Annotated in this window: 42 protein-coding genes and 1 pseudogene; 21 read left to right on the top strand and 22 right to left on the bottom strand. The window is 64.9% G+C overall.

The features are described 5' to 3' along the window. Positions 1–156: 156 nt before the first annotated feature. The 8 genes from GM910_RS19435 to GM910_RS19400 all read right to left on the bottom strand — a co-directional run bounded on the left by GM910_RS19435 (position 157) and on the right by GM910_RS19400 (position 10,792). Positions 157–1,200, bottom strand: a complete 1,044-nt coding sequence (locus tag GM910_RS19435) for an ABC transporter ATP-binding protein (RefSeq protein WP_159590266.1) — start codon at positions 1,198–1,200, stop codon at positions 157–159. Continuing rightward, positions 1,197–2,222, bottom strand: coding sequence for an ABC transporter ATP-binding protein (locus GM910_RS19430; protein WP_159590274.1), 1,026 nt, complete (start codon positions 2,220–2,222; stop codon positions 1,197–1,199). Before GM910_RS19430 ends, GM910_RS19435 begins: the two co-directional genes overlap by 4 nt. Further along, positions 2,212–3,348, bottom strand: a complete 1,137-nt coding sequence (locus GM910_RS19425) for an ABC transporter permease (RefSeq protein WP_159590264.1) — start codon at positions 3,346–3,348, stop codon at positions 2,212–2,214. The genes GM910_RS19430 and GM910_RS19425 overlap by 11 nt, the downstream gene beginning before the upstream one ends. Next, positions 3,345–4,340 (bottom strand): ABC transporter permease, encoded by a 996-nt coding sequence (locus GM910_RS19420; RefSeq protein WP_159590262.1) that lies wholly within the window; start codon positions 4,338–4,340, stop codon positions 3,345–3,347. Before GM910_RS19420 ends, GM910_RS19425 begins: the two co-directional genes overlap by 4 nt. Before the next feature lie 141 nt (positions 4,341–4,481). Next, positions 4,482–6,422, bottom strand: coding sequence for an ABC transporter substrate-binding protein (locus GM910_RS19415; RefSeq protein ID WP_159590260.1), 1,941 nt, complete (start codon positions 6,420–6,422; stop codon positions 4,482–4,484). Between the two features lie 149 nt (positions 6,423–6,571). After that, complete coding sequence (locus GM910_RS19410; RefSeq protein WP_159590258.1) at positions 6,572–8,404, bottom strand: heparinase II/III domain-containing protein; 1,833 nt, start codon at positions 8,402–8,404, stop codon at positions 6,572–6,574. Between the two features lie 118 nt (positions 8,405–8,522). Then, positions 8,523–9,533 carry a LacI family DNA-binding transcriptional regulator gene (locus tag GM910_RS19405; protein WP_159590256.1) on the bottom strand — a complete coding sequence of 337 codons (1,011 nt, stop codon included), beginning with the start codon at positions 9,531–9,533 and terminating at the stop codon, positions 8,523–8,525. A gap of 101 nt (positions 9,534–9,634) precedes the next feature. Then, positions 9,635–10,792 carry a fumarylacetoacetate hydrolase family protein gene (locus GM910_RS19400; RefSeq protein WP_159590254.1) on the bottom strand — a complete coding sequence of 386 codons (1,158 nt, stop codon included), beginning with the start codon at positions 10,790–10,792 and terminating at the stop codon, positions 9,635–9,637. Between the two features lie 204 nt (positions 10,793–10,996). On the opposite strand from GM910_RS19400, the gene GM910_RS19395 reads away from it, so the two are divergent. Beyond that, complete coding sequence (locus GM910_RS19395; protein WP_159590252.1) at positions 10,997–11,926, top strand: sugar phosphate isomerase/epimerase family protein; 930 nt, start codon at positions 10,997–10,999, stop codon at positions 11,924–11,926. Positions 11,927–11,929: 3 nt separating this feature from the next. Here GM910_RS19395 and GM910_RS19390 read toward each other — a convergent pair whose 3' ends face one another. Both GM910_RS19390 and GM910_RS19385 read right to left on the bottom strand, forming a co-directional pair. Then, positions 11,930–12,844, bottom strand: a complete 915-nt coding sequence (locus tag GM910_RS19390) for a response regulator transcription factor (protein ID WP_159590250.1) — start codon at positions 12,842–12,844, stop codon at positions 11,930–11,932. After that, positions 12,837–16,196 (bottom strand): hybrid sensor histidine kinase/response regulator, encoded by a 3,360-nt coding sequence (locus GM910_RS19385; protein ID WP_159590248.1) that lies wholly within the window; start codon positions 16,194–16,196, stop codon positions 12,837–12,839. The genes GM910_RS19390 and GM910_RS19385 overlap by 8 nt, the downstream gene beginning before the upstream one ends. Before the next feature lie 338 nt (positions 16,197–16,534). On the opposite strand from GM910_RS19385, the gene urtA reads away from it, so the two are divergent. The 18 genes and pseudogenes from urtA (at position 16,535) to ureG (ending at position 30,861) form a co-directional block, all read left to right on the top strand. Beyond that, a complete protein-coding gene (gene urtA, locus GM910_RS19380; protein ID WP_159590246.1) occupies positions 16,535–17,830 on the top strand; it encodes an urea ABC transporter substrate-binding protein in 1,296 nt (431 codons plus the stop codon). Positions 17,831–18,064: 234 nt separating this feature from the next. Next, positions 18,065–19,678: an urea ABC transporter permease subunit UrtB gene (gene urtB, locus GM910_RS19375; protein ID WP_159590243.1), complete on the top strand. Its 1,614-nt coding sequence runs from the start codon at positions 18,065–18,067 to the stop codon at positions 19,676–19,678. Continuing rightward, complete coding sequence (gene urtC, locus GM910_RS19370) at positions 19,675–20,835, top strand: urea ABC transporter permease subunit UrtC (protein WP_159590241.1); 1,161 nt, start codon at positions 19,675–19,677, stop codon at positions 20,833–20,835. Before urtB ends, urtC begins: the two co-directional genes overlap by 4 nt. Positions 20,836–20,845: 10 nt before the next feature. Next, positions 20,846–21,595 (top strand): urea ABC transporter ATP-binding protein UrtD, encoded by a 750-nt coding sequence (urtD, locus tag GM910_RS19365; protein WP_159590239.1) that lies wholly within the window; start codon positions 20,846–20,848, stop codon positions 21,593–21,595. Between the two features lie 2 nt (positions 21,596–21,597). Further along, complete coding sequence (urtE, locus tag GM910_RS19360; RefSeq protein WP_159590237.1) at positions 21,598–22,302, top strand: urea ABC transporter ATP-binding subunit UrtE; 705 nt, start codon at positions 21,598–21,600, stop codon at positions 22,300–22,302. A gap of 234 nt (positions 22,303–22,536) precedes the next feature. After that, positions 22,537–23,367, top strand: a complete 831-nt coding sequence (locus GM910_RS19355; RefSeq protein WP_159590234.1) for an urease accessory protein UreD — start codon at positions 22,537–22,539, stop codon at positions 23,365–23,367. A gap of 18 nt (positions 23,368–23,385) precedes the next feature. Then, on the top strand, positions 23,386–23,688 hold the full coding sequence (locus GM910_RS19350; RefSeq protein WP_159590232.1) for an urease subunit gamma: 303 nt from the start codon (positions 23,386–23,388) through the stop codon (positions 23,686–23,688). 23 nt (positions 23,689–23,711) lie between these two features. Continuing rightward, entirely contained in the window at positions 23,712–24,302 is a 591-nt protein-coding gene (locus GM910_RS19345; protein WP_159590230.1) for a HupE/UreJ family protein, read from the top strand. Positions 24,303–24,328: 26 nt separating this feature from the next. Further along, complete coding sequence (locus GM910_RS19340; protein ID WP_159590228.1) at positions 24,329–24,634, top strand: urease subunit beta; 306 nt, start codon at positions 24,329–24,331, stop codon at positions 24,632–24,634. Beyond that, positions 24,634–26,343 (top strand): urease subunit alpha, encoded by a 1,710-nt coding sequence (gene ureC / locus GM910_RS19335; RefSeq protein WP_159590226.1) that lies wholly within the window; start codon positions 24,634–24,636, stop codon positions 26,341–26,343. The genes GM910_RS19340 and ureC overlap by 1 nt, the downstream gene beginning before the upstream one ends. A 63-nt stretch (positions 26,344–26,406) precedes the next feature. Then, the gene (locus GM910_RS19330) at positions 26,407–26,676 is read left to right on the top strand and encodes a type II toxin-antitoxin system ParD family antitoxin (RefSeq protein ID WP_159590224.1); all 270 of its coding nucleotides are present in this window, start codon (positions 26,407–26,409) and stop codon (positions 26,674–26,676) included. Continuing rightward, positions 26,666–26,962: pseudogene (locus tag GM910_RS27380) on the top strand (type II toxin-antitoxin system RelE/ParE family toxin). Before GM910_RS19330 ends, GM910_RS27380 begins: the two are co-directional and overlap by 11 nt. Before the next feature lie 20 nt (positions 26,963–26,982). Then, positions 26,983–27,591, top strand: a complete 609-nt coding sequence (locus GM910_RS19315; protein ID WP_159590220.1) for a LysE family translocator — start codon at positions 26,983–26,985, stop codon at positions 27,589–27,591. A gap of 197 nt (positions 27,592–27,788) precedes the next feature. Then, positions 27,789–28,331 (top strand): peroxiredoxin, encoded by a 543-nt coding sequence (locus tag GM910_RS19310; RefSeq protein ID WP_159590218.1) that lies wholly within the window; start codon positions 27,789–27,791, stop codon positions 28,329–28,331. 142 nt (positions 28,332–28,473) lie between these two features. After that, entirely contained in the window at positions 28,474–29,064 is a 591-nt protein-coding gene (locus GM910_RS19305) for a hypothetical protein (protein WP_159590216.1), read from the top strand. A 30-nt stretch (positions 29,065–29,094) separates the two neighbouring features. Continuing rightward, positions 29,095–29,586, top strand: a complete 492-nt coding sequence (gene ureE / locus GM910_RS19300; RefSeq protein ID WP_159590214.1) for an urease accessory protein UreE — start codon at positions 29,095–29,097, stop codon at positions 29,584–29,586. Next, positions 29,531–30,241, top strand: coding sequence for an urease accessory protein UreF (locus GM910_RS19295; protein ID WP_246226226.1), 711 nt, complete (start codon positions 29,531–29,533; stop codon positions 30,239–30,241). The genes ureE and GM910_RS19295 overlap by 56 nt, the downstream gene beginning before the upstream one ends. After that, on the top strand, positions 30,238–30,861 hold the full coding sequence (ureG, locus tag GM910_RS19290; protein ID WP_159590212.1) for an urease accessory protein UreG: 624 nt from the start codon (positions 30,238–30,240) through the stop codon (positions 30,859–30,861). The genes GM910_RS19295 and ureG overlap by 4 nt, the downstream gene beginning before the upstream one ends. 1 nt (position 30,862) lies before the next feature. Here ureG and GM910_RS19285 read toward each other — a convergent pair whose 3' ends face one another. From GM910_RS19285 to GM910_RS19255, 7 genes are read right to left on the bottom strand one after another with little or no spacing between them, the layout of a single operon-like run. Beyond that, the gene (locus tag GM910_RS19285; RefSeq protein ID WP_159590210.1) at positions 30,863–31,657 is read right to left on the bottom strand and encodes an SDR family NAD(P)-dependent oxidoreductase; all 795 of its coding nucleotides are present in this window, start codon (positions 31,655–31,657) and stop codon (positions 30,863–30,865) included. A gap of 3 nt (positions 31,658–31,660) precedes the next feature. Beyond that, positions 31,661–32,506, bottom strand: coding sequence for a purine-nucleoside phosphorylase (locus GM910_RS19280; protein ID WP_159590208.1), 846 nt, complete (start codon positions 32,504–32,506; stop codon positions 31,661–31,663). Positions 32,507–32,530: 24 nt separating this feature from the next. After that, positions 32,531–33,847: an amidohydrolase family protein gene (locus tag GM910_RS19275; protein WP_159590206.1), complete on the bottom strand. Its 1,317-nt coding sequence runs from the start codon at positions 33,845–33,847 to the stop codon at positions 32,531–32,533. Beyond that, positions 33,844–34,761, bottom strand: coding sequence for an ABC transporter permease (locus GM910_RS19270; protein WP_159590204.1), 918 nt, complete (start codon positions 34,759–34,761; stop codon positions 33,844–33,846). The genes GM910_RS19275 and GM910_RS19270 overlap by 4 nt, the downstream gene beginning before the upstream one ends. Beyond that, positions 34,754–35,824 (bottom strand): ABC transporter permease, encoded by a 1,071-nt coding sequence (locus tag GM910_RS19265; protein ID WP_246226225.1) that lies wholly within the window; start codon positions 35,822–35,824, stop codon positions 34,754–34,756. Before GM910_RS19265 ends, GM910_RS19270 begins: the two co-directional genes overlap by 8 nt. Further along, positions 35,821–37,341, bottom strand: coding sequence for an ABC transporter ATP-binding protein (locus tag GM910_RS19260; RefSeq protein WP_159590202.1), 1,521 nt, complete (start codon positions 37,339–37,341; stop codon positions 35,821–35,823). The genes GM910_RS19265 and GM910_RS19260 overlap by 4 nt, the downstream gene beginning before the upstream one ends. Before the next feature lie 51 nt (positions 37,342–37,392). Beyond that, positions 37,393–38,394: a BMP family ABC transporter substrate-binding protein gene (locus GM910_RS19255; protein WP_159590200.1), complete on the bottom strand. Its 1,002-nt coding sequence runs from the start codon at positions 38,392–38,394 to the stop codon at positions 37,393–37,395. Positions 38,395–38,661: 267 nt separating this feature from the next. Between GM910_RS19255 and GM910_RS19250 the strand changes: the two genes are divergently transcribed. Then, on the top strand, positions 38,662–39,045 hold the full coding sequence (locus tag GM910_RS19250) for a cupin domain-containing protein (protein ID WP_159590198.1): 384 nt from the start codon (positions 38,662–38,664) through the stop codon (positions 39,043–39,045). On the opposite strand, the gene GM910_RS19245 is transcribed toward GM910_RS19250, so the two are convergent. Next, on the bottom strand, positions 39,042–40,124 hold the full coding sequence (locus tag GM910_RS19245; RefSeq protein ID WP_159590196.1) for a class I SAM-dependent methyltransferase: 1,083 nt from the start codon (positions 40,122–40,124) through the stop codon (positions 39,042–39,044). The genes GM910_RS19250 and GM910_RS19245 overlap by 4 nt on opposite strands. 110 nt (positions 40,125–40,234) lie before the next feature. On the opposite strand from GM910_RS19245, the gene GM910_RS19240 reads away from it, so the two are divergent. Continuing rightward, complete coding sequence (locus tag GM910_RS19240) at positions 40,235–41,275, top strand: GlxA family transcriptional regulator (protein ID WP_159590194.1); 1,041 nt, start codon at positions 40,235–40,237, stop codon at positions 41,273–41,275. Positions 41,276–41,288: 13 nt separating this feature from the next. On the opposite strand, the gene GM910_RS19235 is transcribed toward GM910_RS19240, so the two are convergent. The 4 genes from GM910_RS19235 to GM910_RS19220 all read right to left on the bottom strand — a co-directional run bounded on the left by GM910_RS19235 (position 41,289) and on the right by GM910_RS19220 (position 47,031). Further along, complete coding sequence (locus GM910_RS19235) at positions 41,289–42,839, bottom strand: SpoVR family protein (RefSeq protein WP_159590192.1); 1,551 nt, start codon at positions 42,837–42,839, stop codon at positions 41,289–41,291. A gap of 11 nt (positions 42,840–42,850) precedes the next feature. Next, positions 42,851–44,164 (bottom strand): YeaH/YhbH family protein, encoded by a 1,314-nt coding sequence (locus GM910_RS19230; RefSeq protein ID WP_159590190.1) that lies wholly within the window; start codon positions 44,162–44,164, stop codon positions 42,851–42,853. A gap of 25 nt (positions 44,165–44,189) precedes the next feature. Continuing rightward, positions 44,190–46,139 carry a PrkA family serine protein kinase gene (locus GM910_RS19225; RefSeq protein WP_159590188.1) on the bottom strand — a complete coding sequence of 650 codons (1,950 nt, stop codon included), beginning with the start codon at positions 46,137–46,139 and terminating at the stop codon, positions 44,190–44,192. Positions 46,140–46,434: 295 nt separating this feature from the next. Then, entirely contained in the window at positions 46,435–47,031 is a 597-nt protein-coding gene (locus GM910_RS19220) for a methyltransferase domain-containing protein (RefSeq protein WP_159590186.1), read from the bottom strand. Between the last annotated feature and the right edge of the window lie 454 nt (positions 47,032–47,485).

The following is a 47,485-nucleotide window of genomic DNA, read 5'->3' as shown; positions in this document are numbered from 1 at the left end:
CAGTGTCCCCAGGGGGAATCGGTCTCCCGCCAGCCACCGCAACTATGAGTATATCAGATGCGGCGGAGCTTGAGTTACAAGGGGGGCGACGTAGGGCGCTGATCCTCTCCGATACAGCATGATCTTGCGGGGTGCGCATGGTCCAAGCACTCCAAATCATGCCGGCACCCTCGAGCCGGCACCAACAGCAGGCGCGTCCCCATAGGCCCCCTTCAGTTCCAGCGTCTCGGCAAAGTGGCAGGCCACCTCCGTCTCGCCGACCTTGCGCAGCGCCGGCCTCTCCGCGCGACAGCGGTCTTCGGCGAAACGGCAACGGGTGTGGAAGGGGCAGCCGGGAGGGCGGCTGCCGAGATAAGGGATCTCGCCGCGCACGGTCTTGGCGCGGCGCACCCGGCGGGTGGGGTCGGCAATCGGCAGCGCCTCGAGCAGCACTTCCGTATAGGGATGGCGCGGGCGCTCGAACAGCGCTTCGGTGGGCGCGTTCTCCACCACGTGGCCGAGATACATGACCACAACACGGTCGGCGATGTAGTTCACGACGCCGAGATCGTGGCTGATGAAGATGTAGGTGAGGCCGAACTCGTCCTTCAGGTCTTCAAGCAGGTTCAACACCTGCGCCTGGATGGAGACGTCGAGGGCCGACACGGCCTCGTCGGCGATGACAAGCTTGGGGTCGAGCACCAGGGCACGGGCGATGCCGATGCGCTGGCGCTGGCCGCCGGAGAAGGCGTGCGGGTAGCGCCCCATGGCGTCGGACGGAATACCGACCTTTTCGAGCACGCCGGCAACGCGCTCCTCCAGCTCGTGACCCTTGGCGAGACGGTGGATACGCAGCGGCTCGGCGACGATATCGAACACCCGCATATGCGGATTGAGCGAGCTCATCGGATCCTGGAAGATCATGCGGATGTCGCGCCGCCAGGGCTTCATCGCCCGCTTGTCGAGCGCCGTCAGCTCCACCGGGTCGTGGCCCGGGGGACGGTAGGTCACCTTGCCCGCCGTCACCGGCTGTGCCCGTACGATCGAGCGCCCGAGCGTGGTCTTGCCGCAGCCGCTCTCGCCGACCACGGCCAGCGTTTCGCCGGGAGCGACCGAGAGCGTGACGTCGCAGAGCGCGTCGAGCGTGGTGAGCGGGCCGAACCAGCCGCTGCGGAAGGAGAAGGTCTTGGAAACGTTCTCGACCGAGAGAAGCGCTGTCATGCCGGAACCTCATTCTTCCGGGCGCTCTCGGTGAGGAGATGGCAGCGCGCCACGTGGTTGCCGAGGGGCGCGCGGTCGGGCTTCGTGCCGGCGCACGGCTCGAAGGCGTAGGGGCAGCGGCTGGTGAAGGCGCAGCCCTCGGGCCGATCCTTCGCCGAAGGCACGGTGCCCTTGATCGGCGACAGACGCTGGCGCTCCTTCTTGCGGGCGATGGTCGGGATCGACCGCATCAGCGCCTGCGTATAGGGATGGCGCGGGGCGCGGAAGACATCGAAGACGTTGCCCTGTTCCACCACGTCGCCCAGATACATCACCGCCACCTCGTCGGCGATCTCCGCCACCACCCCGAGGTCGTGGGTGATGAAGAGCATGGCCATGCCATAGTCCTCCTGCAGTTCCTTGAGGAGATCGAGGATCTGCGCCTGGGTGGTCACGTCGAGGGCGGTGGTCGGTTCGTCGGCGATCAGGAGCGCCGGCTTGCAGGCGAGCGCCATGGCGATCATGGCGCGCTGGCGCAAGCCGCCGGAGAGCTGGAAGGGATAGGAGTCGGCACGCTCGCGCGGGCCGGGAACGCCCACCTGGTCGAGAAGGCTCACCGTGCGCTCGCGCGCTTCCCTCGGCTTCAGTCCTTCGTGCAGCGTGATCATCTCATCGATCTGGTCGCCGACTGTGTGAACCGGCGACAGGGAGCTCATCGGCTCCTGAAAGATCATGGCGATCTGGTTGCCCCGGATTTTGCGCATGGCCAGGCTGTCGGATTTGAGTGCGGCGATGTCGACGGTCTCGTCTCCCGGCGGGGAAAAGAGGATGCGGCCGCGGCTGATGACGGCGTTCTGGTCGTTGAGGTGCAGGACGGCCCGCGCCGTGACGGACTTTCCGCAGCCGCTTTCGCCGACGAGGCACAGCGTCTTGCCGGGGCCGAGCGCGAGGTCCACCTGGCGCACGGCGACGATGTCCGCCTCGTCCGGGGACGAGAAGGCGATCTCGACGTCCTCGATCTTGAGAAGCGGCCTATCGGCCATAGGGGTCTGCGGCATCGCGAAGTCCGTCTCCAAGGAAGTTGAGGGCGAGGATGGCCACCACCACGGCGACACCGGGCAGGAGCAGCCACGGCGCACTGGCGAGCGTGCGGATGTTCTGCGCCTCCTGAAGCAGTGTACCCCAGCTGACGATAGGCGCCTGCAGGCCGAGACCGAGGAAGGAAAGCGCCGTCTCCGCCAGGATCATGCCGGGAATCGCGAGGGTGGCCGCCGCGATGATATGGCTCATGAAGTTCGGCACCATGTGACGGGTGATCACGCGCCAGTCGCTGGCTCCGTCGAGCCTTGCGGCGGTGACGAAATCCTCCGTGCGCAGCGCCAGGAAGCGCCCGCGAACCACACGCGCGAGCTCCGTCCAGCCGACGAGCGAAAGGATGACGGTGATTGCGAAATAGGTCTGCAGCGACGACCAGTCGCGCGGCAATGCAGCGGCAAGCCCCAGCCACAGCGGAATCGTGGGAAGCGAGCGGATGAACTCGATGACGCGCTGGACGACACTGTCGAACCAGCCGCCATAATAGCCGGAGAAGCCGCCGATGATGACGCCGAAGACGAGGCTCAGCACCACGCCGATGAGGCCGATGGAGAGCGAGATGCGCGTGCCGTGGATGAGGCGGCTCAGAAGGTCGCGCCCCAGCCGGTCGGCACCGAGGATGTAGAGAGGCGCCCGCCGCTCGGTCGTGCCGAACAGCTTGACGTCCATGGGGATGATGCCGAGGAGCCGGTACGGCTCCGCCTCGACGAAGAAATTGATTGGATGCTTGACGTCGCGGTCGACGACGAAGGTGCGACGCAACGCGGCCGGATCGATCTCCGACTTGTAACCGTAGACGAAGGGCCGGAAGGTCCAGTTCCCCTCCTCATCCCTATCGATGAAGTGGATGCCTTGCGGTGCGGCATAGGTGTAGCGCGGATTGTAGGCGGACGGCTCGAAGGGGGCCAGAAACTCGGCGAAGAGCGCAATGAAATAGAAGAGGCCGACGATCCACAGGCTCCACACCGCAAGCCGGTGCTGGCGGAAGCGCCGCCACATGAGCGCCGCCTGGGACTCCTGCGAACGCTTGATCTCCGGTGGCGCTGTGTCCTCTGTCAAGGCTTCGGCGGTCATCGGGCGCCTCCGTGGCGGATGCGTGGGTCGAGCCAGGCCAGGATCAGATCGGAGATCAGCGTGCCGATGACGGTGAGCACGCCCAAGAGCATGATGATGGTGCCGGCCAGATACATATCCTGGCTGGTGAGCGAGCGCAGGAGAAGCGGGCCGGCCGTCGGCAGGTTCATCACCACCGAGACAATGACCGAGGAGGAGACCAGCGTCGGCAGAAGCCAGCCGATGGTCGAGACCAGCGGGTTGAGCGCGACGCGCACCGGGTATTTGACGATCACCTTCCACTCGGGCAAGCCCTTGGAGCGTGCGGTGGTGACGTAGGGTTTCTTCAGCTCGTCGAGCAGATTGGCGCGCATGATGCGAATGAGCTGAGCCGTGCCGGCGGTGGCAAGCACGATGATCGGCGCCCAGGCATAGGTAAGGAAATCCCAAAGCCGTGGCAGGCTCCAGTGGGCGCGCTCGAACGCTGGCGAGAACAGGCCGCCGAGCGTCGTGCCAAACCAGACATAGGTGAGATACATCAGCACCAGCGCGAAGAGGAAGTTCGGCACGGCAAGGCCGAGAAAGCCGAACACGGTGGCCAGATAGTCGCCGAGGGAATATTTGCGCACGGCCGCATAGATGCCGATGGGCAGCGCGACCAGCCACATGACGAGCACGGCCAGGCCCTCGAGCAGGATGGAATTACCAAGCCGGCCCCAGATCAGCTCCGTCACCGGCCGCTTCCATTCAAAGCTGCTACCGAAATCGCCATGCGCGAGGATGCCCGAAATCCATTTCCAATACTGGACGAGGAAAGGATCGCCGAGGGAATATTGCCGGCGCAGCGCCTCGAGCTCGGCCGGGGAGACGCGCTCGCCCTGGGCACTGAGCTCGGCCATATAGGCGGTCAGGTAGTCGCCCGGCGGCAGCTGTATAATGGCGAAGGCCACGAAGGAGATGGCCCAGACGGTCAGCACGATCGAGATCAGCCGGCCGACGAGAAAGCGGAGCATTGGAGCGGACTCCGGTTGTTAAGATCGCGGGTGCCGAGGGCGGCGGGAGCCGGGAGGAGGACCAAGCCCCCGCCGCCACTCAGGATCCGGCCGCAGCCGGTGCTCCGCGCCTGGAGAGCCGGCGCGGAGCGGAACGCATGATCATTCGAAATACCACTGCGTGGCATCGTAGCCGGCGGGCTCGGGGAAGAGCCATGCGTTGATCATGGACGGAGCGACATTCTTCAGATTGTTCTTGGCGATGTAGTAGCCGTCCGGCATGAGGCTGACGCCGATCACCGGGAAATTCTCCTTGGCGATGGCGAGAATCTCGCGCATCAGCTCGGCCCGTCGGTCGGCATCGCCCTCCCCCTTGAGCTCGTCATAGAGCGCCATCTGCTCCTTGGCCCAGTCGGCGGGCTCCTCGGCGATTTGCTGGTTGGCACCGGTGTACCAGGCCTGCCACTTGTAGGCCCACACCGATTCCTCGCCCGACGGGAAATAGTAGCGCGGCTCCTGCATGACATCGAGGCCACCGTCACCGGCCCATACCTGGGCGTCGTAGTCGTTGCTAGGGCGCTTGTCGTAGAAGAGCGTGCGGTCGATGTTGTTGATTTCGATGTCAACGCCGACCTCGGCAAGCTGGAGTTGCATCAGTTCCAGCATGTCGATCCACTCGGGCCTCAAGGCGGCGATCACGTCGACCACGATGCGCGCGGGGCGCCCGTCGCTCATCAGGCGGATGCCGTCGCCGTTCATCTCGGTCAGGCCGGCGGCCTCCAGGCGCTCGACGGCCTTCTCCGGATCAAACTCCGTGTACTGCTTGGCCATCTCCTCATCATAGAAGGGGGATTCGGGGCGCGGCGCGACCTGGAAGGGCTCGCCTTGGCCGATGAAGACCACGTCGATGATCTCTTGCCGGTCGATGGCATGCGACAGGCCGATGCGGAAGTCCTTGTCCTGGAACAGCGCCCGCTTCACCGGGTCGTCATGGTTGAAGTTGAGCTGCAGCACGAGCGACGAGGAGACCGACTGGATGACCTTGCCCAGGTGATAATCGCCCTTCTCCTGCCCGTCATAGAACACCGCCTGATTGGCGTTGGTGGCGATGTGGCGGTCCTGGAAATCGATCTCGCCGTTGAGCGCGAGCAGCGTCAGCTCCTCCAGGCTCCGACTGACCCGCATGTCCAGCCCGTCGATATACGGGAGCTGGTTACCCTCCGCGTCGACCTTGAAATAATAGGGATTGCGCTCCCAGACGACGCGCGCGGCGTCGCCGGTAAGCGGCTCCGTGATACGCCAGGCATACATGACGGGTAGTTCCGGATTGGCCCAGCGCTGGGATTCCCAGCCCCAGGCGCACTTCTGCTGCATCAGGAACGTCCAGTTCTGATGCCCCTCCTCCTTCGCCATCTTGTCGGCGTCGGGATTGTGGTCAGGGCTGAACTGGCTGCAATAGTGCTTGGGAATGGTAAGCACCTGGGTGCCATTGATGGTGGCAAGCGTGTCCATCAGCATGCCGTTGGGCTTGTCGAAGATGAACTTGAAGGTGAGGTCGTCGACCACCTCCACCTTGACCGGGTTGTCCTTGATGTCGATCCAGTTGCTGTTGGCGGGATATTCCGGGTTCTGGAACATCTCAACGGCGAAGGCGATGTCCTCCGAGGTCATCGGTTGACCATCGGACCATTTCAGCCCTTCGCGCAGCTTGAAGGTGTATTCCGTGGCGTCGTCGCTGATCTCCCAGGACTCGGCGAGATTGGGGACGACCTTCTCCCATTTGTGATCATAACGCACGAGCCCTTCATAAGCCGCGGTCTTGGCGACTAGGCCGTTGTCGTCGCCGCCGCGCATGCCCATGCGCCAGACGCCGCCATATTTGCCGATGCCCTCGACCGGCTCGACCACCAGCGGGTTCTTCGGCAGGCGCTCGTCCACCGGCGGAAGGTCGCCGCTTTCGACGCGCTCGTCGAGCATGGGCGCCTGCTCGAAGGCGAGAGCGGGTACGGCGGAAAGCATGAGGCCCGATAGCAGCGCCGCCAAGACCTTGCTTGAACGGGCTGCCCGGACATGGGCATCTGGGTGCGGAATGCGCTTGACCATTAGACTTCTCCTCCCATCCGGCCGCTTGCAGGCGGCCTCTCCTCGGTAACGCTCCCAAGGCTAGCACAAATTTGCGCTCAGGCAACAATTTTCCGGTAATTTGCGTTTTTTGCGCAATTATGCGCAAGCGCTTTATCTCATTCGGCTTTTCAGCCGAGCGGTCGCATGAGGAGAGAAATCCGTCCGGCTTTCTGCGGTTTCGTAAGCGCAAAGATGACACGGGTCAGGTCGACGGAGGGCGCATATTGCTTTTCCACATCGCGATGCCGCTCCAGCCGTACCGACACGCTTTCCGGGTCGAAGGACACCTCCAGACCCCCTTCCCCCGCGCGCATGACGACGGTGCCGCCGCGGATCTCTGCGTCGCCGGTGGTCACCAGCACGCTCTCGAAAGATCGGCCCCCGTCCTCGAGGACGAAATCGTCGGTGAGCGTGACCGCCCCGCCTGGCATGCGGCGGTCGACCTCCAGCGTCCTGTGCAGCGAGGCGAGCCCCGCCTCGACGGGATAAGCGGCGGTCATGTCGAGGAGCAGGCGGTCACCGGTGGCATCGTGGCGGTGCTCGACCACGCGCGCCGCGAAGGCCATGCCGGGCTGCTGGAGATGCCCGTCGACCACCGGCACGGAATGCCCGCGCGATGAGGTCATCAGGTTCTCGTAGCGCTCGGCCCCGAAATACGCCTTCGAATAGCGCCCGCGCCCCGGATCGGTGACCACGGCACGGCCGCGTGTCATGACGATCAGCGAGCCGACGTCGTTCTGGTTGTGCATCTCCGCGTTGTGGCCGCCCTTGACGGCCACCTTGAGGGAAGCCGGGTCGGCGGGATCGAGGCGCGAGATCATCCACGCCATATCGGGAAACCAGTCGTGCGCACCGCCGCCGAAATGCGTTGCACCATCCGGCAGCGGCCAGAGATATTGCCGAAGCGGCCAGGCGAACTGGTTGAAGTGATCAACGGTGAAATCATTGGCAACGCCCATCTGCGCCAGATCGGGCAGCGCGAGGCGCTCCGCCAGATAGGCAAGCAGGCCGGGATGAAAGGTGGCCTGAAGGTCGGAATCGGAGAAGCTCGCCCATTGCCCGGGTGCAAGTATCGTACGCAACGGAAACTGGGCGATCTCGCGCACAAAAGGGTCCTCCAGGAGGCGCACGGCGCCACCGGTGCGCACCTCCACGAGATGGGCGAGGACGACGAAATTGCCGAAGCCGTAGCTCCAGTAATCGGGCCCTTCCGTGGAGCCGCCGCGCGCATCGAAAGTATCGAGATAGTCGGCGAGCGAGGCCATGGCGCGGGCGATGATCTCGGCCAGACGCGCCCGGTCCGGCTCCAGATAGCAGGCCGCCCCCGCTGCGCCGGCCACACACACAGCGGTCCAGTTGTTCACCGGCCTGTCCGGCGTCGAATGCAGCCACCAATGGTCGTGCCGGTGGAGGAATGGCGACACGGCACGCCGGTCGACCTCGCTGCGGATGCGCGCGCGCAGGTTCTCGTCCAGCCGGTTGCCGATGAGATAGTCGACCTCGGCCAGATCCAGCGCCGTCATCGCGGCGGCGAGATCGAGGGTCGGGCGGTCGGGCGCATCGAGGGTGCGGGCGTGGGCAGGCCAGGCCCAGTTGGTCTCCTCCAGCCGCGCCCAGAGGATATCGCAGATCGCGTCGAGGAAGGTTCCCTCCCATGTCAGGCACTCGGCGAGAACGAGGCGGTAGAGCATGCTGCGCCGCCGCCGCTGGGCGTCCTCATAGGGTTCGCGCCGGCCGGTGCGCTGGAAATCGAGATAGAGGCTCGCCGGCAGCGCGGGAATCGGCGCAGTCGCGTCCTCGCTTGCCCGCACCCGGAGCAAGGCGACGTTTTCCTCTCCCACCCGCGCAGCGATGGCTGCCCAGCCCTTGCGGTCGGCACCCGGTGCGAAGGGCGTGAACACGCCTGTCTGCGCCAGGGCGGCATCGACGCGGCGCACGTTCCAAAGCCGAAGCGAGGACATCTTGTCTCCTTCCGTTCGGGCGCGAGATTATGAGACCAAGCACAATTTGCAATAACGCAAATTTTGCAATCAACGACTGCGTAGCTGGAGATATCGAGCCGGCTTGAAAGCAAGCTCCCTACGAGCCCACGTGCCGGATCGTCTGCCCCTCCACCGGCGTGACGCCGATCTCCAGCTGCTGCACGGCGGTCTCGCCTTCCATCTGCCGGATGAGCAGGCGGATGGCGCCGCGGCCGATGGCCTCGCGGTCGACGCGCATCGTCGATAGCCGAGGGCTCGTCATGGCGGCGAGCGGCAGGTCGTCGAAGCCGACGATGGAGAAGGTCTTCGGAAGCACGCCGCTACCGCCATGCAGCCCCTCGATGATCTCGACGGCGGCGAGATCGTTCCAGGAGAAAAGCGCCGTCACGCCGTAGCGATCGGCAAGGATGCCCTGGGCCAGCTCGCCAGGGCTGCGCTCGCCGGTGCTCAGCACCACGGCCTCCGCATCGGCGGTTGCGGCCATGGCGGTCTCGAAGCCTCGGCGGCGCTCGAGAATGGTCGGCCGCAGGCCGTGCGTATAGTGCAGGATGCGGCGGTGGCCGGCGTCCAGCAGGCGCTGCGTGGCGAGATGGGCGCCGTAGAAATTGGCGGGCGCGACAGAGCTCAATCGCATCAAGGGATCGGTGCCGTTGACCAGCACGGTGGGAACGGCTTTCTCGACGCACCAGGAGACCAGCCCTTCCCAGGCATCGATGCCCGCCAAAAGCACACCATTGGCTTCCGACTGCGTGAGATGACGTTCGATGAGTTCGAGGGGCACCTGGGCTTCGTTCACCAACCGTACGTCGAGCGCCAACCCCGCCTCCTCGGCCGCCGCGCGCATGCCCTCGGCGATGCCCACATAGAAACCGGACATGCCGCTGGTGGCGCCGCCCAGCGGCACCAACGCGACGGCTCGCCGGTCGAGATTGACGACGCCGGTGTGCTTGCTCTTGTAGCCGAGCGCGCGGGCGACCTTGTGCACGTCGCGCCGCACCGTCTCGCTGACCCCCGCCTCGTTGGTGAGCGCCCGCGACACGGTGCTCACCGACACGCCCAGACGGGCCGCGATATCGGCCTGGTTGGGGCGCCGGGGGGTTATGGTCATGGGTGCTCCGCCTCGTGCAAAGGAGGTTTTCCCCTCTTACGCAAGTTTTGCGTTTTTTGAAAGCGGGAATCCAGTTGGCGAAGTGCGGGTAGTTTTGCCCCTTACAAAAGGCCGCGTCCGGCGAGATTGCGCATGAGGGCGGCGGTGCCGAAGGTCCATTCAGGGCATTCGGTGGACAGGCGCACCGTATTGACAAGCCGGCCCAGATGCCGCTCGGAGATGGTGACCACATCGCCATTCTTGTGCGTAAACCCCTGCCCCGGCGCATCGCGGTCATCGACCGGGGCGAAGAGCGTCCCCAGGAACAGGACGAAGCCGTCGGGATACTGGTGATGCCGGCCGATGGTCTGGGAGACCAGGTCGAGCGGGTCGCGGCTGATCTCGCTCATGGAGCTTTGGCCCTTGAGCACGAAGCCGTCCTCACCCTCGACACGGAGTTCCAGCTCCGCGGCGCGCACGTCTTTGATGCCATAGCTGCGGTCGAAGAGACGGATGAAAGGACCGATGGCGCAGGAGGCGTTGTTGTCCTTTGCCTTGCCGAGAAGCAGGGCGGAGCGGCCTTCCACGTCGCGCAGGTTCACATCGTTGCCGAGCGTGGCCCCTTTCACAGCGCCTCGGCTGTCGACGGCCAGCACCACCTCCGGCTCGGGGTTGTTCCACTGCGAGACCGGGTGCAGACCGACGGCCGCGCCCCAGCCGACCGCCGACATGGGTTGGCCTTTCGTGAAGACCTCGGCATCAGGTCCGATACCGACCTCGAGATATTGCGACCACACACCCTCCTCCATGAGGGCCTGCTTCACGCGCTCGGCCTCGGGCGAGCCCGGCACGAGGCTCTGCAGGCTTGTGCCGATGATGGCACCCGCCCGCTCCCGGATCGCCGCTGCCTTGGCGGGATCGCCGGCGGCCTTCTCCTCGATGACGCGCTCGATCATCGAGCGCGCGAAGGTGACGCCGCACGCCTTCACGGCCTGCAAGTCGCACGGGGCGAGAAGGTGAAGGCGGTCGGCCGCGCCTTTTCCTTCGGCCGACATCTGGGCGATCTCCTCCATCGAGCCGAGATCCTCGCCTTCGGCACCGTCCACGAGGGAGGCCGGGTCGTCGTGCTCCATCAGGTCACGCATCGTCGGGGCCGCGCGCGACGTGATGTCGACCAGCCGCCCCTCGCGCAGCATCACCAGCGCCGGCCCTTGCACATCCGGCCGCCACACCCGCCCGACAAACCGGCCCCGCTTCATCTCGTCCCGCTCGACAATCATCGCCTCGCCTCTTCTCAAGGAATCGCTCTTCGCGGGACCTTAGAGCAGGACGTGCCCGGATGGAATCGGCCGGATGGAATCGGAAGGAGCATGAACGCCCGACCGCACGGATTTCCGCGAAAAGTCTTCCATTGTCAGACCACTGACACATACGCCGATCAATCTCCGCAACAATGTGGCTGCGTGAAGAGAAGGAGTGAGAAAGTGCTGTCGAACGGGATCACGGGAACCGGCATTTCCGCGCGCAAGCGCGCCAACGACCTGAGCGACTTTGCCGATGAACTCGACGCGATCGAGGAGCTGGGCGTCGAGGCGGTCGAACTCCCGCTCTTCGACATGGACGTCGTGGTCGGTGGCCACATCCGCAAAGCGCAGCTCGACGCCCTCAAGCATGCCTGCGCCGGGCGCGATCTCGTCTACTCGGTACACGGGCCTCTTTCCATCAACTTCATGGACGAAGCCTGGCGCCTGCCGCGCCATCTGGAAGTGCTTGAGGCCTCCGTCGAGGCGAGTGCGGCGCTTGGGGCCGAGCACTATGTCGTCCATTCGGGCCTGATCCGCACGCAACAGGCCGCGAGCATCGAGGCGGCATACGGGCGGCAGCGCGAATGGCTGTCGCGGGCCGGCGACATCGCCGCCGGCTACGGAGTGATCCTGTGCGTCGAAACGCTCTTCGGGGGCTATGAGGGGCAGGTTCATGCCTCCTCCCCGGCCCGGCTGGCGGCCGAATTGGCAGCTATCGACCATCCCAACGTGCTCGCCACGCTCGACTTCAGCCACGCTTATCTGAAACTCGATTTCGACGGCCGCCGGGACGACTTCCTCGACGAGATCAAGGCGCTCGCTCCCTGGGCGCGGCATCTGCACATCCACGACAGCTTCGGCCGCCAGGACGACATATGGATGTTCACCGACGGCGAGCGCCTCGCCTATGGGCACGGCGATCTGCATCTGCCGGTGGGTTGGGGCGACATTCCGTGGGAGGCGATCGTCACCGAATGCCGGTTCCCGCAAGGGGTGCTGTTCAACATCGAACTGAAGGAGCGCTACTGGTACGCGGCGCGGGAGACGGTCGAAGCCGCCAAAGCCCTTGCTGCCGCGGCCCGGACATTCAAGCGGGCCCGGGCGGCATAGCGCTCAGGTCAGCACGTGCATCGCCTTGACGGCCGCCGAGGCGCGGTTCTCGACGCCCAGTTTCACGTAGATCTGCTCGAGATGCTTGTTCACCGTGCGCGGGCTTAGCTTCAGGATGTCGGCGATGTCGCGGTTGGTTTTGCCGCGGGCGATCCACACCAGCACTTCGCTTTCCCGGAGCGTCAGGCCGAAATGCTGGCGCAGCGTCTCCTCTTCCTTGGCGCCGCCCTGGGAGACCAGGCGGAAGAGATGCTCGTCAGAGGCGATCATGCCGAGGCACACAAGTTGCAGATCGCTGGAATCGGCGAGCCTCAACGTCAGGCTTTCGCCGGTGAGTGCCGCCGGATCGCGCCCGCCGAACCATTGCCGCATCCGCTCTCGAAGCGCCGTAAGAACCCCCTCGCCGGCCTCCGGCGCGTTGAGGAGCCTGTTCGCCTGCGGCGTCGACCAATGCACCTCGCCCGTCGCCGACAGTGCGATCAGGTGCCTTCCCGCGGCATCCAGTGCCACGCGCGCGCTCTGCGCACGCCGCGCATTGGCCAGATGCACGCGCATGCGCGCACGCATCTCCTCCAGGTTGATGGGTTTGGTGAGGTAGTCGACGCCGCCCGATTCCAGCGCGTGCACCACGTGTTCCGTCTCCGTCAGCGCCGTCATGAAGATAACCGGCACATGTGCTGTGCCCGGCAGTGCCTTCAGCCGGCGGCACGTCTCGAAGCCGTCGAGGCCGGGCATCATGGCGTCCATGAGCACGACGTCCGGTGTCACCTTCCCGGCGATGCTCAAGGCCGCCTCGCCGCTGGTAGAGACCAGCACGGTGACACCTTCCTCCTCCAGCGCATGCGTAAGGAAGCCCAGCGCCTCGGGTGAATCATCGACGACCAGAACGATCTCCCCTTCCGGGATTACGTCACTCATGCTCGCTCACGCTTTCCAGAACCTTGGTGTAGCCGGCAAAGTCGTAGACTTCCATATGCGCCCTCAGACGCTCGACCAATGGCGTGTTCTCGGGTCTGGCCGCAAGCTCCGTCAGCTTGCGGTCGATGCCACGCACATGGCCGATCTTGCCAAGGCTCAGAAGCTCACGCACATCGTCCGCGCCGGGTGAGCAGAGCCCGTTGCCCTCGGCGGCAGGCACCGGCTTTTCCACCCCCTCGATCCATTCGAGCCGTAGTTGTGCGGCGATCTTTTCGAGCAGTTGGCGCAGGCCGAAGGGCTTTGCCATGGCGTCGTTGTGACCGGCGTCGCGGTTGGTCTTGGCGATGCCGTCGCCGATATTGGCCGACAGCATGACGATGGGGGCGGAGAAGCCCTTCTCGCGCAGCCGCTCGACCAGCTCCCAGCCCGTCATGCCGGGCATGAGGATGTCGACGAAGACAAGGTCCGGCCGCGCGCTTTCGATCATTGCCAGGCAGTCAGGCCCGTCGACGGCGGTAAGCACCGTGAAGTCGAGCGGCTGCAGCATCTGCCGCATCATTTCGCGGTGCTCGGCATTGTCGTCCACCACCATGACCGTACGGCGCGCGCCTCTGTAGCCCTTGACGATGAAATCCTGCGCGGCGAAGGCCGCCGGCCGGTCGACCTTGGCGAGCATCAGGCGCACCTGGAAGGTCGAACCCGCTCCCGGCGCGCTTTCGACCGTGATTTCGCCGCCCAGCGTCTCCGTCAGGAGCCTGGTGATGGTGAGGCCGAGGCCCAGCCCCGGCGACAGGCGGTTGCGCTCGGCCGGACCGCGCACGAAGGGCTCGAAGACATGTTCCAGGTCGCTCTCGCCGATGCCGGGGCCGCTGTCGGCAACCCGAAAGGTAGCCACCTCCGAACGGTAGCCGACCGTGAAGTCGACATGGCCGCTGTCGGTGAACTTGATAGCGTTGGAGAGCAGGTTGACGAGGATTTGCCTCAGCCGCTTCTCGTCCGTGCGCACATATTGCGGCAGGCCCGGATCGCGCTTGTGCCGGAAAGCCAACCCCTTGGCCTCGGCCTGCAGGCGGAACATGCCGACGATCTGGTCGAGGAAATCGTATAGGTTGATCTCGTTGGAATAGACCTGCAGCCGCCCCGTCTCGATCTTTGAGATGTCAAGCAGGCCGTCGATCAGGCCCGACAAATGCTCGGCGCTGCGCCGAATGACGCTGATCGAGGAGCGCCAGGGAGCAGGCGCCGCCTCCTCCCGCTCCAATATCTGAGCGTAACCCAGGACGGCGTTGAGCGGCGTGCGCAGCTCATGCGAGAGGCCAACGACATAGCGGCTCTTGGCCCGGTTGGCCGCTTCCGCCTTCTCCTTGGCCATCTGCAATGCGGCATCGGTCTTCCGGTGCGCCGAGATTTCCCTCAGGAGCAGCGTGTTCTGCCGCGCACTCTCTTCCTCGGCTATCCTGCGGCTGTCGTGCGCGAGCACCAGGAACCAGGCGACGATGCCGGCAACCACCGAGAAGGCGAAAAAGACCACGAGGATGGTTCCGCCCACCACATCCGCCGTCTCCGGCGCGACCTTCGTGGCGAAGGAGTAGACCAGCGCCAGGATGGCGCCGAGGAGCGCCACGGCGAACACCATCGCCATGCCGAACTTGCCGAGCCGCGTCTGCAATTTTTCCACCGCCAAGGCAGGCAGCAGGCTCTCGGCCAGGGTCATGGCCTGCGCCCTGGCATTGGCTTTAGGCTTGCACAGATCGTGGCAGCGCGCATCGAGCGAGCAGCACAGCGAACATATCGGCGCGGCATAGGCCGGGCACCAGGCCATGTCCTCCGGCTCGAACGGATGCTCGCAGATGGAGCAGGTGATCGCCCCCTTGCCGGCCCAGGCCCTGCGCGGCTTGCGCGCCAGATAGTATTTGCCGCCGGTAGCATAGGCGATGGCCGGGGCTGCGATGAAAGCCGTCACGAGAGCGATATAGGGAGCAAGCGCCGCGGCCATCTGGCCGAAGGCGCCGAAATGCGCCGCGAGCGCGATACCCGCCGAAAGTGACATGGAGCCGAGACCGACGGGGTTGATGTCGTAGAGATGCGCGCGCTTGAACTCGATGCCGGGCGGTGCAAGCCCCAGCGGCTTGTTGACGAAGAGATCTGCCGAGACCGTGCACAGCCACGCCATGGCGACGATGGAGAAGATGGCAAGGGTCGCTTCCAGAAGCCGGTATATGCCGAGCTCCATCAGGAGAAGCGCGATGGCAACGTTGAAGACCAGCCAGACCACGCGGCCGGGATGGCTGTGGGTGAGGCGCGAGAAGAAGTTCGACCAGGCGAGCGAGCCCGCATAGGCGTTCATCACGTTGATCTTGAGCTGCGAGACGACGACGAAGATCGCCATCAACACCAGCGCCAGGGTTTCGTTGGGGATCATGTAGCCGAATGCCGCGGCATACATCTCCGCCGGCTCCGACGCGTGCTCGGGCGCCACGCCGGTCGAAAGCACCAGAACGGCAAGAAACGAGCCCGCCAGAAGCTTCGGCGCGCCGACCAGTACCCAGCCGGGGCCGGCGAGAAAGACGCCGAGGCGGTAGCGCTTGCGCTTCTCGCCGTCGGCCGGCAGGAAGCGCAGGAAATCGACCTGCTCGCCGATCTGCGTCATCAGAGCGAGGATGACGGCCGACGCCGCGCCGAACTTCGCAACCTCCAGCGCGGAGATGCTGCCCGGTACCTCGTGGATACCGGGGAAGGCGCGCCACAGGTCGAACTTTTCCCAGTCGAGCCAGGCGATGAAGAGGAAGGGCAGGATGTTGAGCACGATCCAGACAGGCTGGGTGAGAAGCTGGAAGCGGCTGATGAGCTTCACCCCGTGGGTGACCAGCGGGATCACCACCACGGCGCTGATGATGTAGCCGATCCACGGCGGAATGCCGAAGGCGAGCCTTAGTGCGCCCGTCATGATCGACGCCTCAATGGCAAAGAGGATGAAGGTGAAGCTCGCATAGACCAGCGAGGTGACGGTCGAGCCGATATAGCCGAAACCCGCGCCGCGCGTCAGAAGGTCGATGTCGAGGCCGTGGCGCGTGGCATAGCGCGAGATCGGCACGCCGACCGCCAGGATGGCGATACTGGCGACGACGATGGCGGCGATAGCATTGGCGGTGCCGTAGGAGAGCGTGATCGCCCCGCCGATCGCCTCCAGCGCCAGAAAGGAAATGGCGCCGATGGCCGTCTGCGAGATGCGCTGGCTGGAGAAGCGGCGGGCGCTCTTCGCCGTGAAGCGCAGCGCATAGTCCTCCAGCGTCTGGTTGGCGACCCAGCGGTTATATTCGCGCCTGATAGGAAGAATCCGCTGCCGCGCCATTGCCTTTTTCATGTCCCCCTGTGGCTGGTCCCCCGAGCCACGGATTAGATGACTACTTTTTCGGCAGTTTCGCAATATGCTGAAAAAATGGGCGACGCTTTGCAATCCACGTCATTCCGGAAGCCGAAGCGAAGCGGAGGCTGTCCGGAACCCATTCCGTGACTCCTCCACATTCCGGAATGGATCCCGGACAAGCCTTCGGCTTTCCGGGATGACGACCTTCCGCTGGCGAAATCCACCTACGTTGTTCGACGTATAGGCGCTTCCCGCCTTCCGCTGCAAACTTCCCTCCGGCCCGACCTCTCGGCCCAATCGATCTTTCTCAGGGGAACAGACAGATGAGCACCAGATTCACCCGCCGCGCGGTTCTCGCAGCGGCTCTCGCTGGCTCCGTGAGCCTCTCCGCAGGCATCTCTTATGCACAGGAGGAGACCATCAAGGTCGGCGTCCTGCATTCGCTCTCGGGCACCATGGCGATCTCCGAGACGACGCTGAAGGACACGATGCTCTTCCTCATCGACGAGCAGAACAAGAAGGGCGGGCTTCTCGGCAAGAAGCTCGAGGCCGTCGTCGTCGACCCCGCCTCCGATTGGCCGCTCTTCGCCGAGAAGGCGCGCGAGTTGATTTCCGTCGACGAGGTTGCGGCCGTATTCGGCTGCTGGACGTCGGTCAGCCGAAAGTCCGTCCTTCCGGTCTTCGAGGAGCTGAACTCTATCCTCTTCTACCCCGTGCAGTACGAGGGCGAGGAGAGCCAGCGCAATGTCTTCTACACGGGTGCGGCCCCCAACCAGCAGGCCATACCCGCCGTCGACTACCTGATGAACGAGGAAGGCGTGGAGCGCTGGGTGCTGGCCGGCACCGACTACGTCTATCCGCGCACGACCAACAAGATCCTCGAGCAATACCTGATGGACAAGGGTGTCGCCGCCGAGGACATCATGATCAACTACACGCCGTTCAGCCATTCCGACTGGCAGACGATCGTCTCGGACATCAAGGCGTTCGGCTCGGCGGGCAAGAAGACGGCGGTGGTTTCCACCATCAATGGCGACGCCAACGTGCCGTTCTACAAGGAACTCGCCAACCAGGGCATCGCGGCGGAAGACATCCCCGTCGTCGCCTTCTCCGTGGGCGAGGAAGAGCTTGCCGGCATCGACACCGAACCGCTCGTTGGGCACCTCGCGGCCTGGAACTACTTCCAGTCCGTCGACACGCCCGAGAACGAGGACTTCATCGCCAAATGGCGCGAGTTCATCGGCGACGAGGACCGCGTGACCAACGATCCGATGGAAGCCCATGTGGTCGGCTTCAATCTCTGGGTCCAGGCGGTCGAGAAGGCCGGCACGACCGACACCGACGCCGTGCTCGACGCCATCATCGGGCTGGAGACGCCGAACCTCACCGGCGGCATCGCCAAGATGCTCCCCAACCACCACATCACCAAGCCCGTGCTGATCGGCGAGATCCAGGACGACGGCCAGTTCGAGGTGGTGTGGGAGACGGAAGAGGTGGTGCCGGGCGACGCCTGGTCGGATTTCCTGCCGGAATCGAAGATGATCGAGGCGGATTGGACCGCGCCGATCAGCTGCGGGAACTACAACACCGAGACGAAGAGCTGCGGTGGGGCGAGCTGACGTTTGAGGGGGCGTGGCCAACGTCGCGCCCCTTCGCGCCCCCTCTGGCCTGCCGGCCATCTCCCCCGCAAAGGGGGGAGATCAGCTTTCATCAAGGCCTCCGCCAAATCACATGCCCCAGAGCAGGCGATACGTAGCGGAAGGCTGATCTCCCTCATGCGGGGGAGATGGCCGGCAGGCCAGAAGGGCGCGCGAAAGAGCGAAAACATCCCCTCAGCGGTGGATACCAAGACGATGCACCCAACCTGCCTCATCCGGACACTCCTCGTCGCGCTCGCGTTGCTGTTTACGACGAGCAGTGCCTTCGCGCAGGACGTCGAGGCCCTCGTGAACGCCCTGCCCGAGGGCGGCTATTCCGACCGAGAGAAGGTGATCTTCGATCTCGCCGCCACCGGCGATGAGCGCGTGGCGGGGTTGCTCGACGCACTGGGCGAAGGCGATCTCTACGTGCGTGAAGAGGATGGCCGCGTGGTCGCAGGCAAGCGCGCCGGGCGCGACTATGCGCTGACCGACGCGCTCACCGGTGAAGAGCTGGGCACCGCCCCTTCCTCTGCGCTGGAAAAGATCCGCGTCAACAACCGGCTGCGCCGCGCTGTCCGCAGCGCCATTGGGCAACTGACCCTGATGAGCCCCAGCCCGCCGGTGCGCCTCAGGGCCGCGCGCAGCCTCTTGAGAAACGCCGATCCCGATTCCCTGGAACTATTGGGCACGGCACTCGCCGCCGAGACAGACCCGCAGGTGAAGAAGATGATGGAGACGGCGCGCGCCGCGATCATCATCAAGACCGATGCCGGCATCGAGGAGAAGGCGGCCGCCATCGACCTCCTCGCCGCGCGAGGGGACCGCGAGGCGCTGGCGATGCTGACGGGCGCGCACTCTTCCGCCGCGCCCGAGCTTCAGCCGGTCATCGAGCGCGGCATTGCCGGCATCGAGCGCAAGCTCGCCATGTGGGACGGGCTGCAGAACGTCTGGTACGGGCTGTCGCTCGGCTCCGTGCTCCTTCTGGCGGCCATCGGCCTTGCCATCACCTTCGGCGTGATGGGCGTCATCAACATGGCTCATGGCGAAATCGTCATGCTGGGCGCCTACACCACCTTCGCCGTGCAGCAGGTGATCCGCACCTCCTTCCCCGGCCTTTTCGACTATTCGCTGGCCATCGCCCTGCCCCTCGCCTTCCTGGTGACGGCGCTCGTCGGCATCGCCATCGAGCGCGGCATCATCCGCTGGCTCTACGGACGGCCGCTCGAAACACTGCTCGCCACCTGGGGCCTCAGCCTGTTCCTGCAGCAGACCGTGCGCACCATCTTCGGCCCCAACAACCGTGAGGTGGGGAACCCTTCCTGGATGTCCGGCGCCTTCGATCTCGCCGGCTTGTCGATCACCTGGAATCGGCTGTGGATCATCGTCTTCGCGCTCGTCGTCTTCGCCGTCCTTCTTGCCGTGCTCAACCGCACGCCGCTGGGCCTGCAGATGCGCGCCGTGACCCAGAACCGCCGCATGGCCTCCTCCATGGGCATTCGCACCCCCTGGGTCGACGCCATGACCTTCGGGCTGGGCTCCGGCATCGCCGGCATGGCGGGCGTGGCGCTCTCCCAGATTGACAACGTCTCGCCCAATCTCGGCCAGAGCTACATCATCGACAGTTTCATGGTCGTCGTCTTCGGCGGCGTCGGCAACCTGTGGGGCACGCTGGTGGGGGCGTTGACGCTGGGCGTCGCCAACAAGTTCCTGGAGCCCTACGCCGGCGCCGTACTCGCCAAGATTTTCATCCTCGTCTTCATCATTCTCTTCATCCAGCGGCGCCCGCGCGGGTTGTTCGCGCTCAAGGGCCGGGCGGTGGACGCATGATTACGAGAACGCTCCTGCGCGCCTTTGACGGCAAGACTTCTCTAGTGGTGGCGATCCTCATCACGATCGCCATCGCCGTGCCTGCCTCCAACCTCTATCTGCCCGTCGGCCACCCGCTGCGCGTGCCCAATCACTTCGTGCCGCTGCTGGGAAAATACCTCACTTACGCGATGCTGGCGCTGGCGCTCGACCTGGTCTGGGGCTACTGCGGCATCCTCTCACTCGGCCACGGCGCCTTCTTCGCCCTCGGCGGCTACGCCATGGGCATGTACCTCATGCGCCAGATCGGTGACCGCGGCGTCTACGCCAACCCCATCCTGCCCGATTTCATGGTGTTCCTGAACTACCAGGAACTACCGTGGTTCTGGTACGGCTTCGACATGTTCTGGTTCGCTGCCATCATGGTCGTGCTCGTGCCGGGGCTGCTCGCCTTCGTTTTCGGCTGGTTCGCCTTCCGCTCCCGCGTGACGGGCGTCTATCTCTCCATCATCACCCAGGCGATGACCTACGCGCTGCTCCTGGCCTTCTTCCGCAACGACATGGGTTTCGGCGGCAACAACGGCCTCACAGACTTCAAGGACATCCTCGGCGCACCCCTCCAGGCAGGCTCGACGCGGGCCGCCCTCTTTGCCGCCTCGGCCATTGCGCTGGCGCTGTCCTTCATCGTCTGCTCGGCCATCGTGCGCTCGAAGCTCGGCAAGGTGCTGGTCGCCGTGCGCGATGCGGAGAGCCGCACGCGCTTCCTCGGCTACCGCGTCGACAACTACAAGCTCTTCGCCTTCACCGCCTCTGCCGTCATCGCCGGCATCGCCGGTGCCCTCTACGTGCCGCAGGTGGGCATCATCAATCCGGGCGAGTTCGCGCCGGCCAACTCCATCGAGATCGTCATCTGGACCGCCGTCGGCGGGCGCGGCACGCTCGTCGGGCCGATCGTCGGCGCGGTGCTGGTGAACGCCGGCAAATCCTGGTTCACCGGGGTCTTCCCCGAATTCTGGCTGTTCGCTCTGGGCGGGCTCTTCGTCGCCGTCACGCTGTTTCTGCCCAAGGGTATCGTCGGTGCGCTGGCGCAAGGATGGACGGCTCTGAAGGCGCGGCGCGTTTCGGCGCGGGCGGAGGACGGCAGCGATGCCGCGCCCGAACCCTCGCCGGCGGAGTAGGTATCGTCCCATGGATCAGAACCATCCTCCTCTCCTCTATCTCGACGGCGTCTCCGTCTCCTTCGACGGTTTCAAGGCCATCAACAACCTGTCGCTGATCGTCCAGCACGGCGAGCTCCAGGCCATCATCGGCCCCAACGGCGCCGGCAAGACGACCATGATGGACATCATAACCGGCAAGACACGGCCCGATGAGGGCGAGGTCTTCTTCGCCGGCGATGTCGACCTCACGCGGCTCGACGAAGCGGCCATCGCCGAGCTTGGCATCGGCCGGAAATTCCAGAAACCCACCGTCTTCGAAAGCCACACGGTGTGGGACAATCTGGAACTGGCGCTCAAGAAACCACGCGACGTCTTCTCCGCCTGGTTCTACCACCCTTCCGAAGAAGACGTGGGGCGCCTGGAAGACATCCTCGCCACCATCCGCCTGACGGAGCGCCGCGAGGAGCTCGCCGCGAACCTGAGCCACGGGCAGAAGCAATGGCTGGAGATCGGCATGCTGCTAGCCCAGGATCCGAAGCTGCTCCTCGTCGACGAGCCGGTGGCCGGCATGACCGATGCCGAGACGGTGGAGACGGCTAAGCTTCTGAGGGAGATCGCCAAGTCCCGCTCCGTCGTCGTGGTCGAGCATGACATGAGCTTCATCCGCGACCTTGCCGCGCGCGTCACCGTGCTGGCTGAGGGATCCGTGCTGGCCCAGGGCAGCCTTGACCACGTGAGCGCCGACCCGCGCGTCATCGAAAGCTATCTGGGGAGGTGAGGATGGTAACGGCACTCGCCGTCGACGGAATCGACCTTTACTACGGCGCCGCGCGGGCGCTGAAATCAGTGAGCGTGGAAGCCGCCCCCGCCGCCATCACCGCCGTCCTCGGCCGCAACGGCGTGGGAAAATCCTCGCTGCTCAGGGCTATCGCCGGCGTTCACCCGATCTCGAGGGGCGAGGTCCGTTTCGACGGCACCGCATTCGGCAAGATCCCCCCCTACAAGCGCGCCCGCCTCGGCCTCGGCTACGTGCCGCAGGGCCGCGAGATCTTCCCGCTTCTGACGGTGCGGGAGAACCTGCAGACAGGCTTCGCGCCCTTGAAAACGGGCGAACGCTTTGTTCCCGACACGGTCTTCACCCTCTTTCCGGTGCTGAAAGAGATGCTTTCCCGGCGGGGCGGCGACCTGTCCGGTGGCCAGCAGCAACAGTTGGCCATCGGCAGGGCGCTGGTGACACGGCCCAAGGTGCTGATCCTCGACGAGCCGACGGAGGGTATCCAGCCATCCATCATCAAGGACATCGGCCGGGCACTGCAATTCCTGCGCGACGAGTTGGGCATGACGATCCTGCTGGTGGAACAGTATCTCGACTTCTGCCGCGAACTGGCCGACAGTATCTACGTCATGGACCGGGGCGAAATCCTCCATTCCGGGCCGGCATCCGATCTCGACAAGCCGGAAGTCAAGCGGCATTTGATGGTTTAGCGGTATGGGTTTAGGGCGAGTTGATAGACGGAAGCGCCGGCGCCCCTTCGCGCCCCCCTCTGCCCTGCCGTCAATCTCCCCCACGAAGGGGGAGATTGACGGCGGCTATACCGGCGGCTTTCCGGCAAGGTTTCAGAATAGGCGTGACGAAGCGGACAGTCTAATCTCCCCCCGTGTGGGGGAGATGCCCGGCAGGGCAGAGGGGCGCGCGCAAGGGCGCCAGCCTATCCGCCGATGACGATGGCCAACCGCATCTCCATGCCCGCACCCATGCAGCGCTCGCGCGGCACCGGCCGGCTTGGCGCCAAGCTGCGCGGCGAAAAAACCTGCCTCGACACCTTTTATCAGGAAGGCTGTTGCAAGATCCGCCTGCCGCGCGGCCACGGGTCGGCGCTGGAGGCAGTGCTGATCAACACCTCCGGCGGCCTCACCGGCGGTGACCGCGTGGAATGGGAGGCCGAAGCGGCGGCGGGCACGAAACTGGTGCTGACCACCCAGGCCTGCGAGCGCGCCTACCGCTCGACCGGGGATGATGCCCGGGTATCGACGACGCTGCGCCTCGGCGCCGGCGCGCATGTCGATTGGCTGCCGCAGGAGACGATCCTGTTCGAGGCAAGCCGTCTCGACCGCACACTGACGGTCAACCTGGACGAGGGCGCTACCTTCACCGCGGTCGAGGCGGTGCTTCTCGGCCGCGAGGCAATGGGCGAGGCAGCCCGCTCGGCGCGGCTCAAGGACAGCTGGCGCATCTTTCGCGCAGGCCGGCTCATCCATGCCGAGGCGACGCGGCTTACCGGCGACGATTTCGAGCGTGACGGGCTTTCGCTGCTGTCCGGCCACAACGCCTTCGCCACCCTCCTCGCCGTCACGCCTGACGCCGAGGAGAAGCTGGAGGCGCTGCGGGCGATGATCGCGCCACACGCCCATGCGGCAGCAAGCGCCATCGGCGAACGCCTCATCTTGCGCATTCTTGCCCCTTCGGGTCTTATGTTGCGGCGCACACTCGCGCCGGCCATCGCATTATTGTCAGGCGCCGGCGCCCTGCCCCGCCTGTGGACCATCTAAAACGGAAACGAGACCGCCATGAACCTGACGCCCCGCGAAAAGGACAAGCTGCTGATCGCTATGGCCGCACAAGTTGCCCGCCGCAGGCTGGAGCGCGGCGTCAAGCTGAACCATCCCGAGGCGATTGCCCTGATCACCGATTTCGTCGTTGAGGGCGCGCGCGACGGCCGCCCCGTTGCCGAGCTCATGGAAGCCGGCGCCCATGTGATCACCCGTGACCAGGTGATGGAGGGCGTCGCCGAGATGATCCACGACGTCCAGGTCGAAGCCACCTTTCCCGACGGCACCAAGCTCGTCACCGTTCACGAACCCATCCGCTGACCAGGAACTCCAAGGGAACCCGTATGTTCAAACGTATCGCATTCGCCGCCGCGGCACTCTTCACCGCCACCGCACCCGCCTTTGCACACCTGAACCCGGCCGAGCACGGCTCCTTCATGGCCGGCTTCTCGCATCCGCTTTTCGGCCTCGATCATATTCTGGTGATGGTGGCGGTCGGCCTGTGGGCGGCAACGCTTGGGCAGCGCGCGCTGATGCTGGTGCCGGCCGCCTTCGTCGGCACGATGGTCCTCGGCTTCGCCGCCGCCATTCTCGGCGCACCGCTGCTGCTTGTGGAACCGGTAATCCTCGCTTCCATGGTCTTTATTGGCCTCATGGTGGCGCTCGCCATTCCGTTGCCCGTAGCGGGTGTTGCAGGCGTCGTCGCCTTCTTCGCCTTCTTTCACGGCCACGCCCATGGCGGCGAGCTCGGCGCCGCAGGCGCGCTGCAGTTCGCCGCCGGCTTCTCCCTCGCCACCGCGCTCCTGCATGCCGCCGGTATCGCGGCGGGCCTCGCCTTCGGCCACCGGCAGAAGGACGTCACGGGCGGCACGCTGACCCGCATCGCAGGCCTTGCCACGGCGCTGGCGGGTCTGTGGCTGGCCTTCGCCGGCTGACAACTCGAAAAAGGAATCAACCTCTCATGATACCGGGCGAAGTCATTACGAAAGCTGGCGAAATCGAGTTCAACACCGGCGCGAAGCAGTTAATGTTGGAGGTGAGCAACACCGGCGACCGGCCGGTGCAGGTCGGCTCGCACTACCACTTCTTCGAGGTGAACGAAGCGCTCTCCTTCGACCGCGACAAGGCGCGCGGGATGCGGCTCGACATCGCCGCCGGAACGGCGGTCCGCTTCGAGCCGGGCCAGACGCGCGAGGTGCGGCTGGTGCCGCTTTCCGGCGCACGCAAGGTGTATGGTTTCCAGCAGAAGATCATGGGAAAGCTCTGATGCCCGCAAAAGTCTCCCGCGCCGCCTATGCCGACATGTATGGCCCGACCACGGGCGATCGCGTGCGGCTGGCCGACACCGAGCTTTTCATCGAGGTGGAGAAGGATTTCACCGTCTATGGCGAGGAGGTGAAGTTCGGCGGCGGCAAGGTGATCCGCGACGGCATGGGCCAGAGCCAGGCCTCGCGCGCGGAGGGCGCGGTCGATACCGTCATCACCAATGCGCTGATCGTCGACGTGACCGGCATCTACAAGGCCGATGTCGGACTGAAGGACGGCCGCATCGCTGCCATCGGCAAGGCCGGCAATCCGGACACGCAAGCCGGCGTCGACATCGTCATCGGCCCTTCGACCGAAGCCATCGCCGGCGAGGGCAAGATCCTGACGGCTGGCGGCTTCGACGCGCATATCCACTTCATCTGCCCGCAACAGATCGAAGAAGCGCTGATGAGCGGGGTGACCACCATGCTGGGCGGCGGCAGCGGCCCGGCACACGGCACGCTCGCCACCACCTGCACTGGTGCCTGGCATATCGGCCGCATGATCCAATCCTTCGACGCCTTCCCGATGAACATCGGACTTGCCGGCAAGGGCAACGCCTCGCTGCCCGCGCCCCTGGAGGAAATGGTTCTGGCCGGCGCCTGTTCGCTCAAGCTGCATGAGGACTGGGGCACCACGCCCGGCGCCATCGACAACTGCCTCAACGTGGCCGACGATTACGACGTCCAGGTGATGATCCACACGGATACGCTCAACGAAAGCGGTTTCGTGGAGAATACGATCCGCGCCTTCAAGAACCGCACCATCCACGCCTTTCACACGGAAGGCGCAGGCGGTGGCCACGCACCGGACATCATCAAGGTGTGCGGACAGGAAAACGTCATCCCCTCCTCCACCAACCCTACGCGGCCCTACACGGTGAACACCATCGCCGAGCATCTCGACATGCTCATGGTCTGCCACCATCTCGACGCCTCGATCCCCGAGGACGTGGCCTTTGCCGAGAGCCGCATCCGTAAGGAGACCATCGCCGCCGAAGACATCCTGCACGACATGGGCGCCTTCTCCATCATCGCCTCCGACAGCCAGGCGATGGGCCGTGTCGGCGAAGTCATCATCCGCACCTGGCAGACAGCCGACAAGATGAAGCGCCAGCGTGGCCGACTGTCCGAGGAGATCGGCGACAACGACAATTTCCGCGTCAGGCGCTACATCGCCAAATACACGATCAACCCGGCCATCGCCCACGGCATGTCGAGGGAAATCGGCTCCATCGAGGTGGGCAAGCGCGCCGACCTCGTGCTCTGGAACCCGGCCTTCTTCGGCGTCAAGCCGGAGATGGTCCTTGTCGGCGGCACCATCGCCGCCGCCCCCATGGGCGACCCCAACGCCTCCATCCCCACACCGCAGCCCATGCACTATCGCCCGATGTTCGGCGCCTACGGCAAGGCGATCTCGGCTTCCTCCGTCACCTTCGTGTCCAAGGCCGCGCTTGAAGGCGGGCTGAAGGAGAAGCTGGGCGTCGATAAGGGCATGCTCGCGGTGGAGAACACGCGCGGGCGGATCGGCAAAAAGGCGATGCTGCTGAACGATGCAACACCGCATATCGAGGTAGACCCCGAGACCTACGAGGTGCGCGCCGACGGCGAACTGCTCACCTGCGAGCCGGCGACGGAGTTGTCCATGGCGCAGCGGTATTTTCTGTTCTGACAAGGCTCTTTCCCGAGCAGGATTTGATAACTATTATTAAATCCCATTTAAAGGAGTTCCACGATGCCTGTCAGTGCCGACCTCGGAAAGCCGCTCGAGGACTACGTCGGAGAGTTGGTGAAAACCGGCCGCTACCGCTCGCGGTCGGAAGTGCTGCGCGAAGGCGTGCGGCTCGTGCAGGAGCGGGAGGCGAAGCTCGCCGAGCTTCGCAGGAAAATCGATGAGGGGATTGCCGCAGCCGACCGCGGCGACAGCCGCCCGGCAGAGGAAGTCTTCGCAGAACTGCGCGCGGAGATCCTGGCTATGAAAGAAAAGGCCCGGAATGCGGGTTGAGATATCCGGGCCAGCCGAAAACGATCTTCTGCAGATCGGCCGCTTCATCGCTCGCGACAACCCGGACCGCGCCCTCACATTCGCTGCAGAAATCGAAGCAGCCTGCCTCAGCCTAGGCGAGCTTCCGAAAAGATATCCTTAGCTGGAAATATCCGGGAACACCGAAGTCAGACGCCGACCATATGGGAACTATCTTATCTTTTACAGGATAGAACCTGCAAAAATCATGATCGTGAGAATCGTCAACGGCGCTATGGATATTGAAAAGCTGCTCGACGACCTCTGATCCACACAACAAGAGCCCACATGATCGCCTGGTCCATCTTCATCCCCGCCTGCTTCGCGCTCAACTGCGCGCCTGGGCCGAACAACATGCTGGCATTCTCGAACGGCGCGCGGCTGGGCCTCCTCCGCGCCATGGCGGGCGGTCTCGGCCGCATGCCGGCCTTCGCCCTGCTCATCCTGATCACCGTGTTTGGCCTCGGCGCCGTACTCGCCGCCTCCGCCACAGCCTTCACGATCATCAAATTCATCGGCGCTGCCTACCTCGTCTATGTCGGCATCCAGTTCTGGCGCAAGGCGCGGGTGCTGGCCGCGGCGCAGTCCGAGGAGACGGCCATAAGGCTCTTGATGCGGCGGGACTTCCTCATCGCCATCAGCAATCCCAAGGCGATCGCCGTCTTCACCGCCTTCTTTCCGCAATTCATCACGGCCTCGGCCCCGGCCTGGAGCCAGCTCGCGGCGATGGGCGCCGTCTTTCTCCTCCTCGAGGTGGTCGCTGTCCTCCTCTACGTCGTGGCCGGCGTGCTTCTCGGTAAGCTGCTGAAATCGGGCCGCGTGTTCGTGCATCTGAACCGCCTGGTCGGCGGCGTCCTGATCGCCTCGGGCGCCTCCATGGCGCTTTCGCGGCATTGACCGCAAGAGCCTCGGCTTTCTCCGCTCTCTCAACAGAATCGGCGCTTTGCCGCACTTGGCTTCGCACCTGCAACATGATTTATTGCAGCGCCGTACTCGGCGCGATCCTCCCCCGCGCCGGATCATGACCAGAACCGAGTTTGCAGCCTCCCCGATTTTTCCAGGGTTGGTTCATCTGTTGTCGAAGGATTGTATTCATGAGGTTGAGAAAAGTCCCCGACGTGACCTTCCGCACGCGCGTGCGCGACGAACGCATCGAAGGCCCGAACCCCTATCGGTGGGAAGAGAAGACCACAGCCGACTATTTCGCCGGTAAGCGGGTCGTCCTCTTCTCGCTACCGGGCGCCTTCACCCCCACCTGTTCCACCTATCAGCTTCCTGACTTCGAGAAGCTCTATGACGAGTTCAATGCAGAGGGTATCGACGAGATCTACTGCATCTCCGTCAACGACGCCTTCGTCATGAATGCCTGGGGCAAGGCGCAAGGCATCGAGAACATCAAGCTCATCCCCGACGGCTCGGGCGAGTTTACCCGCAAGATGGGCATGCTGGTGGCCAAGGATAATCTCGGCTTCGGCATGCGCTCCTGGCACTACGCGGCGGTCGTCAACGACGGCGTCATCGAGCAATGGTTCGAGGAGGAGGGTTTCGCCGACAACTGCGAGACCGATCCTTACGGCGTCTCCTCGCCGCAGAACATTCTGGACAATCTGCGGGCGGGCGAAGCGGTCGCCGCCTGACCGCATTGCCGGCAAATCCGAGCCCCGGCGGCGCTGACGCGGCCGGGGCTTTTTCTTGCGCCATGGCCGCCGCTGACGCACACTTGGCGCGCCTGCGCCTGCGCGAGGGGAGATTCCATGACGGCAATATCAGCGGGATGCGATGGAAACTGAACTGACCGGCGTGGAGATCTTCCCGCATATCCGCATCGTCATGGGCATCATCATCGGCATGGGCATCACTCGCCTGCTCGCCGGCATCGCCCGTTTCGTCCAGCACCCGGCCCGGGAGAGCATCTCCACCATCCATCTGGCCTGGGTCGCAACCATGCTCCTGATGCTGGTGCATTTCTGGTGGTGGGAGGTAGCGCTCTACGACGTCCGGCACTGGTCCTTCGGCGTCTTCTTCTTCCTGATTATCTACACCGTCGTGCTGTTCCTGATGAGCGTGTTGTTGTTTCCCGACGACATCCGCGAATACGCGAACTACGAGGATTTCTTTCTCAATCGCCGAAAGTGGTTCTTCGGCCTGCTCGCCTCCACGCTCATTCTCGACGCCGTCGACACCTACATCAAAGGCGAGACGCATTTCGACGAGTACCGCATGGAGCTGTTGGTCAGCACGCCGGTCTTCTTCATCCTGTGCCTGGTGGCGATGCGGACAGCCAATCGCAAGTTCCATCTCGCCATGGTGGCGATTAATATGGCCTACGAAGCCGTCTGGATCGCAACGCTGTTCGACACACCCAATTGAACCGGCGGCAAGCCCGAAAAAGGAATACCCATGCCCCGCGCCATTTCGCACGTCCACGCCGGAGAATTCGACGGCACCCCCATCGGCCATGTCGTGCTCGCCCATGACGAGCGCCACCTGCGCCGCAAGCTTCTCAGGCTCCAGGAGGGTGGCGAGGTGATCGTCGACCTGCCCGAGGCAGTGGCGCTAGGTAACGGCGATGCGCTGGTGTTGGAAGACGGAGGCCTGGTGGAAATCACAGCCGCCGAGGAAGCGCTTTACGAGGTGACGGCGCGCGACGGGAACCATCTGGCAAAGCTGTGCTGGCACCTCGGCAACCGCCATCTGCCCGCCGAGATCGACGAGGACCGCATCCTCATCGGCCGCGACCACGTCATTCGAGACATGCTCCTCGGCCTCGGCGCGACGGTGCGGGAGATCACCGCGCCCTTCTCGCCGGAACGCGGCGCCTATCACAGCCATTCGAATGGCCACCATCACCACGATCATGACGCCGAGCACCACCACCATCATCATGGCTGACACGCAGGCCCTCCAGAGATTGCTCGCCTGGGCCTCACCGGCCTTTCCGGTGGGCGCCTTCGCCTATTCGGCCGGGCTTGAATCGGCAATCGAGGAAAGGCGCGTAACCGGCTCCGCCACAACGCGAAACTGGATCGAGGGCAGCCTGAAAAGCGGCGCGGCGCGCAACGACGCGATCCTGGCGGCCGAAGCCTGCCGCGCGCATCGGGACACGGCGAAACTGACGGATCTGGCCGAGCTCTGCCTGGCGCTCACACCGGCACGTCAGCGTCATGAGGAGATGCTGGTGACGGGGAAGGCGTTCATGGAGGCGGCAAGCGCCTGGCCGAACCCGGTGCTGGGCCGGCTTCCCGATCCCTGCCCCTACCCGGTCGCCTTCGGCGCGATTGCCGGCGCAGGCGGCATCGCAGCGGCCGAGACGCTGATCGCCTTTCTGACCGCCTACACCCAGGCGCAGATTTCAGTCTCCATCCGGCTGGTACCGCTCGGCCAGACCGATGGGCTTGCCATCCTGGCGGCGCTGGAACCGCTGATCGCCGCAACTGCTAACGCGCTCTCCGAGGCAAACCTCAACGACCTTGGCTCGGCCGCCTATGCCGCCGACATCGCCGCCATGAAACACGAAACACTTTCCACGAGGATTTTCCGCTCATGACCTCACCCAACGGACCCCTGCGCATCGGCATCGGCGGGCCTGTCGGCTCCGGCAAGACGACCCTGTGCGAGATGCTGCTCAAGACCATGCGCGAGCGCTATTCCATGGCCGTCGTCACCAACGACATCTACACCAAGGAGGACGCCCTCATCCTCGCCCGCCTGCAGGCGATCTCGGAAGACCGCATCGTCGGTGTGGAGACCGGCGGCTGTCCGCACACGGCGATCCGCGAGGATGCCTCGTTGAACCTCGCGGCAATCGCCGACCTGAACCGCCGCTTCCCCGACCTCGATGTGGTACTGATCGAAAGCGGCGGCGACAACCTGGCCGCCACCTTCTCGCCTGACCTGGCCGACCTGACGATCTACGTTATCTCCGTCGCCCAGGGCGAAAAGATCCCGCGCAAAGGCGGCCCCGCCATCACACGCTCGGACCTGCTTATCATCAACAAGACCGACCTCGCACCGTACGTGGGCGCCGATCTCGACGTGATGCGGCAGGACACCGAAAAAGTGCGCGAGGGGCGCCCCTACGTGATGACGGACCTCTCCCGCCGCAAGGGGCTCGAAGATGTCGTTGCCTTTATCGAGCGGAATGGGGCGTTGAAGGCTTTGGCCTGATCTACCACGTCGGCCGCGTGCTGACGCCGCCATCGACTACCAGATCGGCACCGGTGATCCAGCGCGCGGCGTCGGAGAGGAGGAAGAGCACGGCATTGGCGACATCCTCGGACCGGCCGAGCCGGCCGAGCGGTGCGGCCTTCTTCCATCGGGCAACACCTTCCGGCCAGACTTCCTCGATGCCCTCGCGGTGAACCAGCCCCGGCGAGACGGCGTTGACGCGAATGCCGAGCGCGCCCAACTCCAGCGCCGCCGCTCTGGTGAACATGAGGAGCGCCGCCTTCGACGCTGCGTAATGGGCGTGGCCCTCCGCCGGCTGGCGCCCTTCGATCGAGGCAATATTGACCACCGCGCCTGCGCCGGAACCCGACGCGCGCACATGCTCGGCGAAGGTGCGTGTGAGCAGGAACGGCCCGCCGGCATTGACCGCCATCATCCGCGCCCAGCTCGCCTGCGAGATATCCGTGAGCGGCTCCACCGGCTGGTGCCCTGCGTTATTGACGACGCCGTAAAGGCCGCCGAACTGCTCCACAGCTTCACGGACGAGCGCTTCGGCACCGGCCTCTTCGGCAAGGTCTGCCCGGCAGGCGACGGCCTTCCCGCCCGCCTGCGCGATTTGCGAAACGAGACCTTCCGCCGCCGCGCGGTTGCCGCGATAGTGGCAGACGACATTGGCGCCCGCCTCGGCCAGACGCCGGGCGACGCCAGCGCCGATCCCCCCGCTCGCCCCGGTGACGACCACCGTCCGACCGGAGAGGTCGAGAAGCTCAGCGACCGGAGAGGTGTCCACCGCCATTGCTCATCCCTCCTTCCCACCCGGCAGGGCAGGCAGAAGCTCGGTGAGGATCGCCGCGATCTTCTCGCCGCATATGGCGGCATGGGCGAAGATGTCCTCGACGGTGTCGGGCTGCTGGTCCGGCCCGCCGGTGGCCTTGTTGGTGATCGCCGAAAAGCCGACGACGGGCAGGCTCGCATGGTTGGCCGCGATCACCTCGGTCACCGTGGACATGCCGACCGCGTCCGCCCCGGCGGCGCGCAGGAAGCGGCGCTCGGCGGAGGTCTCGAGTGAGGGACCGAGCACGCCCGCATAGATGCCGTGGCGGACCGTCACCTCCGCGCGCCCGGCAGCCTGCGTGGCAAGGTCGAGCAGCGACGGGTCGTAGGCCCGCGACATGTCGGGGAAGCGCAGGCCGATCGCCTCGTCGTTCGTGCCCCGCAGCGGATTGTGGCCGGTGAAGTTCAGATGATCCTCGATCAGCATCACCTCGCCCGCCTGATAGTCGGGGTTAAGGCCGCCGGCGGCATTGGTCACCACCAGTGTCGCCGCGCCAAGCCGCTTCAACAGATAGACGGCGAGCGCGATGTCGCGCGGCGACCAGCCCTCGAAGAGATGCAACCGCCCCTGCATCACGACGACACGTCGGCCATAAAGCGTGCCGATGACGAGTTGACCCTTGTGGCCAGGGGCCGTGGAGACGGGGAAATCCTCGATCTCCTGATACGGGATGACCGTGGCATCCGCCACGGCATCGGCGAGATGACCGAGGCCGGAGCCAAGCATGAGGGCGATCTCGCACGGCGCGCCGGCGCGCGCGGCGATCGATGCATAGGCCCTCTCAAGGCGTGGAAGTTGGCTCTCGGTCATGACTATCCCTCGTATGGTGATGGTTTAGGCGATGCTCGCGGCGATCTTCGGCGCCAGCAGTTCGACGGCCTCGATCGTTTCCTCGATGGCATGGCGGGTCAGCGCCCCGTCCCGCACCACCTGCTCGCCTCCCAGGAAGACGTGGCGCACGTCGGATTTGGCTGTCGAATAGACGAGATGCGTGACGGGATCGAACATCGGCACGGCGTGCGGCCGCTTCACGTCGACAAGGATCATGTCGGCAAGCTTGCCCGGCTCCAGGCTGCCGATGCGGTCGGTCGCGTTCAGCGCCGCCGCCCCCGCCGAGGTCATCATGGCCAGCGCTTCGCCCGTGGAGACGGCGTCGGCCTTGGCCGAGACGGCCTTGTGCAGCGTCGCCGCCAGCCTGAGCGCCATCCACATGTCGAGGTCGTTGCCGCTGATGGCGCCGTCGGTGCCCAGTGTCACCCGCACGCCGGCGCCGAGCATCTCGGGCACGCGGGCAAAGCCCGAGGCGAGTTTCAGGTTCGACATCGGATTGTGCACGGCGGTAGCACCCATGCGGGCAAGGATATCGATCTCCTCATCGTCGAGATGCACGCAGTGGGCAAGCACCGTGCGCTCGTCGAGCAGGCCCAGATGATCGAGGTGGCGGATAACGGAGCGGCCATAGCGGCTGGTGACGTCGGCCTGCTCGGCCCTGGTCTCGGCGGCATGGGTGCTGAAGAGCGCGCCGTGGCGGTCGGCGATCTCCTTGGCCGCCCTCAGGTTCTCCGGCGCCACGGTATAGGCGCCGTGCGGCAGGATGGCCGGAAAGACATCCTCCGCCCCTCCGAACTCCTCGAAGAAACGCTCCGCGACTGCGATGCGGCCCTTGAAATCATGGCCCGTGACTCCCGGTGGGTCGAAAAAGATACCCCCGGTCGAAACACGCATGCCAACCTTGCGCGCCGCCTTCACCGTCTCGGCCGGATACCAGAACATGTCCATCACCGTCGTGACCCCCGAAAGCAGGAGCTCGGCAAAACCCAGCACACTGCCGAGATGGCAGGTCTCCGGGTTGAGGATCACCCCCTCCGCCTTCCACACCGTCTGCAGCCACGGCTCCAGCGGCAGGTCCTCCACGAGCCCTCGGAACAGGCTGTCGCCGGCATGGCAGTGGGTGTTGATGAGGCCCGGCATTAGGATGTGGCCCGTGCCGTCGACGACCTGACGGGCACTGGCCGCGGCGGCTTCGAGCTCCGCACTGGAGGCGACACGCTCAATGCGGCCGCCCTCGACCGCGACACCGCCCTTGGTGATCACCGTGCCTGTGGCATCGCAAGTGACAACGGTCGCGTTGGTGACCACGAGATCCGTCATAGCGTTCCTCCGTTCGCTGTGCGCGCGCGGCGCCACCAGGAGAGCGCCACCAGAACCACGAGCGTGGCGAGATACGGCATCATATCCGTGAACTGCTGCGGCATGCCCAGCCCCTGCACGCGGAACGACATGCTGTCAACGGCACCGAAGATGACGGCGATGGCGAAGAGCGGCCACGGCCGTCCGCGTGTCAGAAGCACGGCGACCACCGCGATCCAGCCGCGCCCGGCGCTCATACCCTCCACGAAAAGATTGACGTTGGCGATGGAAAGCTGCGCGCCGCCGAGCCCGCACAAAGCCCCGCAGCCCGTCAGCGCATAAAGCTGCACGCGCCGCCGCCCGACACCTCCTGCCTCAAGCGCTGCCGGGTTTTCGCCGGCCGCGCGGATCCGCAAGCCGAGCCGGTGGCGGGCGAAGAAGAAGCTGAGCGCCGGCACCATGAGAAGCGCCAGATAGAACAGCGGCGACTGCCCGTCGAGGAAGGGGCCGATCAGCGGCAGGGAAGCGAGCCCCGGGATGGAGACCCGGGCGAAGCCGGCAATCGCCGGATCGCTGAAGGCACCCATGGCATCGAAGATGGCGCGCAGGAGATAGGTGGTGAGCCCGGCGGCCAGAATGTTGATGGCGATGGAAACGACGATGGCATCCCCGCCCCGCCGCAGGTTGAACTCGGCGAAGACGAGGCCCATGGCAGCGCCGGCCAGCATAGCGGCAAGCGCGCCGAACCAAGGCGAGCCGGAGAAATAGGAGCCGACGACGGCGGCGAAGGCGCCGACCAGCAGGAAGCCTTCGAGCGCGATGTTGAAGACCCCTGCCCGCTCGCACAGCGCGCCGCCGAGGGCGGCAAGCAGGATCGGCGTGACGAAGCGCGGCACCGAAGCGGCAAACGAGGCATCGAAGAGCAGGTCAAGCATCGTCGGCCGCACCTGCCTTGCGTTCGGAAGAAGCGACGAGCGCGCCGGAGACGCGGCTTGCCACGAACAGGATGATGACCGCCTGCATGACCAGCGCGATCTCCTTCGGCACGCCGGCCGAGCGCTCCATGCCCGCCGCCCCCGTCTGGATCGCCGCGAAAAACAGGCCCGAAAGCGGCACCGCCCAGGGGATCATGCCCACGAGGAGAACCGCGATGATGCCCGTCCAGGCATAGAGCGGCTGCACCAACATGCCGTCGATATAGCGGTGATGGATCCCGAAGACGGCGATGGCGCCGACCAGCCCGGCAATCGCCCCGCTCATCGCCAGCGTCTGCAGCGTGAGCTTCCTGACGGGCAGCCCGACCGTACGCGCGAAGGCCGGCGACAGCCCGTTCATGCGGGCGTGATAGCCATGCACGGTGGTGCGGCTGTAGACGACGGCGAAGACGCTCGCGGCAACGATGAACAGGAGGCCGATGTCGAGCCGCGTGCCGGGAAAGTAGGGAAGCCAGGTCGCTTGAGGAACCAGATGCGACTGCACCATGCCCGATTGCACGTCGCGGAAGGGATGCGCGACGATGTAGGAGGCGATGTAGCGGATGGGATAGTTGAGAAGCAGCGAGCCCACCAGCAACGGCACGCCCACATAAAGCTGCATCACGCCCGCCAGAAGTGCCCAGCCCGCCCCCGCCAGCATGGCAGCGAGGATCGAGGCAGTAAGCACGAAGAGCGGCGGCCCGGGCAGGAGAAGTGCCGCCAGGGCGGCGACGAGCCCACCCGCCACCAACTGCCCCTCGCCGCCGATGTTGAACAGCCCGGCGCGGAAACTCAGCATGACGGAGACCGCCATGCCGGCGATGAGCGCGGTCCGGCTGAGGGTCGCCATGAGATAGGAGAAGCGCCGACCACCGAAGGCGTTTTGCAGGAAGGCCGCAAGCGCATCGCCGAAAGGCGCTCCGACGAGCGCCATGAGGATGAAGAGCACGGCCGCGATCCAGGCGAGCGCCACCGCCCACGATATCGCCTCGCGTGCCATCGTCCCTTCCCGCATGCCGTTCATGCCACCTCCGGCAGGGCAGCCGCCGCGCGCGACGTCATCATGCCGCCGATCCGCTCCCGGTCGGCCTCCGCACCCGCCACTTCGCCGGCGAAGGCGCCGGAATACATGACCAGGATGCGGTCGGAGAGCGCCAGCACCTCGTCGAGCTCGGTGGAGACGAGCAGCACGGCATGGCCCTCGTCACGCATCCTCATCAATTCGCCGTGGATGAAGTCGATGGCGCCGATGTCGACGCCCCAGGTGGGGTTCTCGGCGATGACCAGCGGTGTATCCCGCGCCAACTCGCGCCCGACGACGAGCTTCTGCTTGTTGCCGCCCGACATGGTGGAGGCAAGTGCCGCGGGTCCGCCGACGCGGATGCGGTAGCGCTCGATCAACTGGCGGGCGAAACCAGCCATCGCCGCGCGGTTGAGGAACGGGCCGCGCGTGTAGGCCGCGCGCTCGTCGCGGCCGGCATTGGCGTTCTCGCTGACCGTCGCGCCCAGCGCCAGCCCCATGCGTTGGCGGTCCTCCGGAATGTAGCTCATGCCGATCAGCCGCCTGTCCTCGACGTCCAGATGCCCGATCGGCCTGCCGCAGAGCACGATCTCCCCCGACAGCAACGACGCAAGCCCGGTGATCGCCTGGATCAGCTCCGCCTGCCCGTTGCCGCTGACACCGGCGATGCCGACGATCTCGCCGGCACACACGGAAAGCGACAAAGGCCCCACAGTGCCGCCTCGGCCTGCGACCTTAAGGTCGCGCACCGCAAGCACCTCCTTGCCCGGCGCGCGCGCCGTGCGCTGCCGCGCCGGCGGCAGTTCGCCGCCGATGATCCCGCGCGCGATCTCCTCCTTGCTGGTCGCAGACAGCGGCCCCGACCGGACCAGCCGTCCTGCCCGCATGACGCTGACACGGTCGGCCAACTCCATCACCTCGTCCAGCTTATGGGTGATGAGGACGATGGCTTTCCCGGCCGACCGGAAGCTGCGCAGGGTGGCAAAGAGCCGATCTTTCTCCAGCGGCGTGAGCACCGAGGTGGGCTCGTCGAGGATCAGCACCTCCGCCTCCCGGTAGAGCATCTTCAGCACCTCGACGACCTGCCGCTCCCCCACCGAAAGCCGGCCGACCGGGCGGTCGAGTTCCATGGCGATGCCATGTTCGTCCGCAACCTCGGCCAGCCGCCGCCGCGCGGCTGCGAAATCGATGAAGCCGAAACGGCCGACAGGCTCGGCGCACAGCACCACGTTCTCCAGGACCGTCATCGATTCCTGCAGCATGAAGTGCTGGTGCACCATGCCGAGGCCGTGGCGGATCGCCTCCTGGGGCGAGGCCCAGTGCATCTCCTCGCCGTCGAGGCTGATCGTGCCCGCCTCCGGCTCGACGAGGCCGAAGAGCACATTCATGAGCGTCGTCTTGCCCGCCCCGTTCTCGCCGACGACAGCGTGGATCTCGCCCGGCTCGATGGCGAGCGAGGCATTGTCGACGGCGGTCAGCGCGCCGAAGCGGACCGTGATGCCGGAAAGCGCCACACGCATCTGCCTACCCTTCGGCCACGCGCCCGCTCGCCGTTCTTGCGGCGAAGGCCCTCACTGGGCGAACATCGGATCTTCGAGCCTCAGCGAGCCGTCGCTGATGCTGGCAGCGACGCTGCGCATCTTCTCCACCACCTCCGGATGCTCGGCGACCACGCACTGACTGTCGGCAAGCTGGTCCTCTTCGAGAGCCATGGCCGACACACCGCCTTCCGCAAGGCCGAGCGACATCATCACATGCTCGCCCTCGAGAATGGCGCCGATAGCCTGCAGCATGGCGTTGTCGACCCGTTTCAGCGTGACGTCGACAACGTGGCCTGGCGCTTGCGGGCACTGGTTGATGTCGACGGAGAAAACCAGGAAATCGCCCTGCTCGGCGGCTTCGAAGACGCCGAAATCGCCGCCCGACGTGGCCGTGAAGATGAGGTCGGAGCCGGCCGAGCGCATGGCCACCGCCTGCTCCTTGGCGCGCACCGGATCGGAGAACGGGTTCTCCCCGCCCACCCAGCGCACGTCGACGCTCGCCTCCGGCGCCACCGATTTGACGCCCTGCGCATAGCCGTCCGTGTAGCGGTGCAGGAAGGGGATATCGAGCGCCCCGACCACACCCACCTTGCCGCTCTCGGACAACATTCCGGCGGCAACGCCCATCAGGTAGCTTGCCTCGTATTCCCGGAACACGGCGCAGTGAACGTTCTCCGGCCGGTCCTCTATGCACTGATCGACGATGAGGAACTGCGTGTCGGGCGCCGTCGGCGCCACTTCGCGGACGATGTCGTTGAATTCGAAGCCGAGAAGCACGACGATGTCGGCCCCTTCGTTCACCGCCGCATTCACGTTCTCCAGGCGGTCGGCGGCGGTCCTGCTCTCGTAGGTCCTCACATCGGCCCCATACTCCTCGCCCGCCGCCTCGATGCCGTCCCGGCCCATCTGCAGAAACGCGTTGACGCCGATCGGGTCCGGCGAGACGTAGACGAAGAGCTTGTCCTCCTGGGCGGCTGCCGTTCCTGCCGTGCTCAACAACCCGGCGGCGAGCAGTGCTTTCAAGAATTTCATCCGGTAATCTCCCTGTTCATCCCCTCGCGCCGGCTTTCGCCTGAAGCGATCGCAGATCGGCCCAAGAATGGCGACACAACAATCGCTTGCGGACGCAGCTGCCACAGCATGAAGTCAAGGGTGAAGTCGCCCCGAAGCCGCACCCCATGCAACGGGAAACGGCGCTGCTTCGCAAGCCCGACCACTGCTTTTGACAATTTAGGATGCCATTTCTAACAATTGTCAAGCGATCTAATATTTGCTGAAATTGTTCACAGCGAGGAAGCGATGCAGTCCGATTGGTTTGTGCCCGACGCGGGCCGGAAGGAGTTCTGGACCGAGGAGCGATGCTTCATCACCGAGCTTCTGAACGCGCCGGCCTCGCCCGATGCTTCGCTCGCCGTCGCCCGGGTAGAGCCAGGCGTCACGACGCAACTACACAAGCTTGCCGGCACCTCGGAACGCTATATTATCCGCAAGGGCCAGGGCATTGTCGAGATTGACGGCGCCCGCCAGCCGCTCACGGTCGGCGACCAGGCGGTGGTCCCGGCGGACGCCGCGCAACGCATCACCAACACCGGCGACGGCGATCTGGAGTTCTACTGCCTCTGCACACCCAGATTCCGGCCTGATATCTACGTGAACCTGGAGGAGAGCGGAGGCGCGGGTTAAACCCGCGCCACAAACCAGACGTTCATCGGGTCGTGCGGCAGGACGTGGCGGTCCACCGAACGGAAACCCGCGCTCTCCAGCATCCCCTTTGCCGTCTCCCAGCCCCACATCGTGCCGAGCCCCTGGCCGCCCTGGCCCAGCGAAACCGGCGTGCAGTGTGCGCAGGAGACGGCGTAGAGAAAACCCGCCATCGGGAAATCGAGGTTGTTCTCGAGCTTCGCCGAGCCGCCGATATCCTGCATCAGATAGACGCCGCCCGGCTTCAGCGCTCCATGAAAGCTGCGGATCAGCGCCCGCGGGTCCTTCTGGTCGTGTACCGCATCGAACGAGGTGATGAAGTCGAAGCGCGCCTTTTCGTCGTAGCCGGTGAGGTCCCGCTGCTCAAAACGGATGTTTGCAAGACCCGCCTTCCGTGCTGACTCATTGGCGAACTCGATGGCATCCGCGCACAGATCGTAGCCCGTGAAGCGGCTCTTCAGGAAACGCTTCGCCATCTCGATGAGCGCCAGGCCGCGCCCGCAGCCGGCGTCGAGCACGTCGATGCCGGTTTCCATTCGCTCCGCGATCCCCTCGGCCAGAGGCAGGATAACGTCGAAGATCTGGGGGACGACGGTCTGTCCGCTGTCCTCCGCCATGAACTGATGGAAGCAGGGATAGTCGCCATAGGCCAACCCCTCGCCGGTCTCGAAACAGGCGAGGAGCCGTTCCTGCATTTGCCCTATCAGGGCAATGGCCTGGGCATAGACCGCAAGGTTGCCGAGCGGCGCTCCGCGCGTCAGGCAAGCGGCATGCTCAGGCGGCAGACGGTAGGCCTTTCGCGCCGGATCGTAGGCGACGATGCCGCCCGTCACCATCACAGCCAGCCATTCGCGCACATAGCGCTCGGAAAGCTCCGCGCGCTCGGCGATCGCCGCGCTTGTCGACGGCGGCAATGCCGCCAGCACGTCGAACAACCCCAACCGGTGGCCGACAGACATCATCACCGCCAGCGCGCCCGAATTGAGGATACCGCCTACATTTTCAGCAAAGGCTTCCGCCGTCGCCATATCCAGTGTCGGGGTTTCTGCAGCCAAGGACATTTGTTCCTCTCCTTCAACGATTGAAAACCGGACGGTGGAGTAGCCGGTGGAGGAGGTCTACAGAAGTGCCGAAATGGGCAAGAACAAGGCTTTTGTGCCATTCATGCACCATGAACGCCTCACGCGACACAGCGCCGGCGCGCATCTGCCTGCTCGCCCTGCCGGAGACGACGCCGACATCGGTCTACGGCCTGCACGAGATCTTTTCCTCCGTGGGCGTGGCCTGGCAGGAGATGACGGGTGAAGAGGTCGATGTCCGCCGCCTGAAAACGCGTATCGTGGCAAGACAGGCCGCCCCGTTTCCCTCATCGCTCGGCGTGCCGATCGCACCGCATGAGCGGCTCGAGGATACCGGTCGCGCCGATGTGGTCATCGTCACCGACCTGACGCTCGCGGCAGAGGAGAACCCGCGCGGGAAATGGAACGCGGAAGCGGCCTGGGCGCGCGACCAGTTCCGGCAGGGAGCGACCATATGCTCGGTGTGCACCGGCTCGGTCTTCCTGGCCGAAGCCGGCTTGCTCGACGGTGTCGAGGCCACCAGCCATTGGGGCGTCACGAGTATTTTCGCTGCGCATTATCCGCAGGTGAAGCTGCACCCGGAGCGCATCCTGTGCCCGGCGGGGCCAGAGCACCGCATCGTCACGGGTGGCGGCGCAAGCACCTGGACGGACCTCGCGCTCTACCTCATCGCCCGCTTCTGCGGCGCGGCGGAGGCCGTGCGCATCGCCAAGGTCTTCGTGCTCGGCGACCGCAGCGAAGGACAATTGCCCTTCGCCGCCATGGGTAAGGTGCCCGCCCACTCCGGCGCCGCGATCGGCCGATGCCAGGAGTGGCTTGCCGACCACTATACCGAAGCCAATCCGGTGGCCCGCATGGCGGCTCTCTCGGGCCTGCCAGAACGCACCTTCAAGCGGCGTTTCAAGGCAGCGACCGGCTATGCGCCGATCGACTACGTGCAGGCCTTGCGCATCGAGGAAGCGAAGCAACTCCTCGAGACCACGGCTGAGCCGACGGACATGATCGCCCACCTCGCGGGCTATGACGACCCGGCTTTCTTCCGCCGTCTGTTCAAGCGCATCACCGGCGTCACTCCCGCCCGCTACCGCCAGCGCTACCGTTACATCGGCATGGCAGGGGAAGCCAGGATCTAAGCCTTGCTGCCCCCTACTCCCCAATCTGCTTCGTCGAGCACTCGTAGAGCCTTTCGCCACTTTCCGCGTCCACGCCCTCAAGGCTCACGTCATAGCCCCACAGGCGGCGCACATGGCGCAGCGTGGCGTTGCGGGTGGCTTCCTCCAGCACGACGCCGTGCTTTACCCCGTGCTGAAGCCGGAGGTGGCGGTCGCCCAGAAGATCGACATCGATGACCTGAACGTCCGGCTGAATGACGCCGATGTCGTAGCTGCGGGCGAGCGCCGCGCGGATCGCCTCATAGCCGCGCTCATTGTGGATCGAGGCGACTTCGCAATAGGGGTCGTCCGCATCGTCGGTAAGCTGGAACAGCCGGAAGTGGCGTATCAGCGCCGGGCTCAGATACTGCAGAACGAAGGACTCGTCGCGATGGTTCGCCCAGGCATCCAGCAGGACGCCTCGCCAGTCGCCGCTACCGGCGATGTCGGGAAACCAGTCGCGGTCCTCCGACGTCGGCTCGGTGCAGATGCGCTCGATGTCCTTCATCATGGCAAAGCCCAGCGCGTAGGGATTGATACCGGAGAAGCGCGGATCGTCGAATGCGGGCTGGAAGATCACGTTCGAGTGGCTCTGCAGGATCTCCAGCATCGCGCCCTCGCTGATTTTGCCATCGTCGTAGAGCCGGTTCATGATGGTATGGTGGACGAAGGTGGCGCAGCCCTCGTTCATCACCTTGGTCTGCCGCTGCGGATAGAAATATTGCGCGACCACCCGCACGATGCGCAGGAGCTCGCGCTGCCAGGGCTCCAGGATCAGGCTGTTCTTCTCCAGGAAATAAAGCAGGTTCTCTTCCGGCAGGTGAAGCGCCCGCTTGCGGTCCCGCACCTCCCGTTCACGCTCGTCCTCGGTGCCGTCAGCTTCCTTTTTGGGCAGCGTGCGCCACAGGTCGCTGTAGGTCTGCTCCTCGTATTCCAGCCGCTCGCGCGCCCGTTCCCGCTCCTTCTCCGAGGAAAGGCGCGGTGCGCGACGGTAGCGGAAAACGCCTTGGTCCATGAGCGCATGGGCGGAATCGAGAATGTTCTCCACTGCCGCCGTCCCGTGCCGCTCCTCGCACCGCGCGATGTATTTCTTGGCGAAATCCATATAGCTGAGGATGGTGGCCGCCTCGGTCCAGCGCTGGAACATGTAGTTGTTCTTGAAGAAGTGATTGTGGCCGAAGGCGGCGTGCGCGATCACCAGGGCCTGCATGGCCATGGTGTTTTCCTCCATCAGGTAGGAGATGCAGGGGTTGGAGTTGATGACCAGCTCATAGGCGAGCCCGCGGTGCCCCTTGCGGTAAAGGTGCTCTTCGAAAACGAAACGCTTGCCGAAGGACCAGTGCTGATACATCAGCGGCATGCCGATGGAGGAATAGGCGTCCAGCATCTGCTCCCAGGAGATGATCTCCAACTGGTTCGGGTAGATGTCGAGCTTCAGGTCGTCGATAGCGATCTCACTGATCGCGTCGTAGACGCGAGAAAGCTTCCCGAAGTTCCAGTCCGAACTCCGGAATAGCAGATCTGGCGCGGATTCACTCTTCTTCATCGCGGCCGCCGTCAGCTACGAGCCTGCCCGAGGGGCTGTCTGGCGAAAAGCTTGCGGAAGACTGGATAGATGTCCGCCGGCCGGGCGATCCGGGTCATCTGGAAGTTCGGCCAGTTCGCGCCGACGGTCCGGTAGGCGCGCCACAGCGACGTTCCATTGTCGGTTGCCCCGAAGATCTCCGTCTCGCGCTCGTCGATGATCTCGATATAGGCATAGTACTGGCAAAGCCGCATCACCGCCTCGTGAAGAAGTGAGGCGCAGCGCTCCGAATCCCCGGCGATGTTGTCGCCGTCGGAGGCCTGGGCGGCATAGATGTTCCACTCCTTCGACGGATAGCGCTTGCGGATGATGCCAAGCATCTCCTCGAGCGCGGTGGAAACCACCGTGCCGCCGCTCTGCGTCGAATAGAAGAAGGTCTCCTCGTCCACCTCGCGCGCCTCGTGCGTGTGGCGGATGAAGACGATGTCGATGCGCTCGTAGCGCCGCTTGAGGAAAAGGTGCAGAAGCACGAAGAAGCGTTTTGCCAGATCCTTCTCCCGCTCGCCCATGGAGCTCGAGACGTCCATGAGGCAGAACATCACCGCGTTGGCATTGGGCAAGGGCTGTGGCTCGAAGCGGTTGAAGCGGATGTCGACAGGATCGACATAGGCAATGACCCGCCGCCGGCGCTCCAGCTTCTCCACTTCCTGGCGCAGCGCCTCCAGGCGCCGGCGTCTCTCGGCGGTGGCCGGCTTCGCCTCCAGCGCGGCGATCTCCTCGGCCAGCGCCTCCACCTCCTTGCGTTTGGGGCGGTGCAGTGCCAGACGGCGGCCGTAGCTGTTGCGCATGGTGCGCCCGACATTGATGTTGGTGGGCGTGCCGGTGGTGGCGAAGCCTGCGCGGCGCGGCTTGTAGGCGATGGCTTCCTTGAGGCTGAGCTTCACCATATCGGGGAGCTCCAGGTCTTCGAAGAACAGGTCCAGCACCTCCTCGCGGGACAGCACGAACCGGAAGTCGTCTTCGGCATCGCCCGTGCCCGCGCGGGAGCCGCCCTGACCGCCGCCCGAAGACGGCTTCGGGATGCGATCGCCCGGTGTGAACTCCCTGTTGCCCGGCAGCACGTATTCCCGCTGCCCGCTGCCCTTCGCGTTCTGGAAGGACGGCTCTCTGGTGCCGCCCTCCGGCATCGGCACGGAATGCTTCGCGTCGACGTCGGCGATCTTGCCGGCCTTGACCTGCTCCTTGATCGTCCGCTTCAATTCCTCCCGCGCACGCTTCAGAAAGCGTCGCCGGTTGCCGAGGCTCTTGTCCTTCGGGTTGAGGCGGCGATCGATGAAATTCGGCATGGGTGGCCCCGCGGGTCCCGCTTGCTCAGCCGGCCTTGTTCACGCGCATGTACCAGTCGACCAGCCGCCGCACCTGACGTTCGGTGTAGCCGCGCTCGGTCATGCGCGCGACGAAGTCCGCATGCTGCTTCCCTGTCTGGCTGTCTTTCTTCGAGCCGAAGCTGATGACCGGCAGGAGGTCCTCCACCTGGCCGAACATGCGCTTCTCGATCACCTCGCGCAGCTTCTCGTAGCTGGTCCAGGAGGGGTTGCGCCCATGGTTCTTGGCGCGCGCCCGCAGCGTGAACTTCACCACCTCGTTGCGAAAGTCCTTCGGATTGGCGATGCCCGCCGGCTTCTCGATCTGCGACAGTTCGCTGTCGAGAATCTCGCGGTTGAGTATCTGCCCCGTGTCCGGGTCCTTGAAGTCCTGATCCTCCAGCCACGCGTCCGCATACGCGATGTAGCGGTCGAACAGGTTCTGGCCGTACTCGCTGTAGGACTCCAGATACGCCTTCTGGATCTCGTGGCCGATAAACTCCGCATAGCGCGTGGCAAGTTCCGACTTGATGAAGTCGAGATACGCCGTCTCCGCCTCCTTGGGGAACTGCTCACGCCGGATCGCCTGCTCCATGATGTACATGAGGTGCACGGGGTCGGCGGCAACCTCCTTTGTATCGTAGTTGAACGTCTCCGACAGCACCTTGAAGGCGAACCGCGTGCTCACCCCGGTCATGCCCTCGTCGACGCCGGCGGCGTCGCGGTATTCCTGCACGGACTTCGCCTTGGGGTCGACGTCCTTCAGGTTCTCGCCGTCATAGACCCGCATCTTGGTGTAGAGCGGCGAGTTTTCGTGCTCATGAAGCCGCGTCGACACGGTGAAGCGGCTGAGGATATCGAGCACCTCCGGCGCACAGGGGTTGTCCACCAGTTCGCTCTCGCGCAGAAGCTTTTCGTAAATCAGCTTCTCCTCGGTCACCCGCAGGCAGTACGGCACCTTGACCACCAGGATGCGGTCGAGGAAGGCCTCATTGTTCTTGTTGTTCTTGAACTGCAGCCATTCCGACTCGTTGGAGTGCGCCACGACGATGCCCTGATAGGGGAAGGCGCCGAAATTCTCGGTGCCGTTGTAGTTCCCCTCCTGGGTGGCCGTCAGAAGCGGGTGCAGCACCTTGATCGGCGCCTTGAACATCTCGACGAATTCAAGCAGCCCCTGCGTGGTGCGGTTGAGGCCGCCGCTGTAGGAGTAGGCGTCGGGATCGGCCTGGCTGTAATTCTCGAGCTGGCGGATATCCACCTTGCCGACCAGCGCCGAGACGTCCTGGTTGTTCTCGTCGCCCGGCTCCGTCTTGGCGATGCCGAGCTGGCGTAGGCGGGAAGGCGCCAGCTTGACGACGGAAAACTTGGAGATGTCGCCGCCGATCTCGTCGAGCCTCTTCGTCGCCCAGGGCGAGATCAGGCCCGTGAGCCGCCGCCGCGCAATGCCATACTTGTCCTCAAGAAGATCCGCCATGCGCTCGGGATGGAAGAGGCCGAGCGGCGATTCGAAGACGGGACTGACCTGCCCGCCCACCATCAGCGTATAGATCGGCCGCTGCTCCATGAGCTTCTTCAGTCGCTCCGCCAGAGACGACTTGCCGCCGCCGACCGGACCCAGAAGATAGAGGATCTGCTTGCGCTCCTCGAGCCCTTGGGCGGCATAGCGGAAATAGCCGACGATCCGTTCGATCGTGTCTTCCATGCCATAGAAGTCGGTGAAGGAAGGGTAGATCTTGATGGTGCGGTTGGCGAAGATGCGGCCAAGGCGCTCGTCCGCACTGGTATCAACGAGGGTCGGCTCCCCGATGGCCTCCACCATACGCTCCGGCGCGGTGGCGTACATGGTCGGGTCATCGCGACAGGCAAGGAGGTATTCCTGTAGGCTCATCTCCTCGCGCGTTGCGCTGGTGTAGATCTCGGAAAAGAGATCAAAGACTTCAGATTCGCTCCTTTGCATCGTGCTCTCTCGTGACAGGGCGGTTAGAGGTCCGGGACACTGCCTGTCGGCTCCTGCATTGGTCGGAACGGTTTCCCGCCTTCAAAGGTTCCTCGCAGGAACTGACTCGACTCAACAACCAATAGTGAAGCGTACCGCAGACCGTTTTATGGCGATAGGTGCGTTTCACCCTCGCCCTCCTTTATTATTATATCTAAGCACGCTTTCGTCCTTTTGCAGGGTGTCCGGCGGCGATTGTTCGGTGAATTCTTGCCGGATGACATCCGCCTTTCGGCGGAAGCCGGACGAATGATCGTCAGCACTTTCGCTTGAAGATCGCCATCTGCGAAGGCCCGCCGAGACGCGGAAGCCCCGGAGGCACATCCGTATATCGGACGGCATAACCGTTCCGCCGGCCAACACCGTCCGCCCAGGTCCGAAACCGTTCGCGATCCCATTCGAAGCGATGGTCGGGATGGCGGAACCTTCGCGGCGGGACGCCGAGAAAAGGATTATACGCGCTATTCGGCGTCGTCACGATCACGATTGCGGGAGCCAGTGTTTTGAACACGGCCTGCTCCACACCGGGGAGGCGATGCGGGTCGATATGCTCGATTACCTCCAGGAGAACGGCTGCATCGAAACCCGTAAGATACTCGGCAGGCTCCATCAGCGAGGCCTGAACGATCTCGATGTCCTTCCCTGTGCTGGCCTCGGCGACGCGCCGCCGGGCCGCGGCAACGCCTTCCCCCGAGACATCGACGCCCGTGATGCGGCGGATTCCCGGCAGGGCCGCCAGCGCCAAGATCAGATCGCCATCGCCGCAGCCGAGGTCGAGCACGCTCTTCACCTCGGCCCTGTCGAGCTCGGCGACGACGGCGTTGATGCGGCGGCGATGAAGCGCGCCCGTCATGCGGCCGCCGTCCCCATTCGCGGAAGGGTGGGGGTCCGGCGAAGCCGAACAAACAGTCCATCCATATGCGATAGCCCTGCCACCCGCGGGGATCTGCGGTCGAGCGCGTCCATCCGCTCGACCTCCGCCACAGCGCGTACCCGCAAACCGCTCATGAACGTCTCCGCATTTTTCGCCCGGCGGCGATTGTGGAGAACGCCCCGCCCCCGCGCAAGGGAGGCGACGCGGACGCCTCCGACACTTCCGGCCTTGTCCCGGCCATCGCACGGCGATGGCCGGGACCGCTCTGGCGCTTCTTACTGGCGCGTCTCGATCCTGGTCTCGATCTCGAGGCGGTATCGGCGCGGCCTTTCCTTCCACATGCCACCGATGGCGCGGCGGATATGCTTCATGCGGTTGGCGGCGAGCTTGCGGTCGGCGCCGGCGTTGACATAGGCGAGGCGCAGCACCGATT

The sequence above is a fragment of the Chelativorans xinjiangensis genome (genome assembly GCF_009812055.1).
GTDB classification, from domain to species: Bacteria; Pseudomonadota; Alphaproteobacteria; order Rhizobiales; family Rhizobiaceae; genus Chelativorans; species Chelativorans xinjiangense.
The sequence above is the reverse complement of the archived record's forward strand: the minus strand, read 5'-3'. Positions and strand labels throughout refer to the sequence as shown.

Excerpts from the sequence above, each read along its gene's own strand:
- GM910_RS19435 (WP_159590266.1), bottom strand. The coding sequence starts at position 1,200 with ATGACAGCGCTTCTCTCGGTCGAGAACGTTTCCAAGACCTTCTCCTTC.
- GM910_RS19430 (WP_159590274.1), bottom strand. The coding sequence starts at position 2,222 with ATGGCCGATAGGCCGCTTCTCAAGATCGAGGACGTCGAGATCGCCTTC.
- GM910_RS19425 (WP_159590264.1), bottom strand. The coding sequence starts at position 3,348 with ATGACCGCCGAAGCCTTGACAGAGGACACAGCGCCACCGGAGATCAAG.
- GM910_RS19420 (WP_159590262.1), bottom strand. The coding sequence starts at position 4,340 with ATGCTCCGCTTTCTCGTCGGCCGGCTGATCTCGATCGTGCTGACCGTC.
- GM910_RS19415 (WP_159590260.1), bottom strand. The coding sequence starts at position 6,422 with ATGGTCAAGCGCATTCCGCACCCAGATGCCCATGTCCGGGCAGCCCGT.
- GM910_RS19410 (WP_159590258.1), bottom strand. The coding sequence starts at position 8,404 with ATGTCCTCGCTTCGGCTTTGGAACGTGCGCCGCGTCGATGCCGCCCTG.
- GM910_RS19405 (WP_159590256.1), bottom strand. The coding sequence starts at position 9,533 with ATGACCATAACCCCCCGGCGCCCCAACCAGGCCGATATCGCGGCCCGT.
- GM910_RS19400 (WP_159590254.1), bottom strand. The coding sequence starts at position 10,792 with ATGATTGTCGAGCGGGACGAGATGAAGCGGGGCCGGTTTGTCGGGCGG.
- GM910_RS19390 (WP_159590250.1), bottom strand. The coding sequence starts at position 12,844 with ATGAGTGACGTAATCCCGGAAGGGGAGATCGTTCTGGTCGTCGATGAT.
- GM910_RS19385 (WP_159590248.1), bottom strand. The coding sequence starts at position 16,196 with ATGGCGCGGCAGCGGATTCTTCCTATCAGGCGCGAATATAACCGCTGG.
- urtA (WP_159590246.1), top strand. The coding sequence starts at position 16,535 with ATGAGCACCAGATTCACCCGCCGCGCGGTTCTCGCAGCGGCTCTCGCT.
- urtB (WP_159590243.1), top strand. The coding sequence starts at position 18,065 with ATGCACCCAACCTGCCTCATCCGGACACTCCTCGTCGCGCTCGCGTTG.
- urtC (WP_159590241.1), top strand. The coding sequence starts at position 19,675 with ATGATTACGAGAACGCTCCTGCGCGCCTTTGACGGCAAGACTTCTCTA.
- urtD (WP_159590239.1), top strand. The coding sequence starts at position 20,846 with ATGGATCAGAACCATCCTCCTCTCCTCTATCTCGACGGCGTCTCCGTC.
- urtE (WP_159590237.1), top strand. The coding sequence starts at position 21,598 with ATGGTAACGGCACTCGCCGTCGACGGAATCGACCTTTACTACGGCGCC.
- GM910_RS19355 (WP_159590234.1), top strand. The coding sequence starts at position 22,537 with ATGACGATGGCCAACCGCATCTCCATGCCCGCACCCATGCAGCGCTCG.
- GM910_RS19350 (WP_159590232.1), top strand. The coding sequence starts at position 23,386 with ATGAACCTGACGCCCCGCGAAAAGGACAAGCTGCTGATCGCTATGGCC.
- GM910_RS19345 (WP_159590230.1), top strand. The coding sequence starts at position 23,712 with ATGTTCAAACGTATCGCATTCGCCGCCGCGGCACTCTTCACCGCCACC.
- GM910_RS19340 (WP_159590228.1), top strand. The coding sequence starts at position 24,329 with ATGATACCGGGCGAAGTCATTACGAAAGCTGGCGAAATCGAGTTCAAC.
- ureC (WP_159590226.1), top strand. The coding sequence starts at position 24,634 with ATGCCCGCAAAAGTCTCCCGCGCCGCCTATGCCGACATGTATGGCCCG.
- GM910_RS19330 (WP_159590224.1), top strand. The coding sequence starts at position 26,407 with ATGCCTGTCAGTGCCGACCTCGGAAAGCCGCTCGAGGACTACGTCGGA.
- GM910_RS19315 (WP_159590220.1), top strand. The coding sequence starts at position 26,983 with ATGATCGCCTGGTCCATCTTCATCCCCGCCTGCTTCGCGCTCAACTGC.
- GM910_RS19310 (WP_159590218.1), top strand. The coding sequence starts at position 27,789 with ATGAGGTTGAGAAAAGTCCCCGACGTGACCTTCCGCACGCGCGTGCGC.
- GM910_RS19305 (WP_159590216.1), top strand. The coding sequence starts at position 28,474 with ATGGAAACTGAACTGACCGGCGTGGAGATCTTCCCGCATATCCGCATC.
- ureE (WP_159590214.1), top strand. The coding sequence starts at position 29,095 with ATGCCCCGCGCCATTTCGCACGTCCACGCCGGAGAATTCGACGGCACC.
- GM910_RS19295 (WP_246226226.1), top strand. The coding sequence starts at position 29,531 with ATGGCCACCATCACCACGATCATGACGCCGAGCACCACCACCATCATC.
- ureG (WP_159590212.1), top strand. The coding sequence starts at position 30,238 with ATGACCTCACCCAACGGACCCCTGCGCATCGGCATCGGCGGGCCTGTC.
- GM910_RS19285 (WP_159590210.1), bottom strand. The coding sequence starts at position 31,657 with ATGGCGGTGGACACCTCTCCGGTCGCTGAGCTTCTCGACCTCTCCGGT.
- GM910_RS19280 (WP_159590208.1), bottom strand. The coding sequence starts at position 32,506 with ATGACCGAGAGCCAACTTCCACGCCTTGAGAGGGCCTATGCATCGATC.
- GM910_RS19275 (WP_159590206.1), bottom strand. The coding sequence starts at position 33,847 with ATGACGGATCTCGTGGTCACCAACGCGACCGTTGTCACTTGCGATGCC.
- GM910_RS19270 (WP_159590204.1), bottom strand. The coding sequence starts at position 34,761 with ATGCTTGACCTGCTCTTCGATGCCTCGTTTGCCGCTTCGGTGCCGCGC.
- GM910_RS19265 (WP_246226225.1), bottom strand. The coding sequence starts at position 35,824 with ATGAACGGCATGCGGGAAGGGACGATGGCACGCGAGGCGATATCGTGG.
- GM910_RS19260 (WP_159590202.1), bottom strand. The coding sequence starts at position 37,341 with ATGCGTGTGGCGCTTTCCGGCATCACGGTCCGCTTCGGCGCGCTGACC.
- GM910_RS19255 (WP_159590200.1), bottom strand. The coding sequence starts at position 38,394 with ATGAAATTCTTGAAAGCACTGCTCGCCGCCGGGTTGTTGAGCACGGCA.
- GM910_RS19250 (WP_159590198.1), top strand. The coding sequence starts at position 38,662 with ATGCAGTCCGATTGGTTTGTGCCCGACGCGGGCCGGAAGGAGTTCTGG.
- GM910_RS19245 (WP_159590196.1), bottom strand. The coding sequence starts at position 40,124 with ATGTCCTTGGCTGCAGAAACCCCGACACTGGATATGGCGACGGCGGAA.
- GM910_RS19240 (WP_159590194.1), top strand. The coding sequence starts at position 40,235 with ATGAACGCCTCACGCGACACAGCGCCGGCGCGCATCTGCCTGCTCGCC.
- GM910_RS19235 (WP_159590192.1), bottom strand. The coding sequence starts at position 42,839 with ATGAAGAAGAGTGAATCCGCGCCAGATCTGCTATTCCGGAGTTCGGAC.
- GM910_RS19230 (WP_159590190.1), bottom strand. The coding sequence starts at position 44,164 with ATGCCGAATTTCATCGATCGCCGCCTCAACCCGAAGGACAAGAGCCTC.
- GM910_RS19225 (WP_159590188.1), bottom strand. The coding sequence starts at position 46,139 with ATGCAAAGGAGCGAATCTGAAGTCTTTGATCTCTTTTCCGAGATCTAC.
- GM910_RS19220 (WP_159590186.1), bottom strand. The coding sequence starts at position 47,031 with ATGACGGGCGCGCTTCATCGCCGCCGCATCAACGCCGTCGTCGCCGAG.